Source organism: Streptomyces sp. Je 1-4 4N24, from assembly GCF_026239515.1.
In the GTDB taxonomy this organism is placed as follows: domain Bacteria; phylum Actinomycetota; class Actinomycetes; order Streptomycetales; family Streptomycetaceae; genus Streptomyces; species Streptomyces nigrescens.
This window is the reverse complement of record NZ_CP110836.1, coordinates 3265447-3320981: the sequence shown is the minus strand read 5'-3', so window position 1 is coordinate 3320981 and position 55535 is coordinate 3265447. Positions and strand designations below refer to the sequence as shown.

At 70.4% G+C, this 55535-nt stretch carries 55 protein-coding genes and 2 pseudogenes (2 of these 57 only partly in view); 30 read left to right on the top strand and 27 right to left on the bottom strand.

Going from position 1 to position 55535, the window contains the following annotated elements; genetic code table 11:
- A protein-coding gene (locus tag SLV14N_RS14105) for an ATP-binding cassette domain-containing protein (protein ID WP_263269516.1) crosses the window boundary here: on the top strand, positions 1–848 show its 3' portion. It extends 166 nt beyond the left edge of the window; only the last 848 of its 1014 coding nucleotides appear in the window; its start codon lies beyond the left edge, outside the window; it ends in the stop codon at positions 846–848.
- On the top strand, positions 845–1663 hold the full coding sequence (locus tag SLV14N_RS14100; RefSeq protein WP_208681205.1) for an ABC transporter permease: 819 nt from the start codon (positions 845–847) through the stop codon (positions 1661–1663). Before SLV14N_RS14105 ends, SLV14N_RS14100 begins: the two co-directional genes overlap by 4 nt.
- Before the next feature lie 66 nt (positions 1664–1729).
- Here the strand turns inward: SLV14N_RS14100 and SLV14N_RS14095 are convergent, their stop codons facing one another.
- Entirely contained in the window at positions 1730–3082 is a 1353-nt protein-coding gene (locus SLV14N_RS14095; RefSeq protein ID WP_208681204.1) for a M14 family metallopeptidase, read from the bottom strand.
- A 248-nt stretch (positions 3083–3330) separates the two neighbouring features.
- On the opposite strand from SLV14N_RS14095, the gene SLV14N_RS14090 reads away from it, so the two are divergent.
- The gene (locus SLV14N_RS14090; RefSeq protein WP_208681203.1) at positions 3331–4206 is read left to right on the top strand and encodes a serine protease; all 876 of its coding nucleotides are present in this window, start codon (positions 3331–3333) and stop codon (positions 4204–4206) included.
- 97 nt (positions 4207–4303) lie between these two features.
- Here the strand turns inward: SLV14N_RS14090 and SLV14N_RS14085 are convergent, their stop codons facing one another.
- A complete protein-coding gene (locus tag SLV14N_RS14085) occupies positions 4304–5335 on the bottom strand; it encodes a chitinase (protein WP_263269514.1) in 1032 nt (343 codons plus the stop codon).
- A gap of 362 nt (positions 5336–5697) precedes the next feature.
- On the opposite strand from SLV14N_RS14085, the gene SLV14N_RS14080 reads away from it, so the two are divergent.
- From SLV14N_RS14080 to SLV14N_RS14025, 12 genes are all read left to right on the top strand, one after another.
- Complete coding sequence (locus SLV14N_RS14080) at positions 5698–7188, top strand: hypothetical protein (RefSeq protein WP_263269512.1); 1491 nt, start codon at positions 5698–5700, stop codon at positions 7186–7188.
- Positions 7189–7329: 141 nt separating this feature from the next.
- Positions 7330–8049 (top strand): Flp pilus assembly protein CpaB, encoded by a 720-nt coding sequence (gene cpaB, locus SLV14N_RS14075; protein ID WP_263269511.1) that lies wholly within the window; start codon positions 7330–7332, stop codon positions 8047–8049.
- 13 nt (positions 8050–8062) lie between these two features.
- Positions 8063–9514, top strand: coding sequence for an AAA family ATPase (locus tag SLV14N_RS14070; protein ID WP_263269509.1), 1452 nt, complete (start codon positions 8063–8065; stop codon positions 9512–9514).
- Positions 9515–9517: 3 nt separating this feature from the next.
- A complete protein-coding gene (locus SLV14N_RS14065) occupies positions 9518–9901 on the top strand; it encodes a TadE/TadG family type IV pilus assembly protein (protein ID WP_018089301.1) in 384 nt (127 codons plus the stop codon).
- Entirely contained in the window at positions 9898–10350 is a 453-nt protein-coding gene (locus SLV14N_RS14060; protein ID WP_127152811.1) for a TadE/TadG family type IV pilus assembly protein, read from the top strand. The genes SLV14N_RS14065 and SLV14N_RS14060 overlap by 4 nt, the downstream gene beginning before the upstream one ends.
- Positions 10347–11687, top strand: coding sequence for a CpaF family protein (locus SLV14N_RS14055; protein WP_208681200.1), 1341 nt, complete (start codon positions 10347–10349; stop codon positions 11685–11687). Before SLV14N_RS14060 ends, SLV14N_RS14055 begins: the two co-directional genes overlap by 4 nt.
- On the top strand, positions 11684–12628 hold the full coding sequence (locus SLV14N_RS14050) for a type II secretion system F family protein (RefSeq protein ID WP_208681199.1): 945 nt from the start codon (positions 11684–11686) through the stop codon (positions 12626–12628). The genes SLV14N_RS14055 and SLV14N_RS14050 overlap by 4 nt, the downstream gene beginning before the upstream one ends.
- Before the next feature lie 14 nt (positions 12629–12642).
- Positions 12643–13536, top strand: coding sequence for a DUF5936 domain-containing protein (locus tag SLV14N_RS14045; RefSeq protein WP_208681198.1), 894 nt, complete (start codon positions 12643–12645; stop codon positions 13534–13536).
- Positions 13537–14123: 587 nt separating this feature from the next.
- Positions 14124–14288 (top strand): membrane protein, encoded by a 165-nt coding sequence (locus SLV14N_RS14040; RefSeq protein WP_018089307.1) that lies wholly within the window; start codon positions 14124–14126, stop codon positions 14286–14288.
- Between the two features lie 26 nt (positions 14289–14314).
- Entirely contained in the window at positions 14315–15001 is a 687-nt protein-coding gene (locus tag SLV14N_RS14035) for a pilus assembly protein TadG-related protein (protein WP_208681197.1), read from the top strand.
- A 61-nt stretch (positions 15002–15062) separates the two neighbouring features.
- The gene (locus tag SLV14N_RS14030) at positions 15063–15650 is read left to right on the top strand and encodes a hypothetical protein (RefSeq protein ID WP_208681196.1); all 588 of its coding nucleotides are present in this window, start codon (positions 15063–15065) and stop codon (positions 15648–15650) included.
- Positions 15651–15660: 10 nt separating this feature from the next.
- On the top strand, positions 15661–16296 hold the full coding sequence (locus SLV14N_RS14025; protein ID WP_208681195.1) for an OmpA family protein: 636 nt from the start codon (positions 15661–15663) through the stop codon (positions 16294–16296).
- Here SLV14N_RS14025 and SLV14N_RS14020 read toward each other — a convergent pair.
- Positions 16274–16861 (bottom strand): RDD family protein, encoded by a 588-nt coding sequence (locus SLV14N_RS14020; protein WP_265873467.1) that lies wholly within the window; start codon positions 16859–16861, stop codon positions 16274–16276. The two genes, SLV14N_RS14025 and SLV14N_RS14020, sit on opposite strands and share 23 nt — an antisense overlap.
- Before the next feature lie 29 nt (positions 16862–16890).
- Here SLV14N_RS14020 and SLV14N_RS14015 point away from each other — a divergent pair, with 29 nt between their 5' ends.
- Positions 16891–17289 (top strand): TetR family transcriptional regulator C-terminal domain-containing protein, encoded by a 399-nt coding sequence (locus SLV14N_RS14015; RefSeq protein WP_263269505.1) that lies wholly within the window; start codon positions 16891–16893, stop codon positions 17287–17289.
- Positions 17290–17332: 43 nt separating this feature from the next.
- Here the strand turns inward: SLV14N_RS14015 and SLV14N_RS14010 are convergent, their stop codons facing one another.
- The gene (locus SLV14N_RS14010) at positions 17333–17686 is read right to left on the bottom strand and encodes a DUF192 domain-containing protein (RefSeq protein ID WP_263269503.1); all 354 of its coding nucleotides are present in this window, start codon (positions 17684–17686) and stop codon (positions 17333–17335) included.
- A gap of 75 nt (positions 17687–17761) precedes the next feature.
- Between SLV14N_RS14010 and SLV14N_RS14005 the strand changes: the two genes are divergently transcribed.
- Positions 17762–18496: an A24 family peptidase gene (locus SLV14N_RS14005; protein ID WP_208681192.1), complete on the top strand. Its 735-nt coding sequence runs from the start codon at positions 17762–17764 to the stop codon at positions 18494–18496.
- Between the two features lie 307 nt (positions 18497–18803).
- Here the strand turns inward: SLV14N_RS14005 and mgrA are convergent, their stop codons facing one another.
- Positions 18804–19835 (bottom strand): L-glyceraldehyde 3-phosphate reductase, encoded by a 1032-nt coding sequence (gene mgrA / locus SLV14N_RS14000; RefSeq protein WP_263269502.1) that lies wholly within the window; start codon positions 19833–19835, stop codon positions 18804–18806.
- 140 nt (positions 19836–19975) lie between these two features.
- Here mgrA and SLV14N_RS13995 point away from each other — a divergent pair, with 140 nt between their 5' ends.
- The 4 genes from SLV14N_RS13995 to SLV14N_RS13980 all read left to right on the top strand — a co-directional run bounded on the left by SLV14N_RS13995 (position 19976) and on the right by SLV14N_RS13980 (position 25409).
- Complete coding sequence (locus SLV14N_RS13995; protein WP_208687865.1) at positions 19976–20755, top strand: isoprenyl transferase; 780 nt, start codon at positions 19976–19978, stop codon at positions 20753–20755.
- A gap of 567 nt (positions 20756–21322) precedes the next feature.
- Complete coding sequence (locus SLV14N_RS13990; protein ID WP_208681191.1) at positions 21323–22645, top strand: PhoH family protein; 1323 nt, start codon at positions 21323–21325, stop codon at positions 22643–22645.
- Positions 22646–23053: 408 nt separating this feature from the next.
- Positions 23054–23755 (top strand): transglycosylase SLT domain-containing protein, encoded by a 702-nt coding sequence (locus SLV14N_RS13985; protein WP_208681190.1) that lies wholly within the window; start codon positions 23054–23056, stop codon positions 23753–23755.
- A gap of 124 nt (positions 23756–23879) precedes the next feature.
- The gene (locus SLV14N_RS13980; protein WP_208681189.1) at positions 23880–25409 is read left to right on the top strand and encodes an AI-2E family transporter; all 1530 of its coding nucleotides are present in this window, start codon (positions 23880–23882) and stop codon (positions 25407–25409) included.
- Between the two features lie 85 nt (positions 25410–25494).
- On the opposite strand, the gene SLV14N_RS13975 is transcribed toward SLV14N_RS13980, so the two are convergent.
- Positions 25495–26028 (bottom strand): alkyl hydroperoxide reductase, encoded by a 534-nt coding sequence (locus SLV14N_RS13975; RefSeq protein WP_018089322.1) that lies wholly within the window; start codon positions 26026–26028, stop codon positions 25495–25497.
- Positions 26029–26060: 32 nt separating this feature from the next.
- The gene (locus SLV14N_RS13970; protein ID WP_006603399.1) at positions 26061–26615 is read right to left on the bottom strand and encodes a peroxiredoxin; all 555 of its coding nucleotides are present in this window, start codon (positions 26613–26615) and stop codon (positions 26061–26063) included.
- Positions 26616–26747: 132 nt separating this feature from the next.
- On the opposite strand from SLV14N_RS13970, the gene SLV14N_RS13965 reads away from it, so the two are divergent.
- On the top strand, positions 26748–27707 hold the full coding sequence (locus SLV14N_RS13965) for a hydrogen peroxide-inducible genes activator (RefSeq protein WP_208681188.1): 960 nt from the start codon (positions 26748–26750) through the stop codon (positions 27705–27707).
- A 3-nt stretch (positions 27708–27710) separates the two neighbouring features.
- Here the strand turns inward: SLV14N_RS13965 and SLV14N_RS13960 are convergent, their stop codons facing one another.
- The 8 genes from SLV14N_RS13960 to SLV14N_RS13925 all read right to left on the bottom strand — a co-directional run bounded on the left by SLV14N_RS13960 (position 27711) and on the right by SLV14N_RS13925 (position 36473).
- Positions 27711–28340: a Uma2 family endonuclease gene (locus tag SLV14N_RS13960; RefSeq protein ID WP_208681187.1), complete on the bottom strand. Its 630-nt coding sequence runs from the start codon at positions 28338–28340 to the stop codon at positions 27711–27713.
- A gap of 152 nt (positions 28341–28492) precedes the next feature.
- On the bottom strand, positions 28493–29092 hold the full coding sequence (locus SLV14N_RS13955) for a dihydrofolate reductase family protein (RefSeq protein WP_208681186.1): 600 nt from the start codon (positions 29090–29092) through the stop codon (positions 28493–28495).
- A gap of 57 nt (positions 29093–29149) precedes the next feature.
- Entirely contained in the window at positions 29150–31561 is a 2412-nt protein-coding gene (locus tag SLV14N_RS13950) for an FtsX-like permease family protein (protein ID WP_208681185.1), read from the bottom strand.
- Entirely contained in the window at positions 31558–33981 is a 2424-nt protein-coding gene (locus SLV14N_RS13945) for an FtsX-like permease family protein (RefSeq protein ID WP_263269499.1), read from the bottom strand. Before SLV14N_RS13945 ends, SLV14N_RS13950 begins: the two co-directional genes overlap by 4 nt.
- On the bottom strand, positions 33978–34667 hold the full coding sequence (locus SLV14N_RS13940) for an ABC transporter ATP-binding protein (RefSeq protein WP_263269498.1): 690 nt from the start codon (positions 34665–34667) through the stop codon (positions 33978–33980). The genes SLV14N_RS13945 and SLV14N_RS13940 overlap by 4 nt, the downstream gene beginning before the upstream one ends.
- Positions 34664–35188: a PadR family transcriptional regulator gene (locus SLV14N_RS13935; protein WP_208681182.1), complete on the bottom strand. Its 525-nt coding sequence runs from the start codon at positions 35186–35188 to the stop codon at positions 34664–34666. Before SLV14N_RS13935 ends, SLV14N_RS13940 begins: the two co-directional genes overlap by 4 nt.
- A gap of 59 nt (positions 35189–35247) precedes the next feature.
- Positions 35248–35514 (bottom strand): hypothetical protein, encoded by a 267-nt coding sequence (locus tag SLV14N_RS13930; protein WP_263269496.1) that lies wholly within the window; start codon positions 35512–35514, stop codon positions 35248–35250.
- Complete coding sequence (locus tag SLV14N_RS13925; protein ID WP_208687864.1) at positions 35511–36473, bottom strand: SPFH domain-containing protein; 963 nt, start codon at positions 36471–36473, stop codon at positions 35511–35513. Before SLV14N_RS13925 ends, SLV14N_RS13930 begins: the two co-directional genes overlap by 4 nt.
- A 332-nt stretch (positions 36474–36805) precedes the next feature.
- Between SLV14N_RS13925 and SLV14N_RS13920 the strand changes: the two genes are divergently transcribed.
- Positions 36806–39067, top strand: a complete 2262-nt coding sequence (locus tag SLV14N_RS13920; RefSeq protein ID WP_263269494.1) for a transglycosylase domain-containing protein — start codon at positions 36806–36808, stop codon at positions 39065–39067.
- Positions 39068–39144: 77 nt separating this feature from the next.
- Here SLV14N_RS13920 and SLV14N_RS13915 read toward each other — a convergent pair whose 3' ends face one another.
- From SLV14N_RS13915 to SLV14N_RS13890, 6 genes are all read right to left on the bottom strand, one after another.
- Positions 39145–40608, bottom strand: coding sequence for a catalase (locus SLV14N_RS13915; RefSeq protein WP_018089335.1), 1464 nt, complete (start codon positions 40606–40608; stop codon positions 39145–39147).
- 181 nt (positions 40609–40789) lie between these two features.
- The gene (locus SLV14N_RS13910) at positions 40790–43381 is read right to left on the bottom strand and encodes a SpoIIE family protein phosphatase (RefSeq protein ID WP_263269493.1); all 2592 of its coding nucleotides are present in this window, start codon (positions 43379–43381) and stop codon (positions 40790–40792) included.
- A gap of 89 nt (positions 43382–43470) precedes the next feature.
- On the bottom strand, positions 43471–44154 hold the full coding sequence (locus SLV14N_RS13905) for a class I SAM-dependent methyltransferase (protein ID WP_208681178.1): 684 nt from the start codon (positions 44152–44154) through the stop codon (positions 43471–43473).
- A 211-nt stretch (positions 44155–44365) separates the two neighbouring features.
- Positions 44366–45097 carry a DUF402 domain-containing protein gene (locus tag SLV14N_RS13900; protein ID WP_208681177.1) on the bottom strand — a complete coding sequence of 244 codons (732 nt, stop codon included), beginning with the start codon at positions 45095–45097 and terminating at the stop codon, positions 44366–44368.
- An 88-nt stretch (positions 45098–45185) separates the two neighbouring features.
- On the bottom strand, positions 45186–46613 hold the full coding sequence (locus tag SLV14N_RS13895) for an aspartate ammonia-lyase (protein ID WP_263269492.1): 1428 nt from the start codon (positions 46611–46613) through the stop codon (positions 45186–45188).
- A gap of 121 nt (positions 46614–46734) precedes the next feature.
- Positions 46735–47043, bottom strand: a complete 309-nt coding sequence (locus SLV14N_RS13890) for a hypothetical protein (protein ID WP_208681175.1) — start codon at positions 47041–47043, stop codon at positions 46735–46737.
- A 475-nt stretch (positions 47044–47518) separates the two neighbouring features.
- On the opposite strand from SLV14N_RS13890, the gene SLV14N_RS13885 reads away from it, so the two are divergent.
- Positions 47519–48925: a glycoside hydrolase family 27 protein gene (locus tag SLV14N_RS13885; protein WP_263269491.1), complete on the top strand. Its 1407-nt coding sequence runs from the start codon at positions 47519–47521 to the stop codon at positions 48923–48925.
- On the opposite strand, the gene SLV14N_RS13880 is transcribed toward SLV14N_RS13885, so the two are convergent.
- Together SLV14N_RS13880 and SLV14N_RS13875 are read right to left on the bottom strand one after the other, a co-directional pair.
- Positions 48885–49100, bottom strand: a complete 216-nt coding sequence (locus SLV14N_RS13880; protein ID WP_263269490.1) for a DUF397 domain-containing protein — start codon at positions 49098–49100, stop codon at positions 48885–48887. The genes SLV14N_RS13885 and SLV14N_RS13880 overlap by 41 nt on opposite strands.
- Positions 49079–49927, bottom strand: coding sequence for a helix-turn-helix transcriptional regulator (locus SLV14N_RS13875; RefSeq protein ID WP_208681172.1), 849 nt, complete (start codon positions 49925–49927; stop codon positions 49079–49081). Before SLV14N_RS13875 ends, SLV14N_RS13880 begins: the two co-directional genes overlap by 22 nt.
- Positions 49928–50089: 162 nt before the next feature.
- Between SLV14N_RS13875 and SLV14N_RS13870 the strand changes: the two genes are divergently transcribed.
- From SLV14N_RS13870 to SLV14N_RS13860, 3 genes are all read left to right on the top strand, one after another.
- Positions 50090–50365, top strand: coding sequence for a hypothetical protein (locus SLV14N_RS13870; RefSeq protein ID WP_263269489.1), 276 nt, complete (start codon positions 50090–50092; stop codon positions 50363–50365).
- A complete protein-coding gene (locus SLV14N_RS13865) occupies positions 50362–50559 on the top strand; it encodes a hypothetical protein (RefSeq protein ID WP_263273433.1) in 198 nt (65 codons plus the stop codon). The genes SLV14N_RS13870 and SLV14N_RS13865 overlap by 4 nt, the downstream gene beginning before the upstream one ends.
- A 101-nt stretch (positions 50560–50660) precedes the next feature.
- On the top strand, positions 50661–50861 hold the full coding sequence (locus tag SLV14N_RS13860; protein WP_208681170.1) for an SCO3870 family protein: 201 nt from the start codon (positions 50661–50663) through the stop codon (positions 50859–50861).
- Positions 50862–51651: 790 nt separating this feature from the next.
- Here SLV14N_RS13860 and SLV14N_RS13850 read toward each other — a convergent pair.
- The 4 genes and pseudogenes from SLV14N_RS13850 to SLV14N_RS38815 form a co-directional block, all read right to left on the bottom strand.
- Positions 51652–52482 (bottom strand): annotated as a pseudogene (locus SLV14N_RS13850) (helix-turn-helix domain-containing protein).
- Positions 52479–52997 carry a DUF6879 family protein gene (locus SLV14N_RS13845; RefSeq protein ID WP_208681168.1) on the bottom strand — a complete coding sequence of 173 codons (519 nt, stop codon included), beginning with the start codon at positions 52995–52997 and terminating at the stop codon, positions 52479–52481. Before SLV14N_RS13845 ends, SLV14N_RS13850 begins: the two are co-directional and overlap by 4 nt.
- Positions 52987–53184, bottom strand: a complete 198-nt coding sequence (locus SLV14N_RS13840) for a hypothetical protein (protein WP_208681167.1) — start codon at positions 53182–53184, stop codon at positions 52987–52989. Before SLV14N_RS13840 ends, SLV14N_RS13845 begins: the two co-directional genes overlap by 11 nt.
- A 99-nt stretch (positions 53185–53283) precedes the next feature.
- Positions 53284–53355, bottom strand: a pseudogene (locus SLV14N_RS38815) (fumarate hydratase C-terminal domain-containing protein); the annotation flags it as partial.
- Positions 53356–53553: 198 nt separating this feature from the next.
- Between SLV14N_RS38815 and SLV14N_RS13835 the strand changes: the two are divergent.
- The 3 genes in view from SLV14N_RS13835 to SLV14N_RS13825 are tightly spaced (each overlapping or abutting the next) and all read left to right on the top strand, a layout consistent with a single transcriptional unit that may run on beyond the window.
- Complete coding sequence (locus tag SLV14N_RS13835) at positions 53554–54279, top strand: hypothetical protein (protein WP_263269488.1); 726 nt, start codon at positions 53554–53556, stop codon at positions 54277–54279.
- Positions 54276–54956, top strand: coding sequence for a DUF4166 domain-containing protein (locus tag SLV14N_RS13830; protein ID WP_263269487.1), 681 nt, complete (start codon positions 54276–54278; stop codon positions 54954–54956). Before SLV14N_RS13835 ends, SLV14N_RS13830 begins: the two co-directional genes overlap by 4 nt.
- Positions 54953–55535: the 5' portion of a TetR/AcrR family transcriptional regulator gene (locus SLV14N_RS13825; RefSeq protein ID WP_263269486.1), read on the top strand. Its footprint extends 68 nt past the window's final position; the window shows 583 of its 651 coding nt (coding positions 1–583); the start codon lies at positions 54953–54955; its stop codon lies beyond the right edge, outside the window. Before SLV14N_RS13830 ends, SLV14N_RS13825 begins: the two co-directional genes overlap by 4 nt.

The following is a 55535-nucleotide window of genomic DNA, read 5'->3' as shown; positions in this document are numbered from 1 at the left end:
CCACCACGGTGAAGATTCTCTCCACGCTGTCGGTCGCCGACTCGGGGTCGGCATGCGTCGCCGGCTTCGACGTTGCGGCGAAGCCGGACCGGGTGCGCCAGGCGATCGGGTTCGTGGCGCAGAAGCCCGGTACGGACCCGAGGGGGACCGCGACCGAGAATCTGCTGCTCGCGGGCCGCCTCCACGGGATGTCCCGCCCTGACGCCAAGGCGCGGGCCCGTGAGCTCGTCGGCAGGTTCGGCCTGGCCGACGCCGCGGACCGGCTGGTGAGCACGTACTCCGGCGGTATGGCGCGCAAGCTGGACGTCGCGCTGGGGCTGATGCACCGCCCGCAGGTGCTCTTCCTCGACGAGCCGACGACGGGTCTCGACCCCCAGGCCCGGAGCGAGATGTGGCACGAGATCGCCAGGATGGCCGGTGACGAGCAGATGACGGTGCTGCTCACCACGCACTACCTCGACGAGGCCGACCACCTCGCCGACCGGCTGGCGATCGTCGACCACGGCACAGTGGTCGCCGCGGGCACGCCGGAGGAACTCAAGAGCGATCTGCGCGGCGACGCGGTGCAGGTCGAGCTGGCCGAGGCCGACGGCAGAGCCCGCGCGGTGTTGCAACGGGTGCCGGAACTACGCGAGATCACCATGGACGGGTGCACGGTCCGTGGCCGGACCGACAACGGCGCGCGGGCGCTGCCTCCCGTGCTGGCCGCACTCGACGACGCGGGAATCGTCGTGATCTCCGCGACGCTGGCCCGCCCTTCGCTCGATGACGTCTACCTCCAGCACACCGGCCGCAGCCTTGCGGCCGCCGGCGACGAAGACGTGAAGGTCCTGGAGGTGGCGAAGTGACCACGGCACCCATCGAGCCCGTCGGCACGCGTCCGCTGACCGTGATCACACACTCCGCGTTCCTCACCGGCCGCCTGCTGCGCGCGCTGTGGCGGATGCCCACCTTCCTCGTCATCGGGCTCGTGCAGCCGGTGATCTGGCTGCTGTTGTTCGGGCAGCTTTTCCGGTCGGTCGTGCATCTGCCCGGATTCGCGCATGGCAGCGGCGGGTTCCTGACGTTCCTCACACCGGGTGTGGTGATGATGACCGCGCTGTTCGCGAGCGCGTGGGCAGGGACGACCTATCTGCAGGACATCGACCGCGGCGTGATGGACCGGCTGCTGACCTCGCCTGTCAGCCGGGTCGCCATGATGTGCGCGACCATGGCCCACCAGGCGATCCAGGCCGTCATCCAGAGCCTGATCATCGTGGTCATCGCGCTGATCGCCGGCGCCCGGTTCCCCGGTGGCGTCGCCGGCGTCGGCGTCACCGTCCTGGCCGCGGTGCTGCTGACGCTGATCTTTTCGGCACTGTCCAATGCCGTTGCCCTGCTGACCCGTCAGCAGGCGACGCTGATCGCGATTTCCCAGTTCACCACGCTGCCGCTGATGTTCCTGAGCTCTGCCGTGATGGACCTTCACCTGGCTCCGGCCTGGGTGGGGAACATCGCCCGGTACAACCCCGTGGAATGGGCGGTGGTCGCGGCGCGGCAGGCGATGTCCGCGCCCGGTGACTGGGGCACGGTCCTGTCCTGTCTGGGACTGCTCGCGGTGGCGGTGCTCGTGATGGGCCTCCTGGCCACACGGGCCTTCCGGGCCTATCGGAAGTCGACGTAGGACCTGGAACGGGCGGGCCGCGCCGGTGCGACGGCGCGGCCCGCCTTTCGTCGCGGAAGCGGTGGGTCAATTACCGCTGCAGTACTGCTCTTCCTTGCCGATCGCGCGGTAGACGCAGTCGGCGGTTTCCAGGAGTTGCAGTACCGCCTCGCGGTTCCGTGCGGTCTCCTTCGGGATCACCGAATCCTTCGGGTAGAAGCCGCCGGAGCCGAATGAGGATGGGTACATCTCAAACGTAAACGCGAACACCTTCTGGTCCCCCCACAGCCAGTCGTCGATCGAGCCGTCGGTGATGTACAGGTCGCTGGACTGTTCGGGGGTGTAGCCGTTGGTGGCGGCCATGTTCTTGCCGATGGTGGCGAAGGCGTCGTGGTCGTCCTGGGTCATACCGGGGCCGGTGTCGTCGTTGGTGAAGCCGAAGGGCCAGAGGACCAGTTCGCTGTAGGTGTGGAAGTCGATGGCGGCCTTGATCTGCTGTTTTCCGCCCACGTTGCGGCCGTGGACGAACTTCGAGACGACCTGGACCTCGGGGGCGGAGGCGGGGGACTTGCCGCGGTAGGTCTCGGAGGAGGGGCTGGAGGAGGAGCCGCCGCAGCAGCCCCACTTGAAGTCCCAGTTGCGGTTGAGGTCGGTGCCGACCTCGCTGGTCCCGGCGTTGGGCTGGCGGTTCTTGCGCCAGCTCCGGAATTCACCGGAGGCGATGTCGTACTCGCCGCCGTCCGGGTTCAGATCGGGGATGATCCAGATCTCGCGGGAGTCGAGCATCTTGGTGACGCGGGAGTCGCTGCCGTATTTCGAGGTGAACTCGCCCAGGAGGTAGAGGGCCATCTCGACGGTGAGGTGTTCCCGGGCGTGCTGGTGGGCGGTGAAGAGGACCTCGGGCTCCTGCTCGTCCTTGGTGACGTTCTTGCTGAGTTTGAGGGCGAGGATGTTGCGGCCCTCGTGGGAGGTGCCGATGACCTGCTTGCTGAGGATCTCCGGGTACTTGGCGACGAGGGCGTCGATCTCCTTCGTGGCCTCGTCGTAGGTGTGGTAGTTCGCGTAGCCGGCCGGGAAGTCCTTGACGCGGGGTTTGTGGGGGGAGGGCGTGGTGGCGGTGGGAGGGGCAGGCAACGTGCGGAGCTTGTAGCCGAGTTGGCGCACCGCGGTGGCCTGGGCGCGGGTGGCGGTGATGACGACCGCGCGGGTGTGGACCTCGTCGATGCTGACGCCGGTCGCGAGGAGGGCGGTGCGCTCCGCGCGGGTGGCGGGGCCGGTCACCTCGTACTGGTGGGGGAGTTCGGCATGCCGCGCGGCGCCGGCGGTGGGCCCGGGGGACGAGGCGTCCTGTGCCTGGGCGGCGGCGATCGGGGCGGCTAGCGCGAGGGAGAGGAGTGCGGCGAGGACAGTGGTGCGTCCACCGCGGACACGTGGTCGCATGCGGTCTCCTGTGGGGTGTGAGGCGAAGCGACGGCGTCAGTGTTCGGCCGTTGGCATGGCCGGGTCAAGACGTCGAACGGCCATATGTGGGGCGCGCGGGAATCGGCCACCGGAAAGTGGCGAATCCCTCAACTTCCTCCTGAGGGGCGGAAATTGATTGCCAGGCGCTGCGGAGTCGCCAACAATGCGCACGACAAAACCGAAGGCCCAGCAAGGACTTCGGTGACAGAAGCTGAGAGGACCCCCACATGAATCGACCTCTCGTCGGCACCCTGGCCACGGCCGCACTGGGCGCCGCAACCCTGGTGGGCACCGTCGGAACGGCACACGCCGCGCCGCAGGACGGTGTCCAGCGCCCCGCACAGCAGAAGACCAAGGCGGTGGACTTCGCCGGCAGTGTCGCGCTGAGCAACTGCTCCGGCTCGGTCGTCCGGATGCCCGGCTCGAAGCCGGAGGACCCGGCACTGGTGATGTCCAACGGCCACTGCCTGGAAGGCGATATGCCCGGCGCCGGCGAGGTCGTCGTCGACAAGCCGTCCAGCCGCAGCTTCACCCTGCTGGACAAGTCGGCCGGCAAGCTGGGCACCATCAAGGCCACCAAGGTCGCCTACGCCACGATGACCGACACCGATGTCTCGTTCTACGAGACCGGGTCGACCTACGCCGAGATCGAGAAGAAGTACAAGATCAAGCCGTTGGAGCTGGCCACCGAGCACCCGGCCAAGGGCGCGAAGATCAGCATCGTCTCCGGCTACTGGAAGAAGATCTACTCCTGCGGCATCGACGGGTTCGCCTCCACCCTCAAGGAGGGCGAGTGGACCTGGAAGGACTCGGTCCGCTACACCCCGGAGTGCCAGATCATCGGCGGCACGTCCGGATCTCCGGTGGTCGACACCGCGACCGGCAAGGTCACGGCCGTCAACAACACCGCCAACGAGAGTGGCGAGGAGTGCACCCTCAACAACCCCTGTGAGGTGGACGAGAACGGCAAGACCACGGTGCGCAAGGGCATCGGCTACGCCCAGGAGACGTACCAGATACCGAAGTGCTTCGGCGACGGCAACAAGCTGGACCTGAACGCCGAGGGCTGTGTGCTGCCGAAGCCGCAGGCCACGCGCCGGTGAGCTGAGGCGGAAGCCGCACCCCAGGTCCCGTGCACGAGGTGCGCGGGACCTGGGGTGGGGCCGGCGTCGGGCTCCTGACGGGGATGGCCGGGGCGTGTTACGGGAGGCCGTGGACGTGCGCGCCCACCTGGCTCGCGAAGGCATTGCCGTTGGCCGCGTCCCAGTTGGTGGACCAGGTCATCGCGCCGCGGAGCCCCGGATAGGTCCGGGACGGTTTGAAGGAGCCGCAGTTGCTGCCCCGGGTGAGGCAGTCCAGGGCGGCGTTGACGACGGACGGGGCGACATGGCCGCCACCGGCCGCGCGGGCCGAGGCCGGTACCCCGATGCCGACCTGGGACGGGTCGAGTCCGCCCTCCAGCTGGATGCAGGCGAGCGCGGTCAGGAAGTCGACCGTGCCCTGGGCGTAGACCTTGCCGTCGCAGCCGTTCATCGAACCACTGTTGTAGTACTGCATGTTGACGGCGGTCAGGAAGTCCTTGATGCCGAGCGCCGTCTTGAAGTATTCGTTCTGCGGTGACTGCATGTCGATGGTCTGCGGGGCCATGGTCACCACGACATCGCCGTGCCGGTCGTGCACGGACTTGAGCGCCTGCGTCATATAGGTCGAGTTGAGACCGTTCTCCAGGTCGATGTCGACGCCGTTGAAGCCGTATTCGTCCATCAGGCCGCTGACGGAGTCGGCGAAGTTCTGCGCGGAGGCGGCGTCGTTGACCGACACCGCGCCCTTCTCGCCGCCGACGGAGAGGATCACCGACTTCCCGGCCGCCTGCTTCGCCTTGATATCTGCCTTGAATTCGTCGGTGGAGCCGTAGCCGACGGCCGGGTCGAGGCGGAAGGTGACGGCGCCGGGCTGTCCGGTCGCGTCGGCGAACGAGACCGCGATGATGTCGTAGGCGTCGTCGACGTCCTTGAGTTTCTGCACCGTGGCGCCGTTGTCGAAGTTCTGCCAGTAGCCGGTGACGGCGTGCCGGGGGACGGCGGCGGTGGGTGCGGCGGCGGGGGCCGCGGAGGCCGCCGGGGCCGCGGAGTGAGTTCCGGACGCCTGGGCGGTGCCGGTCCCGACGATGCCGGCCGAGGTCAGCACCGCGGCGGTGAGTCCGGCCAGCAGCCTCGCCGGGAGTCCGGTCATCGGACTGGTCTTCGGCCTGGTCTTCGGTCTTCCTGATCGTGCGCGGACCACGACTGCCTCCGGGTGTGGGGGAGTTGGGGGTGTGCGGACGCGTGTTCAGGGGCCCCTGTGCGTGCCGTACAACGTGGTCCAGACCAATCGCTCTGTCAAGAGTCCTGTCGGAAGCGGATGTTCCTCTGCGAGACGCTTGGCCGGAATGCGTCATTTCCCTGCGGGGTGATGGTCATGACGAGTAGCCCAGAACGTGTTCTCTGGGACGTATCTCTGTGGATAAAGTGCTGAGCGAATGGCGCCGATGGCGCAGAGCTGTGCCGATCCGCGGTCCCGGGACCCCCGGCGGCCGGAGGGAGTGGGGGAGCGACGTGCCGACCGCGATTGCAGTCACCAGCCCTGACCTCGCGCTGCCTGCGACCGACCGGCAGACTCCCGCCGCCGTCGTCCTCCAGGCCCCGCATCTCCAGCCACTGGACGACGCCCTGACGGAGACCAGCGCGATACTGGAACACCACGGCCATCTCGTCGTGCTGTACTCCTCCGTCTGCCCGCCGGAACACATCCGCCGGCTGCACACCCTGCGCGCCGTCCTGGAGAGCGACCGGATCGCCATCGTGCCGCTGCCCCTGCCGCCGCTGGGAGTGGCCTTACTGGCCCAGCAGCTGCGGCAGTTGTCGCTGTGCGACTTCAGCCCCGGGGTGCTGGCCAGCGCGGCCCGGCTGCTGACCCACTACATTCACGCCGGCGCCCTGCTGGGCAGCGTCAGCGGCCTGGACCGGGTCGAGGTCGATCTGCGGGCCCATATGAAGTCCTGGCTGCCCGGCGCGCACTTCGCGGTGCTGGCCCACCCCCAGCCGCAGTTGCTGCATCTGGACCGGCACAGCACCGAGGCCGGACTGCCGGCGCCCGGGTTCGCCACCCAGCTCGCGGTCGCCCGCGGGCAGCTCACCTCGGAGTGGGTGACCGGTGCGCTCGCCCCGGCCTGGCAGGTGCAGGGGGTGTACGAGGCCCGGCTGCCCGCCGAGTCCGCCCGGTGGTGGGGCACACAAAAGCTGATCGAATTCGCGGCGGCCATACCGGATGTGTCGGTCCTCTATCAGCTGGTGGCCTCCGTACGCCGCGAGGAGTGCGGCTGGTGCGGTCTGGAACTCCTCGGCGACCGCTGTGCGTTCTGCGCGGCCCCACTGGCGAGGGAACGGGCGGCGGGGGGTGGCGGCTCGGGCCAGGGGCCGGCAGCCATAGGGGCCCCGGCAACCCCAGCGGTGCAGGCCGCCGCCCACGCTCCGGGGGCGGCCGGGGCCCGTGCTTCCGCTGCTGCCCCGGCTCCGGTCGTGCCTCCGGCTCCAGCCGCGGTGTCCACTCCGCCCCCGTCCACTCCGCCCCCGTCCACTCCGGCCCCGTCCACTCCGCCCCCGCCCCCCGACACCTCCGGCGCGCCCGCTTCCTCCTCCCCGCCGGCCGGTCAGCCTGCTTCGCCGTGGGGCGAGCGCGACCTGTCGCCGGTGACGCCGCCGTCGGGAGTGCCCGGTGTTCTTCCGGACGCGCCCGGTGTGCCGGACGCGCCCGGTGTGGTGGGCGTATGGGGTGGCCGCCCCGGTGGCTGTGGCGAACCCGGGCAACTCGACGTACGCGGGCCGGATCTGGCGGCGGGCGGCCCTGCGGTGCCGGGGAACCCGTACGGGTCCGGCCGCCCGGTGCCGGGAAACCCCTACGCGACCGACGCGCCCCACGCCTCCGGCCAGTGGGAGCTGCCCGGCCACCCCGACTTCGCCGGTCACTCCGATGTCACCGGTCACCCGGATCTTCCCGGTCACCCGGATGCCCCCGGCACCCCGCGGACGGTGGCCCGCGTGCGCTGAGTCCGACCGGGCCGCCGTGGCCCCGCCCCTCCGGCCGCCCCCGCAGGCAGCCGTCCCCGCCGGGTGGTCCCGCCCGGTGACCGCCCGCCCCCTGTCCGACCGCCCGTCCCTTCTCCCCGTCCCGATCGAGGTTCCTCCCCCATGAACTCACGCCAGCGCCGCGGAGTGATCCTGCTGCTCCTGTCGGTTCTCTGTGCGGTCGGCGCGTTCGTCGGCGTGCTGTCGGTGATCAAGAACGTCGAGTCCAAGGTCGGACCCGAGAAGACGGCGTACCGGCTGAAGACGGATGTCGCGGCCTATAAAGAGCTGGATCCTGGGCAGTTCGAAAGGGTGACGATGCCGCAGCGGTGGCTGCCGCCCACCGCCGTGACCGACCTGGACCAGGTCAGCGGCAAGATCGCGGTGACCCCGCTGAAGAAGGGGTCGCTGCTGCAGGACGACATGATCGTCGAGCGGCCCGCGCTGAAGGCCGGGCAGCAGGAGATCGCCATCATGATCGACGCCGCCACCGGGGTGGCCGGCAAGATCAACCCCGGTGCCCGGGTGAACATCTTCGCCACCTTCGAGGGCAAGCGCCCCGAGGACAAGCCGGTCTCCAAGGTCATCGTCGCGGGAGCCCAGGTCATCGACGTCGGCAAGCTGACGCCCCTGGAGGCCAAGGACCCCGGCGACACCACCGCCAACAGGCGGCAGGCCGGTGAGGCCGTGCCGATCACCTTCGCGCTGAACACCCAGGACGCCCAACGGGTCGCGTACGCCGAGTCCTTCGCCTCCCACGTACGGCTCGCCCTGCTCGCCCCCGGCAACGAGACCGCCATCCCGCCCGGCCAGCGCAGCTACACCCTCGACGGCGACAAGTGACCCGGAGCCTCAGGTGACCATCCGCATCCTCCCGGCCATCGGTGACCCCGATGCCGCACGCGCCGTGTCCTCGCTGCTCCACCAGCTGCCGGACGCCGAACCCGCGCCCGCGGTCGCCGACTCCGCCGCGCTGCTCCAGGCGCTGGCAGGCGCCGCCGCCCAGGGGGCCGGCGCACCGGCCGCGGGTGCCCCGCCCGCCGCGGGTCAGCCGTCCGCCGTGGAGGCGCTGCCCGAGGTCGTGCTCGTCCATGAGCGGATCGGTCCGACGCCGGCGCTGGAGCTGATCCGTGAGGTGGCCCTGCGCTTCCCGGCCGTCGGCGTCGTCCTGATCACCACGGACGCCGGGCCCGCGCTGTTCTCCGCGGCGATGGACGCCGGCGCCCGCGGCATCGTCGGGATGCCGCTCGGCTACGACGAGCTGGCCGCCCGGGTGCAGGCCGCCGCCCAGTGGTCGGCGGGTGTACGGGTCCACCTAGGGGGGAGCCCGGAGGCGGCCCCCGGGCCGGCCGGCACGCTGGTGACGGTGACCGGCGCCAAGGGCGGGGTCGGCACCACCGTCACCGCCGTACAACTGGCACTGGCGGCGCGGGCCGCGGGCCGCAGCGTCGCGCTGGTGGACCTGGATCTGCAGTCCGGTGACGTGGCCTCCTACCTGGATGTTCAATTCCGCCGCTCGGTGGTCGATCTGGCGGGCATTCAGGACATCTCCGTACGGGTCCTCCAGGACGCCGTGCACGACCACCACACCGGCCTCGGGCTGCTGCTGGCGCCCGAGGAGGGCGAACGCGGTGAGGAGGTCGACGACCGGGCGGCCCGCCAGATCATCGGCGCGCTGCGCTCCCGCTACGAAGTGGTGCTGGTCGACTGCGGCTCCCAGATGCAGTCCGCCAATGCCGCGGCCGTCGAACTCGCCGATCTGGCCCTGCTGGTGACCACTCCGGACGTGGTGGCCGTACGGGCCGCCAAGCGGCAGGTCCGGCTGTGGGACCGGCTGCAGATCCGTAAGGCGGAGGACACCACGACGGTGGTCAACCGCCTCACCCGGAACACCGAGATCCAGCCGCCGCTGGTCGCCAAGGCCACCGGCACCCAGGTCGCCCGGACCCATGTACCGGCCGCCTTCAAGGAACTCCAGCCCTGTGTCGACGCGGGCCGGATGCAGGATCTGGACGGCCGGTCCACGGTCAAGCAGGCGCTGTGGGCGCTGGCGGGCGAACTCGGCCTGGTCGACGCGCCGGCCGCGCGGCAGGGCCGCGGCAGCCACCGGGCCCGCCCGACGCTGACGGGGCGTAAGCGCAAGGCCATAACGCCGGGGGCGGCTCCCGGTTCCGGGGGAGTTCCGGGTCCGGCATCGGGGGCGGCCTCCGGGGCGGGTCCGGGCTCCGGTACCCGGTTCGGTGTGCGGCGGGGTCCCGCGGCGGCGGCCGGCGGCCAGGGGCCGTTCGACCCGTCCGGCGAGGGCTGAGCGGTGCGGCGCCCGCTGGGCGGCGACGACCGGGGGCAGGTGGCCGTGGAGTTCATGGGGCTGCTCCCGCTGATCCTGCTGGTCCTCGCCCTGCTCTGGCAGTTGGTGCTGGTCGGGTACACCTACTCGCTCGCCGCGCACTCCGCCGACCGCGGCGCACGGGCCGCCACCGCCACCGAGGGCGGCGGCGCGGGCGCCTGCCGCACCGCCGCCGAGGACGAGCTGCCCGGCTCCTGGCGTGCGGGCGCCTCGACCTCCTGCGGAACGGAGTCGGGCCTGTGGAAGGCAACCGTCCGGATCAAGGTCCCGGTGCTCTTCCCCGGCGCGGGCAGCTACCCGTGGACGGTCACCGGCTCGGCCGGCGCCGCGAAGGAGGACACCGGATGAGCGCCGTACGCCTTCCCGCCCGGCTCCGCGGGCACGGCCGCGACCGGGGCCAGGTCTCCATCGAATTCCTCGGCTTCCTGCCGATCCTGCTGGTCGTCGGGCTGGCCGTGGTCCAGCTAGGTCTCGCGGCCTACACCGTCCAGCAGGCCGGGACCGGAGCGCGCGCCGCGGCCCGTACCGCCTCGATGGACGAGGCCGACCGGGAGGCCGGCCCGCAGGCCGCTGGCCTTTCCGCGATGAGCGGCTGGGTCGCGGACGGCGCGACGATCTCGGTGGGAGGCGGGGGCGACGAGGTCAGCGCGACGGCGCGGGTACCGATCCCCTCGATCATCCCCGGCGTCGACAACTTCGGCACCGCCAGCCGCACCGCCACCATGCCCCGCCCGCAGGAGCCCGGCGCTCTGGGACTCCGCGCCGCGGACACGTACGAAGGAGCACCCCCGCGATGAGCCTGAAAGCCCGGATCGTCGCACCCGAGCCGGCCGGTGAGGCGCGCGAGGACAGCCATATGGTCGCCGTCTACCGCGCCAAGCTGCTCGAAGAGATCGACCTCGCCGAGATGTCCTCGCTGGCCGCGGCCGAGCGCCGCACGAGGCTGGAGCGGGTGCTGGGCCACATCATCAGCCGCGAGGGCCCGGTGCTCTCCACCGCCGAACGCGCCCAGCTCATCCGCCGGGTGGTGGACGAGGCGCTCGGCCTGGGGGTGCTGGAGCCGCTGCTGGAGGACGCCTCGATCACCGAGATCATGGTCAACGGCCCGGACCAGGTGTACGTCGAGCGGGCCGGCCGGGTCGAGCTGCTGCCCGTGCGCTTCGCCTCGCACGAGCAGCTGATGCAGACCATCGAGCGGATCGTCTCCACCGTCAACCGGCGGGTCGACGAGTCCAATCCGATGGTCGACGCCCGGCTGCCGTCCGGCGAACGCGTCAATGTCATCATCCCGCCGCTCGCGCTGAACGGCGCCACCCTCACCATCCGCCGCTTCCCGCGCGCGTACACCCTCGCCGAACTCATCGGCATGGGCACGCTCGACGAGCAGATGCTGATGCTGCTGGCGGGGCTGGTGCGGGCCAAGTTCAACGTGGTGGTCTCCGGTGCCACGGGTGCGGGCAAGACCACGCTGCTCAACGCGCTGTCCGGTCTGATCCCGGACGGGGAGCGGATCATCACCGTGGAGGACGCCGCCGAACTCCAGCTCCAGCAGAGCCATGTCATCCGGCTGGAGTCCCGGCCGCCCAACGTGGAGGGCAAGGGCCGGATCACCATCCGCGACCTGGTGCGCAACTCCCTGCGGATGCGCCCCGACCGGATCATCGTCGGTGAGGTGCGCGGCGGCGAGACCCTCGACATGCTCCAGGCGATGTCGACCGGCCACGACGGCTCGCTGGCCACCGTGCACGCCAACAGCGCCGAGGACGCCCTGATGCGGCTGCAGACCCTGGCGTCCATGTCCGACGTCAAGATCCCCTTCGAGGCGCTGCGGGACCAGATCAACAGCGCCGTCGACTGCCTCGTCCAGCTCACCCGGCACGCCGACGGCTCCCGCCGGATCAGCGAGATCGCCATCCTCGACTCGCGCGGCCACGAGGACTACCGGATCGCCACGGTCTGCCGCTTCGACGCCGAACCGATGGGCGCCGACCGCATCGTGCACGGCCGGTTCCGCTACTTCCCGCTGCCGCGCCGGGTCGCCGAACGCCTCTTCATGGCGAGCGAACCCACCCCGCCCGCCTTCGGCGTCGCCACCCACGACGACCAACTCGCCACCCGGAAGGCCCTCTCATGACCGGCGGGAACCCCCTCGCCCTGCTCGCCATCGGCGCCACGCTGCTGTGCGGGCTGCTCGCGATCGCGGGCGCCCGGACGTACGCGGCCGGGCGCGCCCAGCGGCAGGCCGTCGTCGACCGGCTGGCCGACGAGCGCGGACTGCCGGTGACCGGGCGGCGCCGCTTCCCGTCCGTCGACCGGGCGCTGCGCGGCACCCGCTTCGGCCGCCGCCTCGAACTGCGGCTGACCGCCACCGGTCTGGACGTCACCCCCGGCGAGTTCGTCGTCTATCTGCTCGGCGCGATCCTCGCGCTGTGGCTGGTCGCGCAGGCCACCCTCGCCCCGTTCTTCGGCCCGATCGCCGCGCTGGTCGCCATCTGGGCGGCGTTCGCCTTCCTCAACTGGCAGCGGCAGAAGCGCATCGAGAAGTTCATCAACCAGCTGCCCGAACTCTCCCGGATCCTCGCCAACGCCACCCAGGCCGGGCTCGCGCTGCGGACGGCCCTGGGCATGGCGGCCGAGGAGCTGGAGGCCCCGGCCGGTGAGGAGCTGGCCAAGGTCTCCGACAAGCTCTCCGTCGGCCACTCCATCGACGAGGCACTCGGCGAGCTGGCCGAACGCCTCCCGTCCCGCGAACTCGTCGTGCTCGTCACCACGCTGGTGCTCGCCAACCGCGCCGGCGGCACCGTCGTCGGCTCGCTGCGCAACCTCACCAAGACCCTGGAGGAGCGCAAGGAGACCCGCCGGGAGGTCCGCACCCAGCTCTCCCAGGTCCAGGTCACCGCCTATGTCGTCCCCCTGCTCGGGATCGGCACCCTGCTGCTGATGAACCGGATCGCGCCGGGCGCCATCGACCGGATGACCTCCTCCTTCCTCGGCCAGCTCGCGGTCGTGGTGGCCTTCGCCCTCTACGGCCTCGGCTTCTTCTTCATCCGCCGCCTGTCCAAGATCGACGTCTAGGTATCGGTATCGCCATGGCACTCGGAATCCTGCTGGCCCTCGCCTTCGCCCTCTCGCTCGCCGGTATCTGCTGCGGTATCGCGCTCTACCGGCGCGAGGCCCGGCTGCCGCCCGACCTGGCGCTGTCCCTGGAGGTCGGCGCGACCCGCACCACGGCCGTCGGGTCGGCGGTGGACCGCGCCGGGATGCGGTACGCGCCGCTGGTGCTGCGGCTGATGGGCGGCAAGCGCACCGCCCGGGTCCGCCGCCGGATCGACCTGGCGGGCAATCCGGGCGGGCTGACCGTCGACCGGTACGCCGCCCGGCGCGCCGTCTACGGGGCCCTCGGCTTCTTCGGCGCGCTGGTGATGTTCCTGCGCGGCCAGCCGCTGCTCGGCGTGCTGATGGTGCTCTTCGGCCTCTTCTGGACCGAGGTCGGCATCTGGGCCGCCATCCGTCAGCGCAAGGACACCATCGAGCGCACCCTTCCGGACTTTCTGGATGTGCTGGCCGTCGTGGTCAGCGCCGGCCTGGGCTTCCGTCAGGCCCTGGACCGGGTCGCGGAGAAGTACGAGGGGCCATGGGCCGATGAACTCCGCATCACCCTGCGGCAGATGGACATGGGCGTCAGCCGCCGTGCGGCCTTCGAGGAACTGCGCAAACGCAATGACTCCGAACAGGTCGCGCAGTTCGTCACCGCCCTCCAGCAGGGCGAGGAGCTGGGCTCGCCGATCGTCGAGACGCTGATCCAGATCGCCGACGACATGCGCCGGACCGACGCCCAGAACGCCCGGCGCCGGGCCGCCCGCGCGGTCCCCAAGGCCACCATGGTCGTCACCACCTTTATGGTTCCGGCCACGATGATCCTGCTCATCGCCGGTTTCTTCCTGGGCTCGGGCACCAACTTCGGTTCGCTGATGGGCAGATGACCTGTGGTCCGGAGCCCGGCACCGGCCCCGCCCGCGCCCGTCCGGCGCCGCGGGACCGGGTCCGGCGTACCCGCGCCGGCCGCCCTCGGCGTGGCGTTCGCCCTCCTCCCCGCCGCGCCCCTCGCCGGCACCCGGCACGACTGCCGCCGCTTGGTGCCGTCCTTGCGGATGCACATCTTCTCCTGGACGAACCCGGGCGGCGGCGCCCCGTAATCGGCCGGATGAGTGCGCTGAGAGCCCGGCTTCCCGTCAACTCCTTCGCAAGAGCAACGAGTTGTGTCACAGTGGGTGGGCGGACGGTTGCGCTCGCACTATGGTGCGCAGGAATCGTCCGGTCTTTATGGGCGGCGGAACGGGGCATGGTCCCGGAGGGGGAGCGGGGGTGGGTAGAGTGCGACTGAGTGGCCGAAATGCGATGTTGCGCCTGTCATCCGGGTTCCCGAAAGAGGATTGGGTACGGAATCCCTGTTCCGGGCACGCTGTTCCGGCGTACTTTTCTCGTGTCGTGAGCGCGGCCGAACGCGCCGACACCACGGGGACAGACCAGCCGGACCAGAGCGGTACGGCCGCCCATGGAGGGGAAGACGATGGCGAAGCGTATTTTGGGGAACGACCGGGGACAGACCTCGATCGAGTACCTCGGCATCATCGCGGTGGTCGTGGCGATCGTCCTGGTCCTGTCGACCACGGACTTCGGCAGCCAGATCGCGAACGCCATCGCCAACAAGATCTCCGACGTCGTCGGCATTTAGCCCCCACCGCCATCACCGTGCCGGCCATGACCCCACGCTGCCGCCGGCGCGACGCAGGGCAGGCCTTCCCGCTCTACATCGTCGCGGTCGGGGGCCTGCTCTTCCTCGCGCTCGCCTTCTTCGCCGTCGGGCAGGCGGCGGCCACCCGTAACGGTGCGCAGACCGCCGCCGACGCGGCCGCGCTCGCCGCCGGCCAGAAGTACCGCGACCTGCTGCGCAAGGGTGTGCTCGACGGTCTCCGCGACGGCAGTTACCTGACCGATCCGACGGCCTGGGAGGAACTGCTGAACGGGCGCGGTGTCCCGTCCGAAGCGGCCTGCGCGAGCGCGGGCTGGTTCGCCGGACGCAACGGCGCCGAGCTCTCCGGCACCCGCTGCACCCCGGACTCCTGGCCCACCGCGTTCGCCGTCCAGGTCACCACCCGCAACACCGTGGGGGATTCGGTCATCCCGACGACCAGCGGCACCCATGCGTCGGCCGAGGCGAAGTCCGTCGTCGGCCCCCGCTGCACCCTCGACCCCGCCAAGGACAACACCGGCGGGGCGGACGGCAAGGGCGGCAAGGACGACGAGGGGGGCAAGGGCGGCAAGGACGACGACGCCCCCGCCCCCGTCGAGATCACCTGCGACGGCAAGCGCTGGACGCTCGACCCCGGCCACCTCCAGGACCTGCCCGACGCCGCCGACCTGTTCTCCGTACGCCTCGCCCATTGACCGCCCGCACCCGACCACCCCCCTTGAGACGACCAGACGACGATCAAAGGAATCGCATCCCATGAGCATTCGGCGCACCACGAAGGCCGCCAGGGGAGCGGTCGCCATGGCGAGCGCTGTCGGCCTCGCGCTCGTTGTGGCCGGCTGTGGTGGTGGTAGTGGTGGCGGTACGAAGGGGTCGGACGGCGACAAGCCGCCGGCCCGCAGCACCGCCCCCAAGGACAGTGGCCCCGGTGCCCCGGCGGCCGACTCCGACAAGGTGATCGGGGAGATGAAGGGGCCGGACGGCGTGGTGGTCACGCTGCACTCCGTCGTCCGTGACTCCGGCGGCTTCGTCACCGTCAACGGCACGGTCACCAACCGCGGCACCCGCGCCTTCAACGCCATCGACTGGCGCTCCAACGAGACCGAGCTGCGGTCCCGTTCGTCCATCTCCGGGGCGACCCTCGTCGACAAGGCGGGCAAGAAGCGGTATCTGGTGCTGCGCGACACCAACGGCGAATGCCTGTGCACGACCGGCCTCAGCGGGCTGATGCCGGGTGCCAGCCGCCCGGTCTTCGCGCAGTTCCCGGCGCCGCCGGCCAAGGTGACCGAGGTCGACTTCCAGCTGCCGACCCTGCCGCCGGCCGGCGTGCGGATCACGGACTGAGCGGGCACCGATGACCGCGACCCAGATGCCCCGAGGACGCCGGGTGCGCCGAGCGCCCCGCCGCGCCGCCACCGCCGCCTTCGCGCTGCTGCTCACCGCGGCGCTGACCGCCCCCGTCGCCCATGCCGATCCGCCGGGCGTGACCGAGGACTCCAGCCCGCCGGTGCACATCGACCCCCACGACCCCGATCTGCGGATGGTCCAGGGCGGCAAGCTCGCCGCGTCCAAGGTCCTCAACATCAAGTCGATCGTCGAGGCCGACGACGGCTCCGAGCGCCGCCAGGACACCAACGACAATGTGACCTTCGCGCTCCAGGCCGAGGTGCTCTTCGGCAAGGACAGCGCCGAGCTGACGCCGGAGGCGCTGTCCCGGATCAGCACGATCGGCGCGGAGATCAAGAAGCAGAACGCCACCCGTCTGCGGGTCTTCGGCTTCACCGACAACCTGGGCTCGGCGAGCCACGGCCTGGTCCTGTCCAAGAAGCGCGCCAACGCCGTCCAGCAGGAGCTGGCCAAGGACCTCGGCTCGTCCGTCACCTTCCAGATCCGCGGCTACGGCGAGCAGTACCCGATCGCCGACAACGGCACCGAGGAAGGCCGCAAGAAGAACCGCCGGGTCGAGGTCAGCTTCCCGCGGGCCTCGTGACCGGGGCGGGCGCCGGGGCCGGTCGCATGCTGCGGCGGATGACCAGGCTGCCCGCCACCTTGTCGTGCAGACACCGGCGCAACGTCCGGTCCCAGCAGCAGGCCAGCGGGTCCAGCAGGCAGAGCACCGGCACCAGCCGCATCCCCAGATGGGCCAGGTGCCGCCCCAGGGCCGTCCCGTAGGGGAGCGGGCCCCCGTCGGCGAGCCGTACGACGCTCAGCCCGCACAGCAGCTTGCCCGGGGTGCCGCCACAACGGGCCGTCAGCAGCGGCGAGTAGAGGAAGAGCAGCGCGAGGGCCACCAGGGCGCCGAGGTAGAACGGCGAGTCTTCCTTGCTGTCGCCCAAGGTGACGAACCGGCCGATGCCCACGGTGACCAGGAACAGGACGACGAGGGCGAGCACCTGGTCGATGAGGAGCGCGAGCAGCCGCAGCCCCCGGTTACCGAGGATGCCCGGGGCCGGCCCCTGGGGCGCCGGAGCCGCGGGGTATGCGGGGCCCGCCGGAAGTCCGGGGCCCGACGGAGGTATGTGTCTGGGGGGCGGCGTCGCGTTCATGCCGCGCATGTGACCATCCCGCCCCGCCCGGCGGCAACTTGATACCGGCAGGGACCCCGGGGCTGCGGGAGTGCGTCCGCCCGGCGTATCCCGCGCGGCAGAAGATCCGCGCGCTGCTGCAGCGGGTGATCGACGAGGAGTGCGCCGAGGGTGGGGACGGCCGCGGCTGTCTGGTGGTCAACACCTGTATCGAGGTGTCGGCCCATGACCCGTCGGTCGCGGCCTCGCTGGAACAGGACTACGGCGTACGGCTGGCAGCCCTCCGTGCCGTGATCGAGTCCGGTCAGCGCGACGGCGCCATCGCGCCCGGCAAGGACGCCCGCACCCTCGCCCGTCTCGTCATCGCCTCGGTCGGCGGGCTGCGCGTCTCGGCGCGGTCCGGCGTCGGCCGCGCCGCCCTGGAAGCCGTCGCGGACGCGACGCTCAGCACCTTCTGACCGCCTGGGTGCCCGGCGTACGCCCGCGGCCCGAGCCCGTGCGTCAGCGGCGTGGTTCGACGCCCAGGCGCAGTCCGGGAAGCAGGCGCCAGCGCGCCATCGCGCCGGCCTCCGCCTCCAGGACGTGCCGGGCGCGGAGGCGGGGGAGCCCCAGCCGCCCCGGGCGCATGGTGCGTACGGCCAGCACGGTGAAGTCCCGGCTCAGATAGGCGACATCGATCGCGAACCGCATCCGGAAGGTGTGCACCCCGCTCGCCGGGGTGAGCAGCAGCGCCCCCTCGATGCCGTCGCGGCCCAACAGGCCGCGGGCGCGGGCGCGGCAGGACGCCGCGATCTCCACCGGAACGGCGCTCTCCACGCCGTGCAGGACTCCCGGACCGTTCTCCCAACGCGCCATGCGCAGCGTTCTATCAGCTCCCGCACTCCAGGTCTTTCCCGGCGGACGGGCGCCGGACGGCTCTAGGGTCGACAGGTGTCACTGATGCTGATGGTTCTCGCCGCCGTCTACGGGGCCGCGGCCGGGCTGCTCATACCGCGGCCCGTCCACCGGATGGCCGTCGAGCCCGAGGAGGAGTGGCGCGCGGTCTGTCCCGGGGGGCATCCGATCACCGGCCCGGCCGGGGGCTGGCTGGGGCGCGGGCGCTGCCCGGACTGCGGGGCGTACGGGCCCGGCCCGCTGCCGACCGCGGCGGCCACCGCACTGGTCTGCGCGGCCCTGGCGGCGGCCACCGGGCCACGGCCGGAACTCGTCGCCTGGCTGGTGATGGCGCCGGTCGCGGTGCTGCTGACCGCCGTCGACTGGCGGGCCCGGCGCCTCCCGGACGCGCTGACGCTGCCGCTCGCGGTGGCGTCAGCGGCGCTGCTGGGGCTCGGCGGCTGGCTGACGGGGGAGACCGGGGCGTGGCGGCGGGCCCTGCTGGGCGGGCTGTTCCTCGGCGCCTTCTATCTCCTGCTCTACGTCGTGAACCCACGGGGCATCGGGCTGGGCGACGTCAAGCTCGCGGTCGGGCTGGGGATCGCCCTTGGGTGGTACGGCTGGCGCACCCTCGTCGTGGGCGGCGCGGCGGGGGTGCTGATCGGTGCGCTCTACGCCGCGGGGCTGCTGCTCGTACGGCGCGAGGCGCGGAAGGCGGCCATGCCACTGGGGCCCTTCATGATCATCGGGGCGTTCTGCGGGCTGCTCCTGGGCGCCGCCGCGGCGGCCTGACCCACGCCTGTGCCGGAGCCTTCGGCACACCCCGCTCCACCCGAGCCACGCCGCCGCGCGCGCCGGTGCACGCAGCACCCCTCCCGTGGGGTTATGGTGGAAACCCCCCCTCGGGCCGGTCCGTATCCCCCCCACGGACCGGCCCGCTTTTTTGTGCGCGCACCGGCTGCCGAGCGGCCCCGCTGCCGTCGGATGCGGTTCGGTTGCGCCCGGAAGGGGCGCGGGGAACGGCCCGACCAGCCACCATGCGGCCGAGACGTATGACGGCACCTCCCGGCACCTCCCGGCACGTCGCGCGCCGGGACGCCTACCGCCGCGCCCAGATGTTCACACCGTCCGTGGTCCTGGCGAACTCGTCGATCTCGGCCAGCTCGGCCTCCGTGATCGTGGGGGCGTCGAGGGCCGCGATATTGGCCTCCAGCTGGGCGACGCTGCTGGCGCCGATCAGGGCGGAGGTCATCCGCTCGTCGCGCAGCACCCAGCCCAGGGCGAGCTGGGCCAGCGACTGGCCACGGCGGGCGGCGATGTCATTGAGGCCCCGGAGCCGGCGTACGATCTCGTCGGACAGCAGGTTCGGGTCCAGGGACTTGCCCTGGGCGGCGCGCGAGCCCTCGGGGATGCCCCGCAGATACTTGTCCGTCAGCATGCCCTGTGCCAGTGGCGCAAAAGAGATGCAGCCCATGCCCTCCGCTTCGAGGGTGTCCAGCAGCAGGTCGTCCTCGGTCCAGCGGTTGATCATCGAGTACGAGGGCTGGTGGATCAGCGCCGGTACGCCCATGGCGCGCAGGATCCCGGCCGCGTCCCGGGTCTGCTCGGCGTTGTACGAGGAAATGCCGACATACAGGGCCTTGCCCTGCTGGATGGCGGACGCCAGCGCGCCCATCGTCTCCTCGAGCGGGGTGTCGGGATCGAAGCGGTGCGAGTAGAAGATATCGACGTAATCGACACCCATCCGCTTCAGGGAGGCATCCAGCGACGAGAGGAGATATTTCCGCGAGCCCCATTCGCCGTACGGGCCGGGGTGCATCAGATATCCGGCCTTCGTCGAGAGAATCATCTCGTCGCGGTAGCCGCGGAAGTCCTGTGCAAAGATCTTTCCGAAGTTGAGCTCGGCGGACCCGGGCGGCGGACCGTAGTTGTTGGCCAGATCGAAGTGGGTCACGCCCAGGTCGAAGGCGCGGCGCAGGATGGCGCGCTGGGAGCTCAGGGTGCGGTCGTCCCCGAAGTTGTGCCAGAGTCCAAGGGAGATAGCGGGGAGTTTGAGTCCGCTGCGGCCCGTTCGCCGGTACTTCATCGAGTCGTAGCGGGAATCCGCCGCACGGTAGTCGGTGCCAGTCATGCTCATCTCCCTATCACGTACTTGTGACCTACCTGATTGGGCTGTCGTCACAGCTGAGAAGTAAAGTTGCCCACTTGAGGCGACGGGGCGACCGCCATTGGCACGGAGGGGCTGGACCACACATGCTGCGATCTTCCGGGATGCGCATCCCGTATCCGCCTGCACTGCGCAATCTGGCCTATCGGCTGTACGCGCGCAGGGTGGAGGGTCGCCTGGATCACACCCAGGTGCCCAAGCACATCGGCGTCATCCTGGACGGCAACCGGCGCTGGGCGCGGGCCGACGGGCGGACGACCGAGCAGGGCCACCAGGCCGGTGCGGCCAAGATCAGTGAGCTGCTCGGCTGGTGCGAGGAGACCGATGTCGAGGTGGTCACGCTGTGGCTGCTGTCGACGGACAACCTCGACCGGCCCGAGGCCGAGCTGAAGCCGCTGCTGGGCATCATCGAGAACACCGTCCGGGACCTGGCTGCCGACGGCCGCTGGCGGGTCCACCACGTCGGCAACCGCGATCTGCTGCCCACCGCCACCCAGCGGGTGCTCAAGGATTCCGAGCAGGCGACCGTCGACAACACCGGCGTGCTGGTGAATGTCGCGATCGGCTACGGCGGCCGGCAGGAGATCGCCGACGCGGTGCGCTCCCTGCTGCTGGAACACGCCGAGCGCGGCACCTCCTTCGAGGAGCTCGCCGAGGTCGTCGACATCGACCTGATCTCCGAGCACCTCTACACCCGCGGCCAGCCCGACCCGGACCTGGTGATCCGTACGAGCGGGGAGCAGCGGCTGTCGGGCTTCATGCTGTGGCAGAGCGCCCATTCGGAGTACTACTTCTGCGAGGTCTTCTGGCCGGCGTTCCGGAAGGTCGACTTCCTGCGCGCCCTGCGCGACTACGCCGCCCGGCACCGGCGCTACGGCTTCTGAACGGCGTCCTCCCGAGCCGCTCCCGTTCCGCCAGGCGCGTTACATCCCAAATGCCCCATACGTCCCGGACGTCCTTTGCCGTCACGGTGCGTCACCAGGCCCCGCCGGCCCCATGAACCGCCGGCGGGGCCTCTTCTGACGCTCCGTCCCCTCGGGCCTCACCCGAATGCCGCCGCCGCTGGACGATCACACGTCACCCAAGGTTCATCGGCCGTGCGTCATATGCCGTGGCATGGCGACGAGGGTTCGAGGGAATATCCCTTCCAGGTCGGCGTCAGGAACAAGCCATCAGGCGCCGCATCTCAGCGGACGGCACGGTGCCGTCCGCCCGGGAGGCCCTTTGCACATCACGGAGGTCCGTGCGCACCGCACGGTCGACGCGGAGGGCCGGCGCTCGGCCCGCGCATTGTGGTCCGAGCCCGGTCCGGTCACTAGGGCGACACGTCCTAGATGGCCGGGGGTCCCGGGGACACCGCCCAGCAGCAGCTGGGAAAGCGGTGGCCCCGGGAGAACACCGCCCCGCGACGCCGTCGCACCCCAACCTCATCCGAGGGGGTTCGTCCACCCGTGGTGAACATCAAGCAGCGCCGTGAGAACGACCGGCGCACTTATGTCCTCGACACCAGTGTCCTGCTGGCAGACCCAGGCGCCATGGCCCGCTTCGACGAGCACGAAGTCGTGCTTCCGGTCGTCGTGGTCACCGAGCTGGAGGCCAAGAGGCACCACCCCGAGCTCGGCTATTTCGCCCGGCAGGCGCTGCGCCTGCTGGACGAGTACCGGGTGCAGTTCGGGCGGCTGGACTCGCCCATCCCCATCGGGGGGCTCGGCGGGACACTCCGGGTCGAGCTGAACCACTCCGACCCCGGAATCCTGCCCGCGGGCTTCCGGCTCGGCGACAACGACTCACGGATCCTCGCGGTGGCGCGCAATCTGCAGGCCGAGGGGTATGACGTCACGGTCGTCTCCAAGGACCTGCCGCTGCGCATCAAGGCGTCCTCGGTCGGGCTGCTGGCCGAGGAGTACCGCGCCGAGCTGGCGATCACCGACTCCGGATGGACGGGGATGGCCGAGCTGACCATCTCCGCCGACCAGGTCGACGCCCTGTTCGCCGCAGAGACCGCCCATGTGCCGGAAGTGTCCGAACTTCCGGTGCATACCGGACTTGTGCTGCAGTCCGAGCGCGGCAAGGCGCTCGGCCGGGTCACCTCGGACGGGGCGATCCGGCTGGTGCGGGGCGACCGGGAGGTCTTCGGGATCCACGGCCGCAGCGCCGAGCAGCGGATCGCGCTGGATCTGCTGCTCGACCCGGACGTCGGCATCGTCTCCATGGGAGGGCGGGCCGGTACGGGCAAGTCGGCGCTGGCGCTGTGCGCGGGCCTGGAGGCCGTGTTGGAGCGCCGGCAGCACCGCAAGGTGATGGTGTTCCGCCCGCTGTACGCCGTCGGCGGGCAGGAGCTGGGCTATCTGCCGGGCAGTGAGGCGGAGAAGATGAGCCCCTGGGCGCAGGCCGTCTTCGACACGCTGTCCGCGGTGACCACCAAGGACGTCATCGAAGAGGTGGTGGGGCGCGGCATGTTGGAGGTGCTGCCGCTGACCCATATCCGTGGGCGGTCGCTGCATGATGCGTTCGTCATCGTGGACGAGGCCCAGTCACTGGAACGGAACGTCCTTTTGACGGTTCTGTCCCGTATCGGCGCCAACTCGCGTGTGGTGCTGACCCATGATGTCGCGCAGCGCGACAACCTCCGGGTCGGGCGGTACGACGGTGTGGTCGCGGTGGTCGAGAAGCTGAAGGGGCATCCGCTGTTCGCCCACGTCACGCTGAACCGCTCGGAGCGCTCGCCGATCGCGGCGCTGGTGACCGAAATGCTGGAGGAAGGCCGGATCTGACCGGTCATGAAGACGACGCCGCCCGGCGAAGCCAAGGAGCTTAGCCGGGCGGCGTTGTGCTGCGAGTGGATATCCGAAAATCGTTTGCCGTAAACGGGGTGTGAGCTTTCACACCCAGCGGGGAATTGATTCCCGGCGTGCCGGTCGGGCAGAGTCTGGGTCCTGTCAGGCCCCGCATACGGCAGCATCAACACCCCCAGCGGTGTGGAACGAACTCGAACTTCATAGCGAACAGCCGTATGCCGCCCGAGCACCACGCGGACCCCGAGGGGGACGTACCGGGCCAGTGCCTCCCGTGACCAGCCGGACCCACCCGTTCAACCGGGCCCGGAACAAGGGGAGACCAGCGCCAGGGGCACGATTGCGTCCGCGAGGTCACCTATGCGGACGATGCTGGAAGGAAAACGTGTGAGCCGGATCTCGGTCCGGGGATTCGCCGTGGCATCCGCCACCGCGGTCACCACCGTCGGCGCCGTCGTCGGCGTCGCTGCAGGCAACGAGCCCGCCTCGGTCGGCAACACCGAGGCCACCGCTGCCGATGCGACGATCGCCGACATCCCCGCGGGCGCACAGGCCCAGGTGCAGACGGCTTCCCTGACGCAGCAGGCGGACGACCAGTCCACCCAGGCGGACACGGCAGCCCTCAAGTCCGCGCAGGAGTCGGCCCGCAAGGCAGCTGCTGAGACCGCGCAGAGCAAGAAGGACGCGGCGGACGAGGCGAAGGCGAAGAAGGAAGCCGAAGCGCGCGAGGAGAAGACGCTGGCCGCGTCCCGCTCCGCCACGCGCGATGCGGGTGACTTCGCCGTCAAGGGCTCGTACACGGTCGCCGAGACGCAGGCCATGGCACGCCAGATGATGGCGAGTGACCAGTTCCAGTGCTTCAGCAACATCGTGGACCACGAGTCCACCTGGAACTACAAGGCCAGCAACCCCAGCTCGGGCGCCTACGGGCTCGTCCAGGCGCTGCCCGGCTCCAAGATGGCCTCGGCCGGTGCCGACTGGCAGACGAACCCGGCCACCCAGATCAAGTGGGGCCTGAACTACATGAACGAGCGTTACGGCAGCCCGTGTGGTGCCTGGTCGTTCTGGCAGGCCAACAACTGGTACTAGGCCGTAAGCCGCACCACAGCACTTCCGAAACCCCCGAACGCGCCCGCGTCGGGGGTTTCGCGCGTGCTGCACAGGTAACGTCGTGCCGTCAGGTTGTGGCGCGTGGGAGGGGAAGAGGAAGGACATGTCCAGATTGCCTCAGTGGGTCGGTGGCCTCGGCGCCGGTCTGACGCGGCTCTCGCAGCGGCTGGAGGATCAGCGCCGCCGCGCGGAGGCCTCGGCGGCGGCAGGCGACCCGGATGAGCTGAGGCGTGCCGGGCACGCGGACGCCCCCGCGGTCGAAAGCCCGGCGGTCGAAAGCCCGGCGGCCGACGGTCCGGCGGGCGACGGCTCGGCGGGCGACCGCCCGGTGGGCACGCTCACCGTCCCCCGTACCCAGCTGCCCACGGCGGTGGACGGGGTGCCGGGGCCCGGGTCCGAGCAGGTGCCGCAGACCGCCGCGGGCAGCCCGCCGGAGTCGGTGCCCGCACCGCCCTCCTACGCCCCGGCCGTTGCGGCCCGCCCGGAACCGGTGGACGCCGTGCCCTGGGGCGTACGGGTCGCCGCGGAGGCGGGCTGGCGGCTGCTGGTGCTGGCCGCCACCCTGTGGGTGCTGGCGCGCGTCATCACCACCATCGAACTGGTCGTGCTGGCCTTCATCGCGGCGACGCTGATCACCGCGCTGCTGCAGCCCACGGTGGGGTGGCTGCGCGCCCGCGGGCTGCCGCGCGGGCCGGCCACCGCGCTGACCTTCATCGGCGGGTTCGTGGTCATGGGCCTGGTCGGCTGGTTCGTGGTGTGGCAGGTCCAGGACAACATCGACTCGGTCTCCAGCCGCATCCAGGAGGGCATCACCGAGCTCAAGGGCTGGCTGCTGAAGAGCCCGTTCCATGTGACCGAGAGTCAGATCAACCACATCGCGAAGAACCTGCAGGACGCGATCGGAGCCAACACCGAGGCGATCACCTCGGCCGGCCTGGAGGGCGTCACCGTCATCCTGGAGGTGTTCACCGGCATCCTGCTCGCGATGTTCACCACGCTCTTCCTGCTCTACGACGGCCGGCGGATCTGGAACTGGCTGCTCAGGCTGGTCCCGAGTGCGGCCCGCGAGGGTGTGGCCGGGGCCGGGCCGCGGGCCTGGCGCACCCTGACGGCCTATGTACGCGGCACGGTCGTCGTCGCCCTGATCGACGCCTTCTTCATCGGTATCGGGCTCTATTTCCTCAATGTGCCGCTGGCCGTCCCGCTCGCCGTCTTCATCTTCCTGTTCGCCTTCATCCCGCTGGTCGGTGCGGTGGTCTCGGGCGCGCTGGCCTGTGTCATCGCGCTGGTCACCAACGGGGTGTTCACCGCCCTGATGGTGCTGGCGGTCGTGCTGGCCGTCCAGCAGATCGAGGGCCACGTCCTGCAGCCGTTCATCCTGGGCCGGGCGGTCCGGGTGCATCCGCTCGCGGTGATCCTCTCGGTGGCCGCGGGCGGGCTGATCGCGGGCATCGGCGGCGCGGTCGTGGCGGTCCCCCTGGTGGCGGTCACCAACACGGTGGTCGGCTACCTCCGTTCCTACTCCAGGGAACAGGCGCTGCGGATGTCGGTGGCCCCGCGCGGCGCCACCGCGCTCGGGGTGGCCCCGACGCCGCCCCCGACGCCGCGCCCGTCCCAGGAGCACCAGGAGTAGCCCCACCGCACACCGGACGCACAGAACCCCCGCAGACGCCAGGTCTGCGGGGGTTCTGTCTGCGGGTGTCCGCGCGTACCGGGAATTACTCGGCGAGCGCGGCCTCGGCGTCCAGGGTGGCGCCGACGGCCTGCAGGACGGACGCGATCTTGACGGCCTCCTGGATCGTCTCGCGGTCCACACCGGCCTTGCGGAGCACCTGCTCGTGCGAGTCCAGGCACATACCGCAGCCGTTGATGGCCGAGACGGCCAGCGACCACAGCTCGAAGTCGACCTTGTCCACGCCCGGGTTGCCGATGACGTTCATCCGCAGACCGGCGCGCAGGTTGCCGTACTCCGGGTCCGACAGCAGGTGCCGGGTCCGGTAGAAGACGTTGTTCATCGCCATGATGGCCGCGGCCGACTTGGCGGCGGAGTACGCCTCGGCGGAGAGGTTGGCCTTGGCCTCCGGCTCCAGCTCGCGCAGCACCTTCGGCGAGCGCGAGGCGATCGCGCAGGCCAGAACGGTGCCCCACAGCTGCTGCTGCGGCAGGTCACTGTTGCCGATGACCGAGCCGAGGTTCAGCTTGAGGTCCTTGGCGTAGTCCGGGACCGCGGACTTCAGTTCGTCGAGAGCCATGTCAGATCTGCCTCCAGTTCGCTAGCTGCGGTTCACTCGCCCGAGAGCAGCGCGACCGGGTCGAGGGTGTCCTCGCCCTTGCTCCAGTTGCACGGGCACAGCTCGTCGGTCTGCAGCGCGTCGAGGACCCGGAGGACCTCCTTGGGGTTACGGCCGACGGAGCCGGCGGTCACCATGGTGAACTGGATCTCGTTGTTCTGGTCGACGATGAAGACGGCGCGCTGCGCGAAGCCGTCCTCGCCCTCGATGCCCAGGTCGCGCATGAGCTCGTGCTTCGAGTCGGCGAGCATCGGGAAGGGCAGGTCGGTCAGGTCCGGGTGGTCCTTGCGCCAGGCGTGGTGCACGAACTCGGAGTCGCCGGAGAAGCCGAGGACCTGGGCGTCACGGTCGGCGAACTCGTCGTTCAGCTTGCCGAAGGCGGCGATCTCGGTCGGGCACACGAAGGTGAAGTCCTTGGGCCACGCAAAGACGATCTTCCACTTGCCCTCGTAGGTCTTGTGGTTGATCTGCTCGAACTCCTGGCCCTTTTCCAGCGAAACGCAGGCGGTCAGGTCGAACTCGGGGAACTTGTCACCGACAGTGAGCACTTACTCTCCTTGTTGCGCAGAAAGTCCCTTTTGAGGACTTTCCTTGAGGCTTGGACGGGTTACACAGTGGCACAGCAGCCATTGATCAGGGAAATAGCTAGACTGGTTGATGTTGATCGGAGGTGGTTATCAGTGGCTTCACCGGCGAGTCAGGGCGGCAGGCCCCGTCAGCCCAGCCTGGCCCAGCTGCGGGCGTTCGCGGCGGTGGCCGAGTATCTGCATTTTCGCGAGGCGGCGGCCGAGATCGGCATGAGCCAGCCCGCGCTGTCCGGGGCGGTCTCCACGCTGGAGGAGACCCTCGGAGTGCAGCTGCTGGAGCGTACGACGCGCAAGGTGCTGCTGTCGCCCGCGGGGGAGCGGGTGGCCGCACGGGCCCGTGTGGTCCTGGAAGCCGTCGGGGATCTGATGGAGGAGGCGGAGGCGGCCCGCGCACCCTTCACGGGCGTACTGCGGCTCGGCGTGATCCCGACCGTCGCCCCGTATCTGCTGCCGGCCGTGCTGCGGCTGGTCCATGACACCTACCCCGACCTGGACCTCCAGGTACACGAGGAACAGACCGCGTCCCTCCTGGACGGTCTGTCCCATGGGCGCCTCGACCTGCTGCTGCTCGCCGTCCCCCTCGGCGTCCCCCAGGTCGCCGAACTCCCGCTCTTCGACGAGGACTTCGTCCTGGTGGCCCCCAAGGAGCACTGGCTCGGCGGCCGCGGTGACATCCCGCGCCAGGCCCTCCAGGAACTGGATCTGCTGCTGCTCGACGAGGGCCACTGCCTACGGGACCAGGCCCTGGATATCTGCCGGGAGGCCGGCCGCGACGAGAACACTCCCGTGACGACCAGTGCGGCGGGCCTGTCCACCCTGGTGCAGCTGGTGGCCGGCGGCCTCGGGGTCACCCTCCTGCCCCGCACCGCGCTCCGGGTCGAGACCGGCCGCAACGACCAGCTCACGACCGGCTACTTCGCCGATCCGGCCCCCTCGCGCAGAATCGCCCTGGCCATGCGGACGGGCGCCGCCCGCCAACAGGAGTTCGAGGAGTTCGCGGAGGCGCTGCGGGGGGCGTTGCGGGGGCTGCCGGTGCGGATGGTGAAGGGGTGAGGGTCAGGGGCGCTGCGGGGTGCGACGCCTGGCATCGTCCAGGGTCTGGGCCACGTCCAGAGTGACTTCGGCACCGATGGACTCCGGGAGGGTGACCTTCTCCCCGGCCACATGGATGCGGTGTACGGCGTAGCCGTCTTCCATGGGCTCGGTGAGGACGTGGAGGCGCTCGTGCTTGCGGTCGACGATCACATACACCGGCACCCTCGCGGAGCCGTAAGCGGTGACCTTCGTACGCAAGTCGTTGCTGTAATTGCCGGATGTGATCTCAAGGACCATGCGGAATGCCGCTGGGTCACAGCACTCGTACTGGATGATGCGGTCCTCGATGTCAGCGTCCACTACGCAAAGGTCCGGTACGGCGAAGTTCTCCGGGCCGTCCGGCAGCCACAGGCCGAGACCTTCGAGGACTTCGGTTTCGCCGCCGTCCAGGCCGGCCGCGACGAAGGGGCGCCTGAGGCGGGACAGCCCCTTCGCGTGGGCGGGGTCGGGGGGTGGGGTCACAGTGAGGACGCCGCCGAGGATCTCGACGCGGTGGCCAGGGAGCTGCTTCATGAGCTGGTCGGCCTGTTCGAGGAGCGTCAGGGGCCGGTGTTCACCCGCGTACGGACCCTCGGCAGCTGCTGCGGACATTGCACGCCTCCCGTTGCCTGGTGCCGAGGCCATCATCGTAGGCCGGGCGGCCGCGCACGTCTCGTCCGAAGCGTTCACCCGTTCGTGGGGTCACTCTGCACGATGCTCCGCCGGGCGCCCGCTCCATGAGGTCACGGGCGCAGCGGCAAGCCTCAGGCCCCGGCCCCCCGCGTATACGTCAGAAAGGCCGCGCCGCTCTGGAGGACGGTGTGCTCGGTCAGCTCCCAGGTGCGGGGATCGAAGGCGGTGTCCCGGGAGAAGAGCGGGATGCCGCTGCCGAGGGTGAGCGGGCTCAGCTTGACGATCAGCTGGTCGATCTCCGGGTAGAGCGCACCGGCGAGTTCGCTGCCGCCCAGCAGCCAGATGTCCTTGCCGTCCGCGTCCTTCAGCTCGCGCACCTTGGCCACCGGGTCGGTGGCCACCAGCTCCACCGCCGGGTCCGGGCTCTCGGCCATGGTCCGGGAGAAGACCAGATGCCGCAGGTGGGGATAGGCGTCGGTGAGGCCGGCCCGGAGGCCGATCTCGTAGGTGCGGCGGCCCTCCAGGACGGTGTCGAAGTGGGTGCCCTCGTCGGTGATACCGAGTGCGGACCGGGCCTGGACGGGCAGGATTTCCGGGAGTTCGGCGGCCAGGTGCTTGAGGTAGTCGTCGGCGATCGGCCAGAAGCCGTCCGGGCCGGTGGGGTCCGCGCCGTCAGGGCCCGCGATGAAGCCGTCGAGAGTGGAAGCGATGCAGTAGACGAGTCGGCGCATGGAAGGCCCCCCTTGGGCAGTTGGTGTGCACTGCTGCGCCGGAATGATCTCGCAGATTCACTCCGTACGCAGGCCATCCGGGCGCATCAGGCGCCACAACAGGGGCAGCGAGAGCGCGGTGACCCCCAGGATGACGGCCGCCGCGGTGCCGCTGAGGGTGAGGATGCCCCACCAGTCGAGCCGGAGCGGGCGATCGACCATGTGGAGGAGCAGAGCGCCGAGGGACACCCCGCAGCCGACCGCCAGGGCCAGGCCGAGGGCCACCGGGACGGCGGTCTGCCACAGGACCGAGCGGCCCAGCACGGCGCGCGGTGTGCCGAGGGCCTCCAGGGCGGACAACATCCGGGCGCGGTCGCGGAGTTGCTCCAGGGCGGTGATCAGCAGGCCGCAGCCGATCAGCAGCAGTACGGCGGCGGCGCAGGCGGTCAGCCCGTGGCGGAAGACCGCGACGGCGTCCTCGGTGCCGTCGCCGGAGGTGAACACGGCGGTGCCCACGTCGATCCGGGCGGCCGCGTTGCGGACGTGTTCGATCGCGTCGGGGGCGTGCGGGTCGAGCCGCAGCAGGACGGTGAGGCCGGGGTGGCGCAGCAGCGTCGCGTCCAGCGCGCCGGGGGTGGCGAGCACCCCGGTACCCGTGACGTCGGGCGGGAGACCGTAGGGCACGGCGGTGGTGTGGCGGGCGCTGCGCGGGACGGACCAGTGCGCGGGCGCCCGGTGGTCGTTGTCGCTGCCGACCGGGTCGAGGGCCAGCCGGGTGCCGGGGGCCGGGAGCGGGACGGAGGCCTCGCGGTCCGTGGAGAGGAAGACATCGCCGTCGGAACAGGTGCTGATGTGGGCGAGCCGGCGCAGGGTGCCGCAGTCGGCGACGGTCACCGGATACGGCTCGGGGTCGTCGCGGTCCTCGGGTGCGGTGTGCGCCAGGGCCCGGTGGTGGCGGACGGAGTCCGCATAGCCGGAGACCAGGCCGTGCGCCTCCCGGACGCCGGGGGCCGCGCGCAGCCGGGCGGACATCTGCGGGGCGCGGTCGGCGGGCACCATACCGGAGTGCGCCACGACCTCGGTCCAGGCGGGCCGCTGCATCCGCTCGGCGAGGTCCAGGGAACCGGTCATCAGCACCTGCACGGCGACCGCGCCGGCCACCGCCACGGTGATCCCGCTGACCGAGCGGCTGGCCGTGGTGCTGCTCAACTGCAGCCGCCGTACGGCAAGATGCCAGCAAGGGCCGCCGAAGCCCGCGCGGCCCAGACGGGCCACCAGCGCGTCCAGCAGCCAGGGCAGCAGCGCCGCCACCCCCAGCAGAAGCAGTGTCACCCCCAGGAGCACCTGGGCGTCGGCGGCGTCGCCGGGACCCAGCCCGCCGATCGCCTGCGGCAGCAGCAGCGCCACCCCGGCGGCCGGCAGCAGCACCCGCCACCACAGCCGGCGGCGCAGCGGCGATGCCGTACGGGTGACGCCCAGCGGTTCCACGGCGACCCGTCGCAGGGTGAACAGGGTGACGCCGACCGCGCAGAGCGGGACGGCCGACGCGATGGCGCAGACGAGGGCGGCGGCGGGCACCACATCGGAGGGGAAGACGCCCAGGCCGAAGAGCGAGAGCCCGGCGAGCGGGGCCCGGCCGGCCAGGAACAGCGCGGCGCCGGTGAGCAGACCGCACAGCGCACCGGCCAGCGCCTCGCCCGCTGCGATCCGCCGGGTGGTGGCCCGGTCCGCGCCCACCAGCCGGAGCGCGGCGAGCCGCCGGTCGCGGCGCTCCCCGCCGAACCGCACCGCGGTCGCGATGAAGACGGCGACGGGGGTGAGTACCGCGACACAGCACACGAGGATGATCAGCACCACGAGGGGGCTCGCCCGGAACGGTGTGCCGTGGTCCCCGAACGAGGTGATCCGCTCGACCCCGTTGCCGGGCCGCGGCAAGCCGTCGCTGCCCTGGTAGAAGAGGAGTTCGCCGGGGTGGGTGAGGCCCTCGTCGCCGATGGTGGCGGTGATCCGCAGATGCGGGAAGCGGTCCTTGAGCAGTGCGCCCTCGGGCGAGGCCAGCAGTTCGGCGAGGGCTGGGGAGGCGGCCAGTTCGCCGGGGCCCGGCAGCCGGGACAGGCCCGGCGGGACGGGGGCGTGCGGGCCTTCGGCGGCCAGGATCCGGCCGTGCAGCGGCAGTTCGCGGTAGGCGCTGTAGGAGGAGACGGTCAGCAGCGAGCGGTCCGAGGGGCCGGTCCCTTCCGCGACGGGCACGACGGAGCGGGCCGACTGCCGGTGTGTGGCGGCGTTCAGCGCGTTGGGGACGGCGGCCGCCAGCAGCAGGACCGCGACGCCGAGGCCGACGCCGAGCGCCGTCAGGGCCGTACGGAGCAGGCTCGCGCGGCCGCCGGTGACGGCGAACCGGGCGCCCATGGCGAGGTCGGCACACCAGCGCCGGGCGGTCCGGCCCCGGGGGCGGTCCGCGCGGGAAGGGCCGGGCGTCGCCGCGCTCACTCCGTCCGCAGCCCGTCGGGCCGCATCATCCGCCACAGCGGCGGCAGGCTCAGCGCCGTCACGAACAGGATCACCGCGCCGCCGATGCCGGTCATCCCCGCCACCACCGGACCGTCCACCGTCACCACGCTGTCCATCATCGTCAGCAGCAGCGTCCCGAGTGCCAGTCCGCAGCCCAGCGCCAGGCCCAGGCCGAGCACGACCGGGATGGCGGTCTGCCACAGCACCGACCAGCCCAGGGTGGTGCGGCGGGTGCCGTGGGCATCGAGGGTGGACAGCACCCGGCGGCGCTCGTGGAGCTGCTCGACGGTGGAGATGATCAGGCCTGAGCCGATCAGCAGCAGGGTGACGACAGCGCCGGCGAACAAGCCGTTGCGGACGCTGGAGTACTGCGCGTCATGCGGATTGTCGACCGCGGAGAACTCGTTCATCGTCGGGTCGATATGGGCCGCGGTGGTGCGGATGTGCTCCACCGCGTCCGGGGTGCCACGGTCGAAGGTGACCTTGAGCTCCATGGTGGGGGACCGGAACCGGCCGATGTCGACCGCGGACGGCGTGGCCAGCAGATCGTAGGGGACGCGGTCGGGAGCGCGTCCCGGGTGGATCAGCCGGGCCTCGCGGGCCGCCGTGGGGATCTTCCAGGGCCGCGGTGCCCCCGGGGCGTCCTCGATGTCCGGGGGGTTGAGGTCGACGGTCGCGCCGGGCGCGAGGGCAGCGCCCCGGCCCCGGGCGCCGGTCAGGAACACCTCGCCGTCCCGGCAGGAGCCCACCCGGGCCAGGGTGCGCAGTTCGGCGCAGCTGCCGACGGCGATCGTCGCGTAACGGCCGGCGGACCGGGAGTTCCCGGCGTCGGGCGGGCGGGCGACGTTCGCGTCGATCGTGCCGCGGACCGCCGCCACTCCGGGGGTGGCACGCAGCGCGGTGAGCGCCCGCTGGACCTGCGGCCAGTCGTGGGCGTTGCCCCACAGCCCGATCCGCGGAGCCTTGCCGGACTCGGCGTACGCCTGGGCGTAACCGGTCTGCATACCTGTCAGCAGCATATGGACCGCGATGGCGCCGGCCACCGCGACGGTGATGCCGCTGACCGCGCGGGTGGCCGAGCCGCTGTTCAACTGCAGTCGCCGGACGGCGAGTTGCCAGGAAACCGGGCCGCCGTGCAGTCGGCCGACCACCGTGTCGACCAGCCAGGGCAGCAGCGCGGTGACACCGAACAGCAGCAGCATCGCCCCGGCCGCGAGCCGGACGGTGTTGAACGGGGTGTCCCGCCACGGGGATTCCCGGGCCAGCGGCGTCAGCAGCAGGGTGCCCACGGCGGGCAGCGCCACCCGCCACCACAGCCGGCGGCGGACCGGCGGACGGTTGCGGACGACGCCCAGCGGCTCGACCGTGACCCCGCGCTGCGCGAACAGCGTCACCCCCACCGCCGCCGCCGGCACGAGCGCGGCGATCAGCACCACGGCGAGCGGGCCCGGGGCCACGTCCGAGGGGAAGACATTGATGTCCCACAGCGTGATCACCGAAGCGAACTGCCGGCCGCCCAGGAACAGCGCCCCGCCCGCCACCAGCCCCAGCAGCGAGCCGAACAGCGCCTCACCCGAGGCGATCCGGCGGGTCGTGCGGACATCGGCGCCGACCAGCCGGAGCGCGGCCAGCCGGCGCTCCCGGCGCTCGTTGCCGAACCGCACGGAGGTGCCGATGAAGACCAGCACCGGCGTCATCAGCGCCACACACGTCATGATCACCAGCACCACGGCGGGCGCCCGCATCGGCAGCGGCTCCCAGTTCTTGCCGAAGCGGTCGATGCGATAGCCGTCGGGCGCGGCGAGGGTGGCGCTCTGCGCGAGATAGGTGAGCTCCCGCGGGCCGCGCAGACCCTCGTCGCCGATGACACCGGCCACCCGGTAGTCCAGCCGGTCGCGCAGCAGCGCGCCCTCGGGGGAGGCCAGCAGTTGCTTGAGCGCCGGGGAGACCAGCATCCGGCCGGGGCCGGGGAGTTGCCGGACGCCGGGCGGGACCGGCGGATGCGCGCCGTCCGGGCGCACCAGGCGGCCGCGGACCGGCACACCGTGGAAGAGGGTGTCGGCCGAGGCGTAGCGCAGGGTGTTGTCGGCGGGCGGGGGCTCGTGTGCCTGGCCCAGGTTCTCGCGGGCCTTCTCCCGGCCGTGCCAGGAGTCCATCAGCGCGGGCACGGAGGCGCCGAGCAGCAGGACGGCCACGCCCAGGGCGACACCGGCGGCTGTCAGCGCCGTACGGATCCAGCCCGCGCGGCCCCCGCCGGCCGCGAACCGCATCCCCATCGCGAGGTCACGGGCCCAGGTCCCGGGGCGGGTGCGCGGAGTGGCGAGCGGGTCCGGGGACGCCGGTGCGCGGTCGTCGACGTGCCCGCCGCCGGAGCCGGCGGGCGAGCGCAGCGGGCTCATATCAAGCCCGCCAGCATGTCCTTCACCTTGCCGTCGCGGACGACGATCTCCCGGTCGGAGTAGGCGGCGACCCGGGCCTCGTGGGTGACCAGGACCACCGCGGCGTTGCTCTCCCGGGCGGCGTTGGTCAGCAGGGTCAGTACGCGTTCGCCGTTGAGCGAGTCCAGGGCGCCGGTGGGCTCGTCCGCGAAGATGACCCGCGGCCGGGTGGCGAGGGCGCGGGCGACCGCGATCCGCTGGCCCTGGCCGCCGGATATCTCACCGGGCCGCCGGTCGTGCACGGCCTCGACCTCCAGCTGCTCCAGCCATGCGCGGGCCTGCCCCTCGGCCTCCTTGCGCTTGGTGCCGTTCAGCCGCAGCGGCAGCGCCACGTTCTCCAGCGCGGTCAACTCCGGTACCAGCTGGCCGAATTGGAAGACGAAGCCGAAGTCGGTACGGCGCAGGGCGCTGCGCTGTGCGTCGCTGAGGCGGGTCAGGGTGTGCGGACCGTAGCGGACGGTGCCGGAGTCCGGGCTGATGATCCCGGCCAGGCAGTGCAGCAGGGTCGATTTGCCGGAACCGGACGGGCCCATGACGGCGACGACCTCACCGGCGTGGATGGAGAACTCCGCGCCCTCCAGCGCCGGTGTCGCCCCGTAGGCCTTGTACAGCCCCTCCGCCGCGAGCAGGGATCCCTCCGGCGTCATCGGCGGACCGCTTCCGCCAGCTTGTCCAGCCGTGCGGCGGTCAGCTCCAGCCAGCGCAGATCGGCTTCGAGGTGGAAGAGCGCATGATCGCAGATCAGCTGGTCGGCGAGGTCACCGGTGCGCTTGCGCTCGGTCAGCCCGCGCATCAGCCGCAGATGCTCGGCGCGCTGGGAGTCCAGCAGTCCGGCGGCGTTACGGTCGGTCAGCAGCGCCAGGACGACCTTGGTGTAGAGCGTCGACTGGAGGTACGGCTCGGGCTTCTCCGGACGGGTCAGCCACTGGGCGACATCGGTGATCCCGGCGTCCGTGATCGCATACCGCTTCCGCTCCGGACCGGCACCGGCCTCCACGGCGTCCACCTCGACCAGACCGTTCTTCAACAGCCGGGACATCGTGGAGTAGACCTGTCCGTAATGCAGCGGACGGTCCTGCCCGAAGTGCTCGTCGAAGGCCCGCTTGAGGTCGTAGCCGTGGCGGGGACCGGACTCCAGGAGGCCCAGCAGCGTATGACCGATTGACATGCCGACCACCTTACTCGTGGGTGTGTCGTCGGTGTATACGCGTGCTGTATAGCGGCCCTTCAGCCGTCCCCCGGCTCCTTCGGCGGCCGTCCCCGCCGGGGTGGCGCCCCCGCTCCCTTCGGCAGCCGGCCCGCCTCCGCCAGTGCCTTGCGGAGCAGGAACTCGATCTGGGCGTTGGCGCTGCGCAGTTCGTCGCCGGCCCAGCGCGCCAGGGCGTCGTGGATCAGCGGGTCCAGCCGCAGCAGCACCTGCTTGCGCTGCTGCGGCCGTCGCGCGGGGGTCCGTTCGCTCTCGGCGCCGGACCCCTCGGGGGCCTCGGCATTCACTGGTAGAGCGAGCCCGTGTTCAGGACCGGCTGGGCGGCCCGGTCGCCGCACAGCACCACCATCAGATTGCTCACCATGGCGGCCTTGCGCTCCTCGTCCAGCTCGACGATGCCCTGCTCGCTGATCCGTGCCAGCGCCTGCTCGACCATGCCGACCGCGCCCTCGACGATCTGCTGGCGGGCCGCGACCACCGCACCGGCCTGCTGGCGCTGCAGCATGGCGGAGGCGATCTCGGGGGCGTAGGCGAGGTGGCTGAAGCGGGACTCGATGATCCGTACGCCGGCGGCCTGGACCCGGGCGGTCAGCTCCTGGGCGAGCTTCTCGGTGATCTCCTCGGCGTTGCCGCGCAGGGACAGGGCGTCCTCGTCGTGCGCGTCATAGGGGTACTCGATGGCGATGTGCCGGACGGCCGCCTCGGTCTGGGTGGCGACGAACTCCAGGAAGTCGTCGACCTCGAAGAGCGCCTGGGCGGTGTCCTCGACCTGCCAGACCACGATCGAGGCCAGCTCGATCGGGTTGCCGTAGGCGTCGTTGACCTTCAGTACCGCGGTCTCGTGGTTGCGCACCCGGGTGGAGATCTTGCGGGCGCTGGTGAGCGGGTTGACCCAGCGCAGTCCGTCGGTGCGGATGGTGCCGACGTAGCGCCCGAAGAGCTGGATGACGCGGGCCTCGCCGGGCGCGACCATCTTCACGCCGGTCATGCAGAAGAACGAGGTGAGCAGCAGCAGGATGCCGCCGATGAACATCGGAATGGCGGCCGCGTCCTTGCCGGCGGAGCCGAGTATGCCGCCGACGATCAGCAGGCCGATGCTCAGTGCGACGCCGAGCACGGTCAGCAGCAGGGCCAGCCCGCCCCCGATGCTGTGCGCCGGGACCTCGCGGACCTGCGGCCTGGGCATCTCGGGGGCGTCGACACCGAGGTCGCCGCCGGGGCGGTCGGCCGGTGCCTTGTCGGACATGTCGGCTGGTGTCTGGTCGGACATAGGGGTCCCCGTTTCTCCAGGTGCGGCGGGTGATGTCCGCCGCAATTGGTGATGTCGCTGGTCTAGCAAAGTGCTAGCACTTTATCTGGAGTCGAGTGCCGGCGTCCAGTGGTGTGCGAGGGTTCTCCGGCGGCAACGCCCCAGGTGAGGGGGTGGCGACGCGCAATACCCACCTCATGGTTCCGTCGCGGCGGGTGCTGTTTGTCACGTCGGGAAAAGCCTTGATCGATGAGTATTTGTTGACAGATGCGGTGTTAGCTTCAACAGCTGAGTTAGCTGGGGGCGGAACGACTGGAGTTGCTGAAGCGATGGGCCGAGCGGAAGCGAGACGGGCGCGACAGGGGAGCGCTCGCCGTGCCAAGCCGAATGAGAAGAAGTCCGGCATACGCCGCTTCTTCACCTGGAAGAAGCTCCTCGGAGCCTTTCTCGGGGCGTGCCTGCTGGGCATCCTCGGATTCATCGGCCTGTACCTGTACGTGGACATCCCCAAGGGCAACAGCGCTGCCAAGCTGCAGAGCAATGTCTACAAGTACTCCGACGGCAAGGTCATGGCGCGGGTCGGCCAGGTCAACCGGGAGAGCGTTCCGATCGACCGCATACCCAAGGACGTCCAGCGCACCTTCGTTGCCGCGGAGAACAAGACCTTCTACGACGACTCCGGCGTCGACCTGAAGGGCACCCTGCGCGGTGTGCTCAACACCCTGCGGGGGCAGGGCAAGCAGGGTGGCTCGACGATCACCCAGCAGTACGTCAAGAACTACTACCTGAGCCAGGAGCAGACGGTTTCCCGCAAGCTCCAGGAGATCGTCATCTCGCTCAAGGTGGACAACAAGTTCGACAAGGAAGACATCCTCGCCGGCTACATCAACACCAGCTACTACGGCCGGGGCGCGTACGGCATCCAGGCCGCGGCCCAGGCCTACTACGGCGTGGACGTCGAGAAGCTCACCGTCTCGCAGGGCGCCTACCTCGCCTCGCTGCTCCAGGCGCCGAGCCAGTACGACTGGTCCAGCGCGACCAAGGCCGGCCAGAAGCTGGTCAAGCAGCGCTGGGCGTACACCCTCGACAACATGGTCGAGATGAAGTGGCTCCCCGCGGCGGACCGGGCCAAGCAGAAATTCGATGTGCCCCAGGACCCCAAGCCGCTGCCCGGCGTGAGCGGCCAGACCAGCTACCTGGTCAAGCAGGCCAAGCAGGAACTCTTCGCCCAGGGCGTCGACGAGACCGAATTCGAGGCCGGCGGCTGGACCGTCACCCTCGGCATCGACAAGAAGAAGCAGAAGGCGCTGGAGGAGTCCGTCAAGCGCAAGCTCACCGACGACCTCGACCCCAAGAGGCGCAAGGTCGACGGGGACGCCCAGCTCGGTGCCACCTCGGTGGACCCCAAGTCCGGGCACATCGTGGCGATGTACGGCGGCGACGGCTATCCGAAGCACTACACGAACAACGCCACGCGCTCCGACTACCAGCCCGCCTCCACTTTCAAGCCGCTGATCCTGGCGTCGGCGATGGAGAACAACGCGGTCACCCAGGAACGCCTCCCGATCACCCCGAACACGATCTACGACGGCCGTAACCGCCGCCCGGTCGTCGGCGGGGACATCGCCTTCGCTCCGCCCAACGAGGACGAGGAGCAGTACGGGAAGATCAGCGTCCAGACGGCGACCAACGACTCCGTCAACGCGGTCTTCGCGCAGATGGGCGCGGACGTCGGCCTGGAGGAGATCAAGAAGACCGCGGTCGACCTGGGCATGGACGGCTCCAAGATCGACGCCAAGCCCGCGATGACCCTGGGCACCATGGGCGCCAGCCCGCTCCAGATGGCCGGGGCCTACGCCACGCTCGACAACCACGGCAAGAAGGTCACCCCGACCCTGGTCAAGAAGGCGGTGCACCCCGTCGACGGCGTCCAGACCGACGTCCCGCTCAAGGACCCGATCGGCGACCAGGTCCTCAGCCGCCGGACCGCCGACACCCTCACCTCGGTCCTGACCGGTGTGGTCAATGACGGCACCGCCTCGGACGCCGTGAAGAACACCGCGTACGAGGCGGCCGGCAAGACCGGCACGTCCGACGACAACAAGTCGGCCTGGTTCGTCGGCTACACGCCCAAGCTGGTCACCGCGGTCGGCATGTTCGGTGAGTCCCCCAAGGGCGGCACCCAGGTCAGCCTCAAGGGCACCGGTGGCGGCGGCCGGGTCAACGGCGGCGGCTATCCGGCGCGGGTGTGGGCCGCCTACACGGAGTCGGCGCTGGGCGGCAGCACCGGCGCGGAGTTCGACCTGGAGACCGACCTCGGTGCCGGGGTGCCGCCGACGCCCACCCCGACGCCGAGCAAGACCCCGTCGACGAGCCCGACACCGTCAGAGACGCCGAGCAAGACCCCGTCGCAGACCCCGTCCAGCCCGAGCGGGCGGCCGTCGGACCCCGCGAGCGGCAGGCCGTCGGACCCGGCCACCCCGACCGACCCGAGCTCCGGTCCGCCGACCGGCGGCACGGACGACGGGGACACCGGAGGCAAGCCGACCGGCGGCAAGCCCGACGACGACAGCCTGACCGGCTTCCGCTGACACCGGTCCCGGCACACCGCACCGCGGCCCCCACCATCGAGGTGGGGGCCGCGGTGCGTGTACGCGGGGGTGGAGCCTCAGCCGCCGTTCACCTTGTGGGCGATCCGGTCGCCCACGTTCTTGTCGATGTTGCGCCAGTACTGGAGCGCGCGGTCCAGCACCGGACGGCTGACGCCGTTGAGGAGATGACCGGACACATTGCCGACGAGCCGGTCGCGGGCCGCGTCGTCGAGGACCTGGCGGACCATGGTGCCCGGCTGGCCGAAGTCGTCGTCGTCGCGGCGCAGCGTGTACGCCTCGCGGACCATCTCGCCGCCGGTCTCCCAGCCCGCGGGCTCCCCGTAGCGCAGGGTGTCCGCCGCCGGGCCGCCGTAGCTGTTCGGGGCGTACGGCCGGGCCGCACGGGACGGCTCGTACCGCATCGGGCCGTCCTTCGCGTACGAGTGGACGGGCACATGCGGCCGGTTGGGCGGCAGCTGGGCGTAGTTCGGGCCGATGCGGTACCGGTGGGTGTCCGCGTAGGAGAACAGCCGGCCCAGCAGCATCTTGTCCGGCGAGGGACCGACACCCGGCACCATGTTGGACGGCTCGAACGCCGCCTGCTCGATGTGGATGAAGTAGTCCTCGGGGTTCTTGTTGAGCGTCATCCGCCCGACCTCGATCAGCGGGTAGTCGCCGTGCGGCCACACCTTGGTCAGATCGAACGGGTTGAACCGGTAGTCCGGGGCGTCCGCGAACGGCATGACCTGCACGTACAGCGTCCACGACGGAGCGTTTGCGCCGTCGATGGCCTCGAACAGATCGCGCCGGTGGTAGTCGCCGTCCTCGCCGGCGATCCGGTCGGCGTCCTCCTGGGTGAGGAAGTCGATGCCCTGGTCGGTCTTGAAGTGGTACTTGATCCAGAACCTCTCGCCGCCGGCATTGACCCACATGTAGGTGTGCGAGCCGTAGCCGTTCATGTGGCGGTAGCTCTTGGGAATGCCGCGGTCGCCCATCAGCCAGGTGACCTGGTGGGCCGACTCCGGTGAGAGCGTCCAGAAGTCCCACTGCATGTCGTTGTCGCGCATCCCGTTGTCCGGGCGGCGCTTCTGGGAGCGGATGAAGTCCTGGAACTTGATCGTGTCCCGGACGAAGAAGACCGGGGTGTTGTTCCCCACCAGGTCGTAGTTGCCGTCCTGGGTGTAGAACTTCAGCGCGAAGCCGCGGGGGTCGCGCCAGGTATCGGGGGAGCCCTGCTCACCCGCGACGGTCGAGAACCGGGCCAGCATCTCGGTGGTCCTGCCCGGCTGGAACAGATCTGCCTTGGTGAACTGACTGACGTCGTTGGTGACTTGGAAGAAGCCGTACGCGCCGGCGCCCTTGGCGTGCACCACCCGCTCGGGGACCCGTTCGCGGTTGAACTGGGCCATCTTCTCGATGAGGTAGTGATCCTGGAGCAGGATGGGGCCGTCCGGGCTCACGGTGAGGGAGTGCTCGTCGCTCTCCACCGGAACGCCGGCGTTGTTCGTCGTGCGCGGGACGTTGTGCGCGGTGCTGGTCATGGAGGAGTGCCTCCTGTTTCGACGACTGGGAGCAGGGGTCGGTCAGTCCCGAATTGGGGCAGTCAGTCCCTTACGCCCACCCAAGCAGTGAACTCCCCCGACGGCATGTCGGCAAGAGTTGGACCCCGTCCGGTCTCAGACGGGGTCCAATATGTGGGACGGGCCGGGGTGCCCGGCGGACTCAGCGGCGCGGCGTCCCCGGCGGCATCGACAGCTCGAACCAGACGACCTTTCCCATGCTCAGACGGGTCGCGCCCCAGCGCCGAGCCATCCGGTTCACGAGATAGAGGCCCCGCCCGCCCTCGTCCGACGGCCGGGCCTGACGCAGCCGCGGCAGCTGCGGAACATCGTCACCGACCTCGCAGCGCAGGACGTCCGTGCGCAGCAGCCGCAGCGTGATCGGCCGCTCCGCATACCGCACCGCATTCGTCACCACCTCGCTGACCAGCAGCTCCAGCTGGTCGGTCAGCTCATCGAGACCCCAGCGCGCCAGCGCCCGCCGGGCCAGCCGCCGGGCCTGACCGGCCGTCTGCGCCTTCGGGTCCAGATACCAGTACGCGACATCGCTGGGCGCGATCCCGTCGAACCGCGCCGCCAGCAGCGCGATGTCGTCATCGCGGTCGCCGGGGCCCAGCATGTCCAGCACCTCGTCGCACATCGGCTCCAGCGGCGGCGGGTTGGGACCCGTCAGCCGGGCCGTCTCCGCCAGCCGCTCCCGCAGCTGCTCGATCCCGGTCCACACGTCCCGGATCCGCGACTCGACCAGACCATCCGTGTACAGCACCAGCGTGGCGCCCGCCGGGGCATCCAGCTCCACCGCCTCGAAGTCCACCCCGCCGACACCGATCGGCGCGCCCGACGGCACCCGCAGCACCTCGGCGCGCCCGCCGCGGTGCAGCATCACCGGCGGCGGATGCCCCGCGTTGGCGATGGTGATCCGGTGCGCCACCGGGTCGTAGACCGCGTACATGCAGGTCGCCATGCGGTCCGTACCCAGCCGCTGGGCCTGCTCGTCGAGGTGGTGCAGCACCTCCTGCGGCGGCAGATCCAGCCCGGCCAGGGTCTGGGCCGTGGTCCGCAGCTGGCCCATGATCGCGGCCGAGGTCATCGAGTGCCCCATGACATCGCCGACGACCAGCGCCACCCGGCTGCCCGGCAGCGGGATCGCGTCGTACCAGTCGCCGCCCACCCGGGCCGTCTCGGCGGCCGGCAGATAGCGGCTGGCCAGCCGCACCCCGGTCGGCTGCGGCAGCGAGTCCGGCAGCATCGTGCGCTGCAGCGCATCGGCGATATACGCCTCGCGGCCGTAGAGCACCGCCTTGTCCACACCCAGCGCGGTGTGCGTCGCCAGCTGCGCCGCCACCAGCAGATCGTCCGGCTCGAACGCCGGGCGGTCCGGACGGCGCAGGAACACCGCCGCACCGATCACCCGGCGGCGGCCGCGCAGCGGCGCCAGGATCACCCGGTGGCCGCCGGGCAGCCGCGGGTCCGGGCCCAGCAGCTCCGGCAGCGCCGTCCGCGCCGCCTGCGCCTCGCCGAACAGCGGGCGTACGCCCCGCAGCACCTCGGCCAGCGGACCGCCGGGCTCCACCTCGGCCAGCTCCGCCGCGCTGCCGCCCATCGCCGGGCCCAGATCGGGCTGCGCGGGCAGCACCGGCAGCCGGCCGCCGTTGGTGTCCGGCTCCTCCGGAATCCGGTCGGTCCGGCGCAGCCGCAGCACCACAGGACCGGTCGGGCGCTCATCGCCCACCGGCAGCGGATCGCGCAGATAGACGAGGATGGCGTCGGCGAACGTCGGCACCGTCGCCCGGCACAGCCCGAGCACGATCTCGTCGAGGTCGATGCCCCGGGCGATCCGCCGCGTCGCCGCCCCGATGAAGCGCAGCCGGTCACCGCCCGCCTGCCGGGCCGCGGCCACCTCACCGCTCTCGCCCGGATGCGCCGACCGGGCCGGCGCGGCGGGCAGCGGCTCCGGCGGCGGGCCGGCCGCCGCGGGCACCTGCGCCCCGGCGGCCTCCCCGGCCGCCGGCCGCGACGCCTCACCGTGCGGGGCGCCCGAGGACGCGGACCGTCCGCCGTGCGGCGCCTGCTCCGGCACCGTCCCGCCCGGCTCACCGCCGCGCGGCCGCGACCGCCCGGCACCGGACGGACCGCCGCCCTCCCGAGGCCGCCCGACGCCCTCACCGCCATGGCGCGGGAGCTGACCGTGGTGCGGCTCCTCACCCGGCTCGGGCGCCCCGGCGCGGCCCACCGCGCCCTGCGCCACCCGCTGTCCGGCACGGGCCGTCTCCCGGCCCACCCCGTCCGGCCGCCCGCTCGCAGGCATGGACACCTCCCCGTACGAGTCGCCGTACGCCTCCCCATACGGGACCGAGGCGTCGCGTGCGGCGGCATGGCCGCCGCGGTGCGCGGCGGAGTGATCGGTGGCACGCCCGCCGGAGTGCCCGGCGGCGGCGCTGTCCGCGTCCGCCGTCGGGTCCCGCCGCGCCGCGCCGTGGTCCGCGGCCGGCTCGCCGTCGTCATGGCCGGCCGGTGAGCCCGCCGAGGCCGTGACGGCGACACCGGCGAGACCTATGTCGTCACCGCCGCGCACCGCGAAGCCGGTACCGGGCACCGGAACGCACCCGGTCGTGCCGGGCTGCTGCAGGGCGCTGCGCGGGTCGGGGACCGCGCCGAGCGGCGCCGTCCCGGCCGGCCCCCGGGCAGGGGACAGCGAGGACGCGGCGGTCGAGGCCGACTGCCGCGATTCGTGGGAGGTGGGGTGCTCCGTCACGCGTGGGATTCCATCCGTCCGGGGCTGCGCGCCCGACGCGCCGCGTTCCGAGCGCGCCGTCCGTGCGGCCGCGCCCGACGCGCTGCGTCTCAAGCGCGTCGCAGGTGCAGAAAGAGCTGGATCTCGGGTGGTACGTCCGTACTTGACGGGGCGTATGCGTAGGCATCTTCCCCGACGACGTCGAAACCCGCGTCGTGCACGACCCGGCGCAGGTCGTCCCGCAGGTAACCCGATACCCGGATCGAGTTGCCCAGGAACGGAATCGTGAAGTCGTCCACATCCGCCTCGACCATCGACAGAGCAAGCAGCCCCTCAGGACGTAGCAGATCATGGAGCATGCCCAGTGCGTAAGGGATTTCGGCACGGGGCAGCATGAGAAGCGAGAAATAAGCGGCAATACCGTCGAAGGAGCCACGGCCGCCGAGTCGGCCGCCGCGCAGATCGGCGATGTCCAGTCGGTGGAAGTCGGCGCCCGGGACGTTCTGCCGGGCCAGTTTGATCATCGAGGGGGAGAGATCGATACCCACGACGCGATGTCCGGCGTCCGAGAGCTGGCGGGCGCTCGGCAGGCCCGTACCGCATCCGAGGTCCAGGATGCGCGAGCCGGCGGGCAGGGTGTCGGCAAGCCAGGCGCTCGAAGCGAGCTGGCCCTCCTTGTGCGGAAAGGCGTCGTCATACCGGTCGCCGATGGCGTCGAACGCCTCGGCCTGGCCGGCCCGGTCCAGTGCTAACCGGTTCAGCCCCTCATATCCGTCGTAGCTAGTCGCACTCACGACCTCGCCCCTCCTGCGACCGCGGTCAAGTTCGTTTTCCAGTTCTGGAGTTGCGCCTGTGCAGTCTTGCGGAGGACGATCCTACGTTTGAAGGCCCGGGGCGCAGCAAGGGGGCTCGGCCGCGCCTCCCGCCTCGCGGGAAACAGCTTTGCCCATAGGCGCACCTTTCCACGGTTCGCCCCCTTCACTCACGTCGTTTCACTTCACTCCCTCACGACAGCAAACGCTCCGGTGCGCGGTCCCAGTTCTCCGGGAGCCGGGGAACGCCCCAGGCCGGATCGGGCCGCCAGTCCTCCCAGCCGTCCGCGTACGGCGCGCGCCAGGCCGTGATCTGTGCGATCGCGGCCCGGCCCGCCGATCTGACCTCGGCGGCCTGGGCGTCCGTCATCAGCCCGTCCCGCTGCGCCTGTGCGAACTCGTCCTCGTCCCGCCACTCCCAGTGCCGGTCCGGATAGACACAGATGTCGAGAAAGTGATCCTCGGAGTCAATGCCGCCCGCCCAACGGCGGCGCGGCTCCTCCAGATTGACGTACCAGTTCTTGAACTGCCAGCCGCGCTCCCAGAACAGCCACACCGACCACGGGTCGCCGGGCCGGGCCAGCTTCAGCACACCGGTGCCGAACCAGTGGTCACGGGCGGTCCGGCGCGGTTTGGTGTAGCGGGTGGACAGCGGCTCGCGGTGCACCGGCGTGCCGTCGGCGAGCACCGGCTTGATGCAGGCGGTGCCGGGCGCCATCCACACGGCCAGCAGTTCATCGGTGTCCTGGACAACGGTCATCGGCCGGCAGATGTGGAACCGCCCGGCATCGGCGTTGTCGCGATAGCGCCAGAGGACGTGGTCCCCCGGCGCCCAGCGCGCCCCGTCCGCCGCCCGCTTCGCCCCGGCCGTCCCGTGACCGCCGGCCGTCTCGCCTTCCGTCGTGTCCACCATGTCCGCTGTCATGCGCAGATCTTAGAGGCGCGGCATGACGCGCGCCGTGACATGAGACGCACCGGGCGTTACGGACGGGGTATCCTGCGCCGCTCCGTTGTTACGGATGCGTCATCCGCAGCACGTCCAGCGCCTCGTCCAACTGCTCCTCGCTCAGCAGCCCCCGCTCGACATAGCCGCCCTCCAGGACCACCTCACGGATGGTCTTCCGCTCGGCGAGGGACCTCTTGGCGACCTTCGCCGCCTCCTCGTACCCGAGGTACTTGTTGAGCGGAGTGACGACCGACGGCGACGACTCGGCGTACTCACGGGCCCGTTCCGCGTTCGCGGTGATCCCGTCGACCGTGCGGTCCGCCAGCAGCCGCGACACATTGGCGATCAGCCGCATCGATTCGAGCACATTCCGGGCAATGACCGGAAGCATCACATTCAGCTCGAAGTTGCCGGCCGCCCCGGCCGCCGCCACCGTCGCGTCATTGCCGGTGACCTGCGCCGCCACCATCAGCACCGCCTCCGGGATCACCGGGTTGACCTTCCCCGGCATGATTGACGAGCCCGGCTGCAGATCCGGCAGGGCGATCTCCGCGAGCCCGGTCCGCGGCCCCGACGCCATCCACCGCAGATCGTTGGCGATCTTCGTCAGCCCGACCCCGACCGTCCGCAGCTGCCCACTGGTCTCGACGATCGCGTCCCGCGCCCCCTGCGCCTCGAAGTGATTGCGCGCCTCGGTCAGCGGCAGCCCGGTCACCCGCGCCACCTCGGCGATGACCGCGGCCGAGAACCCGGGCGGCGTGTTGATCCCCGTCCCCACCGCCGTACCGCCCAGCGGAAGTTCCGCCAGCCGCGGCAACGAGGCCCGCAGCCGCTCGACGCCGTACCGCACCTGGGCGGCATAGCCGCCGAACTCCTGCCCCAGCGTCACCGGCGTCGCATCCATCAGATGCGTCCGACCCGACTTCACGACCTCGGCGAACTCCTCGGCCTTCCGCTCCAGGCTCTCCGCCAGATGCTCCAGCGCCGGGATCAGATCGTCGAGAACCGCCGATGTCGCCGCGATATGGATCGAGGACGGGAAGACGTCATTGGACGACTGGCTCGCGTTGACATGATCGTTCGGATGCACCTCCCGCCCCAGCCGCTCGCTCGCCAGCGTCGCGATGACCTCGTTGGTGTTCATGTTCGAGGACGTCCCGGACCCCGTCTGGAACACATCGATGGGGAAGTGCTCGTCCCACCGCCCCCCGGCGACCTCGGCCGCGGCCTCCTGGACGGCCTCCGCGATCTCCTTGTCCAGCACCCCCAGCTCGCCGTTGACCAGGGCGGCCGCCCCCTTGATCCGCGCCAGCGCCGCGATGTGCGCCCGCTCCAGCCGCTGCCCGGAAATCGGGAAGTTCTCCACCGCCCGCTGCGTCTGCGCCCGCCATTTGGCATGCGCGGGCACCCGCACCTCACCCATGGAGTCGTGCTCGGTCCGGAAGCCGTCGGAGTCGCTGTCGCCGGATCCGCTGTAGTCGCCGTTTTCGCTCATACCTGTCTCAGTACCCGCGGCCGCCGATCTGTTCCCGGATACGGAAACCCGCTCACCCAACGGCGCACGCCCGAGGGCCCGGCTCCGAAGAGCCGGGCCCTCGTACGTCATCGCAGCGACCTCACCGCTTGCACTGCCTCGCGTACTCCACCTGGTACGCGTCGACGGCGCTGAACTCGGCCTTCGCCTTCGCCTTGTACTGGGCGACCTTGTCCCGGTTCGGGTGAGCCTTGTCGGCTTCCTGCTTGGCGACTGCCTGGTACCTGTAGCCCGCGTCCGTGTGCTCCCTGATGGCCTTCCGGATGCTGTCGCACTTGGCGCTGCTCGCCGCCGCGGTACCCACCGGAGCGGCACTGGCCGGCGCGACCCCGGCGAAGGCGATACCGGCAACCGCCACGGATGTGACGGCAACTGCCAGCGAACGGCTCATTTTGCGCATGATGCGTATCCCCCATGTGGTCATGAGAACAGTGAGGTGACACAGGTCAGGTGTCACTCGAACAGTGTAGTGATCATGGCGGTTGCGGGTCGGGTTCCACCCTCGTGGATCCGACCTGACCGGCCGTCACGGCTGGTGCCTGCCGGGGCGTTGCCCAGGGGCCGGCACACAGCAACGATGGCTCCCCGAGCGCTCGAAGAGGGCCGCCGCAGACAGTACGGGACGTTGAGATCCGTTTCATCTTGTTTGAACTGGCTGGATCGCCGCGGTGAATTGCTGCGGGCATTGACTGCTTATGTTGATTTTGGTGCGCTTGCCCGCGCACCGCGTCAGACATCGGATCCGCCGCACCGCCTATCCGCCGACGCAACCACCTGGACCCAGGTGAGCACGGTCACCCTGCCGGAGGTGACGACCACTCATGACATGAGTCCACCCGGATCCCCGACTCCTGCTGGAGGCCTCCATGCGTGTGCTCTCCCGTCCGCTGTCAGCCCTCTCCCTCATGCTCCCTCTGCTCGGCGTCCCCCTGCTCACCGCAGGCCCCGTCCGGGCCCTGGACAACCACCTGGCCCTCACCCCACCGATGGGCTGGAACAGCTGGAACACCTTCGGCTGCAACGCGACCGAGCAAATCGTCAAGGACACCGCCGACTTCATGGTGTCCAGCGGCATGCGCGACGCCGGCTACCAGTACCTCACCATCGACGACTGCTGGATGGAACGCTCCCGCGACTCCGAAGGCCGCCTCGTCCCCGACGCGACCAAGTACCCCCACGGCCTGGCCGAACTCGCCGCGTATGTACATGGCAAGGGCCTGAAGTTCGGCGTCTACGAGAGCCCGACGTACCACACGTGTCAGGGCTTCCCCGGAAGTCTCGGCAATGAGCAGAAGGACGCCGACACCTTCGCCTCGTGGGGCGTGGACTTCCTCAAGTACGACAACTGCACGGCCAGCGACCCCGACCAGCGGCCCGGCGACGAAAAGCTGCCGCTTCAGACCCGGGACAGCACCATGCGCGACGCCCTCGAACGAACCGGCCGTCCGATCGTCTTCAGCCTCTCGCTCCAGCCCGCGGCCCAGGGCGAGACCCCCTGGGAGTGGGGCAAGAGCGTGGCCAACATGTGGCGCATCGACGGGGACCGGGACGCCTCCTTCGACGGCCTCAAACGCCTCATCCACACCGACTTGGACAAGGCGAAGTGGGCCGGTCCCGGCGGATGGAACGACATCGACATGCTGGGGACCGGAAACTACGCCTTTGCGTCGGGTTCCCACGACCCCAACAAGCGCCTGACGTATGACCAGGAGAAGTCCGAGCTCTCGGTTGCCGCAGTGCTCGCGGCCCCGCTGATCTCGGGTGCCGACCTGCGTACCCCCGCGGCCGCCGGCAGTTCCGGCTTCCCCATCAGTGACCAGGACCTGAGCGTCTACCTCAACAAGGACGTCATCGCCGTCAATCAGGACAGCCGTGGCGAACAGGGCACGGCGATCACCACCGAGAACGGCCTCAACGTGCTGCGTCGCCCCCTGGCCAACGGCGACGTCGCCGTGGCCCTGTTCAACGAATCGTCCTCACAGGCCGTCATCTCCACCACCGCGGCGGCCGTCGGCCTCCCGGCGAACAGCACCGGCTACCACCTCAACGACCTGTGGGCGCACTCCAGCCATGTCAGCACCGACGGCACCATCAGCGCCACCGTCCCCGCCGGCGGCACCGTGCTCTACCGGGTGAGCCCGCGGCCCCCCGGCACGGACCCGACGAACGGGCTCGTCTCCACGGCGTCCGGTCGGTGCCTGGACGCCGGGAACAATCAGACCTTCTGCGATGTCACCTGCCGACGGGGCAGCCGCCCTTCAGGCCCGCTATGAACGCGGCCCAGGCGTGGTGGGGGATGAGGAGGGCGGGTCCGTGGGGGTTCTTGGAGTCACGGACGGGGATGAGGCCGGGGTAGTGGTCGGCGACCTCGACGCACTCCCCTCCGGCGTTGTTGCTGTAGCTGCTCTTGCGCCAGGTAACTGTGCTCAGGTCCGGGTCGGTTCGCATGGTGTCCAGTCCTCCATCGCTGCTCGGATCATCGCCTCGGAGTCACGAGGTGAGAGGGCCATGGCCTTGAGCAGATCGTAGGACTCCTCCAGCTCCGCCACCTCGTCCTGATCTTCGATGACCGTTCCGGACCGGCTGCCTTCCAGGTAGGCCAGCAGCGGCTGGTCGGGCAATGTGTAGAGAGTCAGTGAACCGCCCATCTCGGCATGCTCACCGGCGTCGAATGGCAGGACCTGGATGGTGACGTGCGGCGATGTCCCCCGGTCGATCAGGGACATCATCTGCTGGCGCATAACTTCCGGGCCTCCGACCCGACGGCGTAGCGCTGCCTCGTCCAGGATGAACCAGCACCTGGGGGGCTTCGGACTGCTCAGCCGCGTCTGCCGGTCCATACGAGCCGTCGCGATCGCCTCGATTTCCGCGTCCGGAGCGTACGGACGGCCGCAGCGCAGCGACCGCAGCGCAAGCTCCGATGTCTGGAGCAGGCCGGGGACGGTGGCGCTCGCATACTGCCGGATGACGGTTGCCCGGCTCGCAATCTCGATCACACGGTGGAACCGGCGGGGGATCGGCTCCTTCCGTGCGAGTTCGTACAGGCTCGTGAAGAGTCCGTCGGTGCCGAAGCAGTCGTCCAGCATTGTTGGCAGGTCGTCGTACGGCAGCGACTCCGCCCGCTCGATGCGCGCCAGGTGGGACTTGCTGTAGTTCAGCTTCTCCGCGAGGCGTCTCAGCGACAGTCCCGACTTCTCCCGGTGGTGGCGGATTCTGGCGCCGAACAGGTCACGCGCCGAGCGATCCGGTGAGAGGTCATGCGGCTGAAACACCATCGGTCCGTTCCTCCCTGTCCCGTGGCCGGGCTTGGGACAGCAACCCTCTGTCGATCGTAGCCACCTCAGAGCAACCATGAGGGCACAGAAGGTAATTACCCCGGCGACCGCGCACACGGCCCCGGGGCATGGTCAACGCTGGAAATCACAAGGAGCGTCAACATGCGTCAGCCTATGGCCCGTTGCCTCGTCCGGGTGCGGGCTTTACTGATCCCGCGGACGACGGGCCGGCACCGGGCGCTCGCCCCCGCCCCCGCCCGCGCGGTGACCGTCCGTACGGTCTTCGTGCTGCCGGGGAGTCCGCCCCCGCTCCCCGGAACGGCGCCCCGCCGCCACGACCCCGCCGAATGCCCGCTGGACGGCGACGCGTCCGCCCTCGTCCGCCCGTACTACGCCGCGTACGAGCGGCAGCCGCAGCCCGCCGAGGTGCTCTGGTGAGCGCCGGCCGCACGCCGCCGGACACGCCACCCGGGCAGTCGCTGATGACCCTGCGGGTCTACACCGCGACCCGCGACGGCATCGTGACGGAGGAGCGGGCGCCGGTCCATGTGGTGGCCGGTGACCCGCTCGATCCGTACGGGCTGAGTCAGGCGTGGCCGCCCTGCGCCTGTCCACGTCATCGAGGCCGGTAGGACAGGCCGTTGGGCCCCTGAGGCGATCACGCCGCACATGCGCCACGAGATCGTCTTTACACTCGATGAACACAATTCCGGTTCACAGCAGAGGAGATGGAATGACACAGCCTCCCTTCGCAACACTGTCCACCGCGCTGGCGTCGCTGGGGACGGCGCTGGGCGCCCTCGCGGTCCAGTTGCGCGCAGACGGTTACGAGCAGTACGTCGAGTCCGTGGCCACCGCCAGCGTCTTGATGTGGACCACCGCGTGCCTGACGGTCGTGACGTGGGTCCGCTTCCGCCGGACGAACTCACACTGAGTTCCCCAGAATTCGACGGGCGCCGGGGCATCAGCCTCGGCGCCCGTCGCATGCGATGACCGCGGCGCCCGTTACTTGCCGTCGCCGCCCTGCGGGGCGGGCTCTCGGGGGGCTTCCGGAGGCATTGGCCCTCCGTCGTGCTCGCCTCCGTCGTCCTGCGCGGCTACCGCCATGTCCCGGGGGTGCCGGAACGGGACCCCGCGCCATCCTTCGGCGTCGGCCCCGCGCGTCTCGTACCTGTCGACGGCCGCAACGCTCATCTGCCAACCTCCTCTTTCGTGAAGGGCCGTGCCGCTTTAGCGTCGATCGCATGGCCCGCGTACCGCAGAGGGACTCCTCCGCGGTTGGGTCCCCGCCCCGGCTGCTCGACTGTCCAGGTTTCCGCCGCCGGGGCGGGCGTAGCGCCGCCTCTACCGGGATTCCGAAGGGGACATGGGGGAGTCCGTGGTTCGGCTGCGTCCGGCAGGGACGGAGTTCAAAGGGCCGGGGCTTGTTGACCCGACAGAAAGACGGTCACACGCCTTTCCGGTCTGTCGCCCTACGGTGCGGGTGGTTACGCAGTTCGATATTGCAATCCGACACCCTCGAAAAGTCGCCCCTGGCCTCTGCATCGGCGCGCTGCTTGGCCAGCGCCGTGCAGACACCGCAGTCTTCGGTTGGCTTTGGAGGGACGGGCGGGAGCGATACGTACACGGGCGGTGTCATCATCGTACGTGCATCGCTCATCGCATTGCCTCTCAGGCTCGACTACTCGGTGAGAAGCCATGATCTACCGGTGGACAGGCTCCGCCTAACTGGTTTCCTGTTCGTGCAAGAATCCGTCTCTGATGCTCTCCAGCAATGAGCGCGCCTCGTCACCGGAAAGTGCCATGGTGGCGAAATCTTCGAACTTGCGGACGTAGAGGGCGACGTCGCGAGGGTCGGTAACCACTACTTCAGCATGGACGGTTTCGACAGATACCGTTCGGTCGTCCCGGACGGCAAAGGCGTGATTGGCCATGTCATGCTGCCGCGCCGACAGGGGAACGATACGAATGTCCATGTGTGGCAATCGTGAGAGAGACACGATCCGGTCTATTTGTTCTGCCATTCTGGAATCTGTCACGATTCGCCACCGAAGGACAGGTTCAGTGATGACGAAGTGGAGTTCCTTGGCTGAGTCGTAGAGCACCTGTTGGCGTTCTATGCGCGCGCTGATGGTCTTGGTGAGCACATCCTCGCCAAGGTCATGGCGGGAGAGAATCGCCCTGATGTATTCCGGAGTTTGCAGCAGGCCGGGCACCAATGCCGGCTGGAAGAGCCGCAGCACCGTCGTTTGCGCTTCCAGCGATCTTGTTTGCTGCTGAGCCTTGTGTACGCCCATGCGACGGATCAGACGCCATGCTGTGGCCTCGGTCGCCGCTGCTCGGACGACCTCCAATTACTCCGCCTTGACCTCATCGGATACGCCGATGGCTGTGAGGATGCGCTCAACGTCCACGACCGACGGGGCAGCCTTCGCAGTCTCGATCTTGCTCAACTTACTTGCGGACATGACGGCGCTGCGAGCGACAGCCTTGGCCTCCTTCCCGGAAGCTTGCCGTAGCGCCCGCAGCGCGGCCCCCAGCTCTCCTCTGTTCACTCGCCGTGCTTCGCCCACCATCCGGAGAACGGAACGGCGTGAGCCATCGCCGTATCACGGTATGCGCGGAACTCTTCCGCCCGTTCTGGGGCCAGGACGTCAGCCCCGAGAAATGCCCCATCCATCGAATAGTTCATGACCCCCGGTGTCAGGCTGTCCATCAGCCAGAAATCAGGAACCCCTTCAAGGGGGTTCGGTCGGTCGGTGGTGTCGAGGATGAAGAACTCTTCGCCGCCTGTCGCGTTCTTCTGGTAGCCCCACCCCAGCTCGAACCGCAGATATGGAGTGAGGGGGCGAGAGAGAATGTGCACGCGATAGATGCGTTTGCCCTTGCTGGTGTGTGAGCGGAGTTCTGCCACCCATGCGTCGTTGTGGTCGGTCGGCTGGTGTTCCCCGGCAAGGAACGCCTTATAGGCGTTCGCGTTTCCCGACTTGCTGTAGTCGTTCAGGGTTTCCAGCCGGAACGCCTCGTGCTCGAAGGCGTCGAACAGTTCGCCGAGGTTCTTAGGCGCCACGAAATCCCTTCCGGATCAGGTCAAGAACGAGTTGTTCAGGGATCTCAACGACGTTTTCGTGCGCAGGGATCTTCAGCCCGTGGTCAGCGGGAGGCTCACCCTGTACCAGCAGGGTTCCCCTGTCGGTGGCGTAGATGGTCGGGCAGTCCTTTAAATCGCAGGTACTTACAAGCTTGGTGACCTTCACGGGGTTCCCTTCCTGGCCCTCAGTGTTGCCTCTTGATTGATGCTGGCGAGCAACTTGCCAGTGGCGCAAGGGGTTCGGGTTTCGGGAACAGGAAACTGGGACGGCTTCCATGCCGAGTTCCTCGTACTCCAGGACCTCGACCTTCTTGATGCAGTCCTGGGCCGGACGGGCGGGGGCCTGCCCCTGGCGAACCCGGGCCCACACCCGATTCCCAGGCCCACGCCCGCACCCGGTTCCCGGCCCGCACCCGCCCCCGATCCCCGGGCCACAGCAACCTCCAGCCCGCACAACGACCTTGAGCGACCGCTCAAAACCCTCTACGCTGCGTTTTAAGCAGTCGCTCAAAACGTCTGGGACGGGGGAATCCGTATGGGTCTGTACGTGGAGGCGCGCATCCGCGCCGGGATCGACGAGGTGTGGGACCGCAGTCAGCTGCCGGACCGGCATCAGCGCTGGGACCTGAGGTTCAGCGAGATCGACTATCTGCCGTGCGAGCCGGGGGAGCCGCAGCACTTCCGGTACGCGACCCGCGTGCTGCCATTGCTCACGGTCGACGGCACCGGCGTCTCGGCCGGTGAGCGCAACCGGCCCGACGGCACCCGGACTTCCGCCCTCCGCTTCTTCTCGGCACACCCGCTGTCGCTCATCGAAGAGGGCCGTGGGTACTGGCGGTACGTCCCGGACGGCGAGGAGCTGCGGTTCCTCACCGGATACGACTACCGGCCGCGCTGGGGACGCTTCGGCCGGGTCGTCGACCGGCTCCTCTTCCGGCCGCTCATGGGCTGGGCCACCGCCTGGTCCTTCGACCGGCTGCGGCTGTGGTGCGAGCGCGGGATCACCCCGGAGCGGTCGCTGCGCCACGCCCTCGCCGAGTTGTTCGCCCGTATCGCCGCGGTCCTCGTCACCGCAGCCGTGGTCCCCGGCGCCGGGGCCGTGGGCCCCGTCCTCGCCGTGGCAGGCGCCGCGCTGCTGCTGCCGCCCCGGTCCGTCACCCCGGCCGCCCGCCGTTGTCTGCGCCGCCCGCCGGAACGGGGCGGACGCAGCGAGAGCGCTGCCGCCCCGTCCGCCCTCCTCGCCACCCTGGAGAAGTCATGACCTCGATCTTCCAGCGCGCTCTGGGCGCCGACTTCGACCGGCTCCACCCGAACATCCGTCGGCGTTTCTCCGTCGGGCTCGACAGCGGGGAGGCGTGCATCGGACGGGGCACGATGGACCGGATCTGGCACGGCCGCAGCTTCGTCCGGCCGTTCCTGGCCCTCGGCGGCAGCCGCCACATCCTCGTCCCGCAGGCCGGCCGGAACATCCCCTTCGTCATCGAGAACGTCCCGTACACGGACTCCTTCGGCCGTGAGACCGTCACCTTCGTCCGGACCTTCTCCTTTCCGCGCCGCCCCCGCCGCTTCGACGCCACCATGGTCTTCAGCCCCGAACGAGGCTGCGTCGTCGACTACCTCGGCACCCACCAGCACCTCGCCACCGACCTGCACTTCACGGTGGACAGCACCGGGGCCCTGATCATCCGCTCCGGCGAGCACCGCTTCCGGGAGGGGCCGGTCGACGTCCGGGTGCCGGACCTGATCGGGGGCGATGCGGTGGTGCGCGAGTCGTACGATGATGCGGCCGGGCTGTTCCGTATCCAGGTGAGGGTCGGCAACCGGCGGTTCGGCCCCCTCTTCGGCTACGAGGGGTCCTTCTCCGCCGAGTTCGTGAACATCGCCGAGCGAGGGGTGCGCGCCGGGCTGCGGCCCTTGCGCGAGGAGGTCAGAACATGAGCGCCGATACCCGTACGAAACTGCTCGCCGGTGCGCTGCAGACGCTCATCGAGCAGGGCATTGCCAAGACCTCGGCCCGCAGTATCGCCACCACCGCAGGAGTCAATCAGGCCCTGGTCTTTTACCACTTCGGCAGCGTCGACGAACTCCTCGCCGCCGCCTGCCGGTACGGCGCGGAACAGCGCGTCGCGCACTACCGCGAGCGCTTCGCGCGGGTCGGCAGCCTCGCCGAACTCCTGGAGCTGGGACGGGAGCTGCATGCCGAGGAGCGCGCCGCCGGCCATGTCGCCGTCCTCGCCCAGCTCCTGGCCGGGGCCCAGACACAGCCCCGGCTCGCCCCCGCGACCGTCGCCGGACTCGCCCTGTGGATCGAGGAGATCGAACAGGTGCTGGCGCGGGTGCTGACCGGGACACCGATCGCCGCATTCGTGGACGTCACCGGCCTCTCCCGGGCACTCGCTGCGGGCTTCGTCGGCCTGGAGCTGTACGAGGGCGTGGACCCGGAGGGGGCGCTGGGAGCCCTGGACGCACTGGAGCAGCTGTCCGGACTGCTCGGCGTACTGGAGGACCTGGGCCCGG

Bases quoted from the DNA above. Each gene is read 5' to 3' on its own strand.
- SLV14N_RS14095 (WP_208681204.1), bottom strand. From the start codon at position 3,082: ATGCGACCACGTGTCCGCGGTGGACGCACCACTGTCCTCGCCGCACTC.
- SLV14N_RS14090 (WP_208681203.1), top strand. From the start codon at position 3,331: ATGAATCGACCTCTCGTCGGCACCCTGGCCACGGCCGCACTGGGCGCC.
- SLV14N_RS14085 (WP_263269514.1), bottom strand. From the start codon at position 5,335: ATGACCGGACTCCCGGCGAGGCTGCTGGCCGGACTCACCGCCGCGGTG.
- cpaB (WP_263269511.1), top strand. From the start codon at position 7,330: ATGAACTCACGCCAGCGCCGCGGAGTGATCCTGCTGCTCCTGTCGGTT.
- SLV14N_RS14060 (WP_127152811.1), top strand. From the start codon at position 9,898: ATGAGCGCCGTACGCCTTCCCGCCCGGCTCCGCGGGCACGGCCGCGAC.
- SLV14N_RS14055 (WP_208681200.1), top strand. From the start codon at position 10,347: ATGAGCCTGAAAGCCCGGATCGTCGCACCCGAGCCGGCCGGTGAGGCG.
- SLV14N_RS14050 (WP_208681199.1), top strand. From the start codon at position 11,684: ATGACCGGCGGGAACCCCCTCGCCCTGCTCGCCATCGGCGCCACGCTG.
- SLV14N_RS14045 (WP_208681198.1), top strand. From the start codon at position 12,643: ATGGCACTCGGAATCCTGCTGGCCCTCGCCTTCGCCCTCTCGCTCGCC.
- SLV14N_RS14040 (WP_018089307.1), top strand. From the start codon at position 14,124: ATGGCGAAGCGTATTTTGGGGAACGACCGGGGACAGACCTCGATCGAG.
- SLV14N_RS14035 (WP_208681197.1), top strand. From the start codon at position 14,315: ATGACCCCACGCTGCCGCCGGCGCGACGCAGGGCAGGCCTTCCCGCTC.
- SLV14N_RS14030 (WP_208681196.1), top strand. From the start codon at position 15,063: ATGAGCATTCGGCGCACCACGAAGGCCGCCAGGGGAGCGGTCGCCATG.
- SLV14N_RS14025 (WP_208681195.1), top strand. From the start codon at position 15,661: ATGACCGCGACCCAGATGCCCCGAGGACGCCGGGTGCGCCGAGCGCCC.
- SLV14N_RS14020 (WP_265873467.1), bottom strand. From the start codon at position 16,861: ATGCGCGGCATGAACGCGACGCCGCCCCCCAGACACATACCTCCGTCG.
- SLV14N_RS14010 (WP_263269503.1), bottom strand. From the start codon at position 17,686: ATGGCGCGTTGGGAGAACGGTCCGGGAGTCCTGCACGGCGTGGAGAGC.
- mgrA (WP_263269502.1), bottom strand. From the start codon at position 19,835: ATGACTGGCACCGACTACCGTGCGGCGGATTCCCGCTACGACTCGATG.
- SLV14N_RS13995 (WP_208687865.1), top strand. From the start codon at position 19,976: ATGCGCATCCCGTATCCGCCTGCACTGCGCAATCTGGCCTATCGGCTG.
- SLV14N_RS13980 (WP_208681189.1), top strand. From the start codon at position 23,880: ATGTCCAGATTGCCTCAGTGGGTCGGTGGCCTCGGCGCCGGTCTGACG.
- SLV14N_RS13975 (WP_018089322.1), bottom strand. From the start codon at position 26,028: ATGGCTCTCGACGAACTGAAGTCCGCGGTCCCGGACTACGCCAAGGAC.
- SLV14N_RS13960 (WP_208681187.1), bottom strand. From the start codon at position 28,340: ATGTCCGCAGCAGCTGCCGAGGGTCCGTACGCGGGTGAACACCGGCCC.
- SLV14N_RS13955 (WP_208681186.1), bottom strand. From the start codon at position 29,092: ATGCGCCGACTCGTCTACTGCATCGCTTCCACTCTCGACGGCTTCATC.
- SLV14N_RS13945 (WP_263269499.1), bottom strand. From the start codon at position 33,981: ATGAGCCCGCTGCGCTCGCCCGCCGGCTCCGGCGGCGGGCACGTCGAC.
- SLV14N_RS13940 (WP_263269498.1), bottom strand. From the start codon at position 34,667: ATGACGCCGGAGGGATCCCTGCTCGCGGCGGAGGGGCTGTACAAGGCC.
- SLV14N_RS13935 (WP_208681182.1), bottom strand. From the start codon at position 35,188: ATGTCAATCGGTCATACGCTGCTGGGCCTCCTGGAGTCCGGTCCCCGC.
- SLV14N_RS13925 (WP_208687864.1), bottom strand. From the start codon at position 36,473: ATGTCCGACAAGGCACCGGCCGACCGCCCCGGCGGCGACCTCGGTGTC.
- SLV14N_RS13920 (WP_263269494.1), top strand. From the start codon at position 36,806: ATGGGCCGAGCGGAAGCGAGACGGGCGCGACAGGGGAGCGCTCGCCGT.
- SLV14N_RS13915 (WP_018089335.1), bottom strand. From the start codon at position 40,608: ATGACCAGCACCGCGCACAACGTCCCGCGCACGACGAACAACGCCGGC.
- SLV14N_RS13900 (WP_208681177.1), bottom strand. From the start codon at position 45,097: ATGACAGCGGACATGGTGGACACGACGGAAGGCGAGACGGCCGGCGGT.
- SLV14N_RS13895 (WP_263269492.1), bottom strand. From the start codon at position 46,613: ATGAGCGAAAACGGCGACTACAGCGGATCCGGCGACAGCGACTCCGAC.
- SLV14N_RS13890 (WP_208681175.1), bottom strand. From the start codon at position 47,043: ATGAGCCGTTCGCTGGCAGTTGCCGTCACATCCGTGGCGGTTGCCGGT.
- SLV14N_RS13885 (WP_263269491.1), top strand. From the start codon at position 47,519: ATGCGTGTGCTCTCCCGTCCGCTGTCAGCCCTCTCCCTCATGCTCCCT.
- SLV14N_RS13880 (WP_263269490.1), bottom strand. From the start codon at position 49,100: ATGCGAACCGACCCGGACCTGAGCACAGTTACCTGGCGCAAGAGCAGC.
- SLV14N_RS13875 (WP_208681172.1), bottom strand. From the start codon at position 49,927: ATGGTGTTTCAGCCGCATGACCTCTCACCGGATCGCTCGGCGCGTGAC.
- SLV14N_RS13870 (WP_263269489.1), top strand. From the start codon at position 50,090: ATGCGTCAGCCTATGGCCCGTTGCCTCGTCCGGGTGCGGGCTTTACTG.
- SLV14N_RS13860 (WP_208681170.1), top strand. From the start codon at position 50,661: ATGACACAGCCTCCCTTCGCAACACTGTCCACCGCGCTGGCGTCGCTG.
- SLV14N_RS13835 (WP_263269488.1), top strand. From the start codon at position 53,554: ATGGGTCTGTACGTGGAGGCGCGCATCCGCGCCGGGATCGACGAGGTG.
- SLV14N_RS13830 (WP_263269487.1), top strand. From the start codon at position 54,276: ATGACCTCGATCTTCCAGCGCGCTCTGGGCGCCGACTTCGACCGGCTC.